Origin of the sequence: Streptomyces sp. CA-142005 (assembly GCF_050942335.1) — a bacterium.
Lineage (GTDB): Bacteria > Actinomycetota > Actinomycetes > Streptomycetales > Streptomycetaceae > Streptomyces.
On record NZ_CP192078.1, the window covers coordinates 7126627 to 7184297 of the forward strand.

At 70.9% G+C, this 57671-nt stretch carries 46 protein-coding genes and 1 pseudogene (2 of these 47 only partly in view); 35 read left to right on the forward strand and 12 right to left on the reverse strand.

Going from position 1 to position 57671, the window contains the following annotated elements; all coding sequences use genetic code 11:
- Window positions 1-49: the 3' portion of a class III extradiol dioxygenase subunit B-like domain-containing protein gene (locus ACQPXS_RS33250; RefSeq protein ID WP_433453045.1), read on the forward strand. 665 nt of this gene lie to the left of the window's left edge; only the last 49 of its 714 coding nucleotides appear in the window; its start codon lies off the left edge, out of view; its stop codon occupies window positions 47-49.
- 112 nt (window positions 50-161) lie between these two features.
- Here the strand turns inward: ACQPXS_RS33250 and ACQPXS_RS33255 are convergent, their stop codons facing one another.
- A complete protein-coding gene (locus tag ACQPXS_RS33255) occupies window positions 162-455 on the reverse strand; it encodes an antitoxin (protein ID WP_433453046.1) in 294 nt (97 codons plus the stop codon).
- Between the two features lie 24 nt (window positions 456-479).
- Complete coding sequence (locus tag ACQPXS_RS33260; protein WP_433453047.1) at window positions 480-770, reverse strand: hypothetical protein; 291 nt, start codon at window positions 768-770, stop codon at window positions 480-482.
- A 182-nt stretch (window positions 771-952) separates the two neighbouring features.
- Here ACQPXS_RS33260 and miaA point away from each other — a divergent pair, with 182 nt between their 5' ends.
- From miaA to hflX, 6 genes are all read left to right on the forward strand, one after another.
- Window positions 953-1891, forward strand: a complete 939-nt coding sequence (gene miaA / locus ACQPXS_RS33265; RefSeq protein WP_433453049.1) for a tRNA (adenosine(37)-N6)-dimethylallyltransferase MiaA — start codon at window positions 953-955, stop codon at window positions 1889-1891.
- 317 nt (window positions 1892-2208) lie between these two features.
- On the forward strand, window positions 2209-2700 hold the full coding sequence (locus ACQPXS_RS33270; protein WP_433456052.1) for a hypothetical protein: 492 nt from the start codon (window positions 2209-2211) through the stop codon (window positions 2698-2700).
- 73 nt (window positions 2701-2773) lie between these two features.
- A complete protein-coding gene (gene dapF, locus ACQPXS_RS33275; protein WP_356304970.1) occupies window positions 2774-3649 on the forward strand; it encodes a diaminopimelate epimerase in 876 nt (291 codons plus the stop codon).
- Window positions 3650-3931: 282 nt separating this feature from the next.
- Window positions 3932-6208: a RelA/SpoT family protein gene (locus ACQPXS_RS33280; RefSeq protein ID WP_433453050.1), complete on the forward strand. Its 2277-nt coding sequence runs from the start codon at window positions 3932-3934 to the stop codon at window positions 6206-6208.
- A 167-nt stretch (window positions 6209-6375) separates the two neighbouring features.
- Entirely contained in the window at window positions 6376-7935 is a 1560-nt protein-coding gene (locus tag ACQPXS_RS33285; protein WP_433453052.1) for a M1 family metallopeptidase, read from the forward strand.
- Window positions 7936-8093: 158 nt separating this feature from the next.
- Entirely contained in the window at window positions 8094-9584 is a 1491-nt protein-coding gene (gene hflX / locus ACQPXS_RS33290; RefSeq protein WP_351805869.1) for a GTPase HflX, read from the forward strand.
- A 175-nt stretch (window positions 9585-9759) separates the two neighbouring features.
- Here the strand turns inward: hflX and ACQPXS_RS33295 are convergent, their stop codons facing one another.
- Complete coding sequence (locus tag ACQPXS_RS33295; protein WP_433453053.1) at window positions 9760-10980, reverse strand: trypsin-like serine peptidase; 1221 nt, start codon at window positions 10978-10980, stop codon at window positions 9760-9762.
- A 506-nt stretch (window positions 10981-11486) separates the two neighbouring features.
- Between ACQPXS_RS33295 and ACQPXS_RS33300 the strand changes: the two genes are divergently transcribed.
- From ACQPXS_RS33300 to ACQPXS_RS33315, 4 genes are all read left to right on the forward strand, one after another.
- A complete protein-coding gene (locus ACQPXS_RS33300; RefSeq protein WP_433456054.1) occupies window positions 11487-12923 on the forward strand; it encodes a diaminobutyrate--2-oxoglutarate transaminase family protein in 1437 nt (478 codons plus the stop codon).
- Window positions 12924-13205: 282 nt separating this feature from the next.
- A complete protein-coding gene (locus ACQPXS_RS33305) occupies window positions 13206-15161 on the forward strand; it encodes an IucA/IucC family protein (protein WP_433453054.1) in 1956 nt (651 codons plus the stop codon).
- 68 nt (window positions 15162-15229) lie between these two features.
- The gene (locus ACQPXS_RS33310; protein ID WP_433453056.1) at window positions 15230-16030 is read left to right on the forward strand and encodes a GNAT family N-acetyltransferase; all 801 of its coding nucleotides are present in this window, start codon (window positions 15230-15232) and stop codon (window positions 16028-16030) included.
- Window positions 16031-16261: 231 nt separating this feature from the next.
- Window positions 16262-18253 (forward strand): ATP-dependent DNA helicase, encoded by a 1992-nt coding sequence (locus tag ACQPXS_RS33315; RefSeq protein ID WP_433453058.1) that lies wholly within the window; start codon window positions 16262-16264, stop codon window positions 18251-18253.
- 114 nt (window positions 18254-18367) lie between these two features.
- On the opposite strand, the gene lexA is transcribed toward ACQPXS_RS33315, so the two are convergent.
- Window positions 18368-19147: a transcriptional repressor LexA gene (gene lexA, locus ACQPXS_RS33320; RefSeq protein ID WP_055710152.1), complete on the reverse strand. Its 780-nt coding sequence runs from the start codon at window positions 19145-19147 to the stop codon at window positions 18368-18370.
- 565 nt (window positions 19148-19712) lie between these two features.
- Here lexA and nrdR point away from each other — a divergent pair.
- Both nrdR and ACQPXS_RS33330 read left to right on the forward strand, forming a co-directional pair.
- Entirely contained in the window at window positions 19713-20264 is a 552-nt protein-coding gene (gene nrdR / locus ACQPXS_RS33325; RefSeq protein ID WP_356304986.1) for a transcriptional regulator NrdR, read from the forward strand.
- A 164-nt stretch (window positions 20265-20428) separates the two neighbouring features.
- A complete protein-coding gene (locus ACQPXS_RS33330; protein WP_356304988.1) occupies window positions 20429-23317 on the forward strand; it encodes a vitamin B12-dependent ribonucleotide reductase in 2889 nt (962 codons plus the stop codon).
- Between the two features lie 79 nt (window positions 23318-23396).
- On the opposite strand, the gene ACQPXS_RS33335 is transcribed toward ACQPXS_RS33330, so the two are convergent.
- Window positions 23397-23927, reverse strand: a complete 531-nt coding sequence (locus tag ACQPXS_RS33335) for a TerD family protein (protein ID WP_433453060.1) — start codon at window positions 23925-23927, stop codon at window positions 23397-23399.
- 152 nt (window positions 23928-24079) lie between these two features.
- Here ACQPXS_RS33335 and ACQPXS_RS33340 point away from each other — a divergent pair, with 152 nt between their 5' ends.
- The 3 genes from ACQPXS_RS33340 (at window position 24080) to ACQPXS_RS33350 (ending at window position 26415) form a co-directional block, all read left to right on the forward strand.
- Window positions 24080-24685, forward strand: a complete 606-nt coding sequence (locus ACQPXS_RS33340) for a YdbC family protein (protein WP_356304992.1) — start codon at window positions 24080-24082, stop codon at window positions 24683-24685.
- Window positions 24686-24837: 152 nt separating this feature from the next.
- On the forward strand, window positions 24838-25497 hold the full coding sequence (locus ACQPXS_RS33345; RefSeq protein WP_351805884.1) for a histidine phosphatase family protein: 660 nt from the start codon (window positions 24838-24840) through the stop codon (window positions 25495-25497).
- Window positions 25498-25509: 12 nt separating this feature from the next.
- Complete coding sequence (locus ACQPXS_RS33350; RefSeq protein ID WP_433453062.1) at window positions 25510-26415, forward strand: ADP-ribosylglycohydrolase family protein; 906 nt, start codon at window positions 25510-25512, stop codon at window positions 26413-26415.
- 341 nt (window positions 26416-26756) lie between these two features.
- Here ACQPXS_RS33350 and ACQPXS_RS33355 read toward each other — a convergent pair whose 3' ends face one another.
- Entirely contained in the window at window positions 26757-28304 is a 1548-nt protein-coding gene (locus ACQPXS_RS33355) for an MFS transporter (RefSeq protein ID WP_433453063.1), read from the reverse strand.
- A 181-nt stretch (window positions 28305-28485) separates the two neighbouring features.
- Between ACQPXS_RS33355 and ACQPXS_RS33360 the strand changes: the two genes are divergently transcribed.
- The 3 genes from ACQPXS_RS33360 to ACQPXS_RS33370 all read left to right on the forward strand — a co-directional run bounded on the left by ACQPXS_RS33360 (window position 28486) and on the right by ACQPXS_RS33370 (window position 30593).
- On the forward strand, window positions 28486-29109 hold the full coding sequence (locus tag ACQPXS_RS33360) for a TetR/AcrR family transcriptional regulator (protein WP_433453065.1): 624 nt from the start codon (window positions 28486-28488) through the stop codon (window positions 29107-29109).
- An 81-nt stretch (window positions 29110-29190) separates the two neighbouring features.
- Entirely contained in the window at window positions 29191-29892 is a 702-nt protein-coding gene (locus ACQPXS_RS33365) for a ribonuclease HII (RefSeq protein WP_433453066.1), read from the forward strand.
- A gap of 68 nt (window positions 29893-29960) precedes the next feature.
- Window positions 29961-30593, forward strand: coding sequence for a hypothetical protein (locus ACQPXS_RS33370; RefSeq protein WP_433453067.1), 633 nt, complete (start codon window positions 29961-29963; stop codon window positions 30591-30593).
- Between the two features lie 466 nt (window positions 30594-31059).
- Here ACQPXS_RS33370 and ACQPXS_RS33375 read toward each other — a convergent pair whose 3' ends face one another.
- A complete protein-coding gene (locus ACQPXS_RS33375) occupies window positions 31060-31671 on the reverse strand; it encodes a hypothetical protein (protein WP_433453069.1) in 612 nt (203 codons plus the stop codon).
- Between the two features lie 265 nt (window positions 31672-31936).
- Window positions 31937-34102 carry a RecQ family ATP-dependent DNA helicase gene (locus ACQPXS_RS33380; protein WP_433453070.1) on the reverse strand — a complete coding sequence of 722 codons (2166 nt, stop codon included), beginning with the start codon at window positions 34100-34102 and terminating at the stop codon, window positions 31937-31939.
- 142 nt (window positions 34103-34244) lie between these two features.
- Between ACQPXS_RS33380 and ACQPXS_RS33385 the strand changes: the two genes are divergently transcribed.
- From ACQPXS_RS33385 to ACQPXS_RS33415, 7 genes and pseudogenes are all read left to right on the forward strand, one after another.
- Window positions 34245-35807: a DUF4192 domain-containing protein gene (locus ACQPXS_RS33385; protein WP_433453072.1), complete on the forward strand. Its 1563-nt coding sequence runs from the start codon at window positions 34245-34247 to the stop codon at window positions 35805-35807.
- A gap of 125 nt (window positions 35808-35932) precedes the next feature.
- Window positions 35933-36600: pseudogene (locus tag ACQPXS_RS33390) on the forward strand (glycogen debranching N-terminal domain-containing protein); the annotation flags it as partial.
- A gap of 130 nt (window positions 36601-36730) precedes the next feature.
- On the forward strand, window positions 36731-37489 hold the full coding sequence (locus ACQPXS_RS33395; protein ID WP_351208985.1) for an NUDIX hydrolase: 759 nt from the start codon (window positions 36731-36733) through the stop codon (window positions 37487-37489).
- Window positions 37490-37653: 164 nt separating this feature from the next.
- Window positions 37654-40221 (forward strand): ATP-binding cassette domain-containing protein, encoded by a 2568-nt coding sequence (locus ACQPXS_RS33400; protein WP_433453073.1) that lies wholly within the window; start codon window positions 37654-37656, stop codon window positions 40219-40221.
- Between the two features lie 162 nt (window positions 40222-40383).
- On the forward strand, window positions 40384-41271 hold the full coding sequence (locus ACQPXS_RS33405) for a FadR/GntR family transcriptional regulator (protein WP_433453075.1): 888 nt from the start codon (window positions 40384-40386) through the stop codon (window positions 41269-41271).
- Between the two features lie 446 nt (window positions 41272-41717).
- A complete protein-coding gene (locus tag ACQPXS_RS33410) occupies window positions 41718-43268 on the forward strand; it encodes an RNA polymerase sigma factor (RefSeq protein ID WP_433453076.1) in 1551 nt (516 codons plus the stop codon).
- Between the two features lie 122 nt (window positions 43269-43390).
- A complete protein-coding gene (locus tag ACQPXS_RS33415; protein WP_433453078.1) occupies window positions 43391-44257 on the forward strand; it encodes a serine protease in 867 nt (288 codons plus the stop codon).
- A gap of 101 nt (window positions 44258-44358) precedes the next feature.
- Here the strand turns inward: ACQPXS_RS33415 and ACQPXS_RS33420 are convergent, their stop codons facing one another.
- Window positions 44359-44589: a DUF7455 domain-containing protein gene (locus ACQPXS_RS33420; RefSeq protein WP_361124201.1), complete on the reverse strand. Its 231-nt coding sequence runs from the start codon at window positions 44587-44589 to the stop codon at window positions 44359-44361.
- Between the two features lie 440 nt (window positions 44590-45029).
- On the opposite strand from ACQPXS_RS33420, the gene ACQPXS_RS33425 reads away from it, so the two are divergent.
- The 6 genes from ACQPXS_RS33425 to ACQPXS_RS33450 all read left to right on the forward strand — a co-directional run bounded on the left by ACQPXS_RS33425 (window position 45030) and on the right by ACQPXS_RS33450 (window position 52661).
- Window positions 45030-47153: a DNA gyrase/topoisomerase IV subunit B gene (locus ACQPXS_RS33425; protein ID WP_351805913.1), complete on the forward strand. Its 2124-nt coding sequence runs from the start codon at window positions 45030-45032 to the stop codon at window positions 47151-47153.
- A gap of 945 nt (window positions 47154-48098) precedes the next feature.
- Window positions 48099-48620, forward strand: coding sequence for a DUF1453 domain-containing protein (locus tag ACQPXS_RS33430; protein ID WP_433453080.1), 522 nt, complete (start codon window positions 48099-48101; stop codon window positions 48618-48620).
- A complete protein-coding gene (locus ACQPXS_RS33435; protein WP_356305021.1) occupies window positions 48617-49768 on the forward strand; it encodes a sensor histidine kinase in 1152 nt (383 codons plus the stop codon). The genes ACQPXS_RS33430 and ACQPXS_RS33435 overlap by 4 nt, the downstream gene beginning before the upstream one ends.
- The gene (locus tag ACQPXS_RS33440; RefSeq protein ID WP_390680852.1) at window positions 49765-50454 is read left to right on the forward strand and encodes a response regulator transcription factor; all 690 of its coding nucleotides are present in this window, start codon (window positions 49765-49767) and stop codon (window positions 50452-50454) included. Before ACQPXS_RS33435 ends, ACQPXS_RS33440 begins: the two co-directional genes overlap by 4 nt.
- 69 nt (window positions 50455-50523) lie before the next feature.
- On the forward strand, window positions 50524-51072 hold the full coding sequence (locus ACQPXS_RS33445) for a DUF485 domain-containing protein (protein ID WP_433453081.1): 549 nt from the start codon (window positions 50524-50526) through the stop codon (window positions 51070-51072).
- Window positions 51069-52661, forward strand: coding sequence for a solute symporter family protein (locus ACQPXS_RS33450; RefSeq protein WP_433453082.1), 1593 nt, complete (start codon window positions 51069-51071; stop codon window positions 52659-52661). Before ACQPXS_RS33445 ends, ACQPXS_RS33450 begins: the two co-directional genes overlap by 4 nt.
- A gap of 27 nt (window positions 52662-52688) precedes the next feature.
- Here ACQPXS_RS33450 and ACQPXS_RS33455 read toward each other — a convergent pair whose 3' ends face one another.
- A complete protein-coding gene (locus ACQPXS_RS33455; RefSeq protein WP_433453084.1) occupies window positions 52689-53381 on the reverse strand; it encodes a response regulator in 693 nt (230 codons plus the stop codon).
- A gap of 158 nt (window positions 53382-53539) precedes the next feature.
- Between ACQPXS_RS33455 and ACQPXS_RS33460 the strand changes: the two genes are divergently transcribed.
- The 3 genes from ACQPXS_RS33460 (at window position 53540) to ACQPXS_RS33470 (ending at window position 56371) form a co-directional block, all read left to right on the forward strand.
- Window positions 53540-54355 carry an ABC transporter ATP-binding protein gene (locus ACQPXS_RS33460; RefSeq protein ID WP_351805927.1) on the forward strand — a complete coding sequence of 272 codons (816 nt, stop codon included), beginning with the start codon at window positions 53540-53542 and terminating at the stop codon, window positions 54353-54355.
- Window positions 54345-55223: an ABC transporter permease gene (locus ACQPXS_RS33465; RefSeq protein ID WP_433453086.1), complete on the forward strand. Its 879-nt coding sequence runs from the start codon at window positions 54345-54347 to the stop codon at window positions 55221-55223. The genes ACQPXS_RS33460 and ACQPXS_RS33465 overlap by 11 nt, the downstream gene beginning before the upstream one ends.
- 86 nt (window positions 55224-55309) lie before the next feature.
- Window positions 55310-56371 (forward strand): ABC transporter substrate-binding protein, encoded by a 1062-nt coding sequence (locus ACQPXS_RS33470; protein WP_433453088.1) that lies wholly within the window; start codon window positions 55310-55312, stop codon window positions 56369-56371.
- Window positions 56372-56392: 21 nt separating this feature from the next.
- On the opposite strand, the gene ACQPXS_RS33475 is transcribed toward ACQPXS_RS33470, so the two are convergent.
- Together ACQPXS_RS33475 and ACQPXS_RS33480 are read right to left on the reverse strand one after the other, a co-directional pair.
- Window positions 56393-57073, reverse strand: coding sequence for a response regulator (locus ACQPXS_RS33475; RefSeq protein ID WP_433453090.1), 681 nt, complete (start codon window positions 57071-57073; stop codon window positions 56393-56395).
- Window positions 57070-57671, reverse strand: partial view of an ATP-binding protein gene (locus ACQPXS_RS33480; protein ID WP_433453091.1) — the 3' end only. The gene runs 1078 nt beyond the window's last position; the window shows 602 of its 1680 coding nt (coding positions 1079-1680); the start codon falls outside the window, past its right edge; the stop codon is at window positions 57070-57072. Before ACQPXS_RS33480 ends, ACQPXS_RS33475 begins: the two co-directional genes overlap by 4 nt.

Below are 57671 nucleotides of genomic sequence, written 5' to 3' on the forward strand. Positions count from 1 at the left end.
CGAGGACGCGCCGTACGGCGTGGGGTATCTGGTGGCCACCTGGTCCTAGCGGGGTGCCGGCCCCCGGGGCCTGGCGGGCTGAGGACCGGCGCGCGCGGAAACGGCGGACGGCCGGGAGCTGCCCCGCCGTCCGCCGTCCATCCCCACGCCGTCCAGGAGACTCAGGAAGCCGGTGGCGGGCCCTCCGGCGGGGTGGGCCGGGTGGGGGTCGTCGGATGGCCCCCGGCCTTCTCCGGGCCGTGACCTTCCTTGTGCGCGAGTCGGTCGACCGCGTGCTTGGCCTTGCCGGTGCCCGCCTGGATCTTGTCGCTGTACTTGTGCTTGGTCCGCTCGTCCACGGCCTTCGCGGCCTTGTCGATCCCGTGCTGGACCTTGCCCCCGTGCTGTCGCGCGAGATCCGACACCTTGTCCCTGGCCGGGCCGAGCTTGGCCTTCATGTTGTCCATCAGACCCATGGTCCACCTTCCCTCGCGGGGCAGTTACCTGCGGGCGCCCTCGCTGTCGGCGGCCTCCTCGGCGGACTGCTGCTTGGGGATGCCGGAGCCGTCGGACGCGTCGTCCGCGGTGTCCGCGGTGTCCTCCGGCCGCGCCGCCGCGTCCTCGTGCCCGTCCCCGGCCGGCCCCGTCGCCTCCGCCGACCCGGCCGCCTTCGCCTCCGCCGACCCGGTCTCCTCCGCGTCGGCCTCCGGCTCCGCGCCGGCCTGCGCCTCGGCGGCCGACGCCTCCGGAGTCGGCTTCGACCTGCCGAGGAGTCGTGCAAAAACGCCCATATCCACTCCATACGGTACTCGTGCGGGCGAATTCCCGCGTTACCCGGTGCGTACGGTTGCGCCGCCCGGGTCACCGCCTCCGGCGGACCGGAGGCGGCATCTCGCCACGGGCAACGACCCGGGACCCCACCCGTCACGTAACTCGTTCGAGGCGCCGCCAGGAGGTTTGCGAGACTGGTGCGGTGAGCAGTGCACCCTTCTCCCCTCGCGTCATCGCCGTCGTCGGACCCACCGCGGCCGGAAAGTCCGATCTCGGCGTCTTCCTGGCCCAGCAGCTCGGCGGGGAGGTCGTCAACGCGGACTCCATGCAGCTGTACCGGGGGATGGACATCGGCACCGCCAAACTGACGCCCGAGGAACGCGGCGGCATCCCGCACCACCTGCTGGACATCTGGGACGTGACGGTCACCGCCTCCGTCGCCGAGTACCAGAAGCTGGCCCGCGCCCGGATCGACGCACTGCTCGCCGAGGGCCGCTGGCCGATCCTGGTCGGCGGTTCCGGCCTGTACGTCCGCGGTGCCGTCGACAACCTGGAGTTCCCCGGCACCGACCCCGAGGTCCGCGCCCGCCTGGAGGAGGAGCTGGCGCTGCGCGGCTCGGGCGCGCTGCACGCCCGGCTGGCCGCCGCCGACCCGGAGGCCGCCCGCGCGATCCTGCCGAGCAACGGCCGCCGTATCGTCCGGGCGCTGGAAGTGATCGAGATCACCGGCCGGCCCTTCACCGCCAACCTGCCGGGCCACGACTCCGTGTACGACACCGTCCAGATCGGAGTCGACGTGGCTCGTCCGGAGCTGGACGAGCGCATCGCGCGCCGGGTCGACCGGATGTGGGAGGCGGGCCTCGTGGACGAGGTGCGCGCACTGGAGGCGGAGGGTTTGCGCGGGGGGCGCACGGCGTCGCGTGCGCTGGGTTACCAGCAGGTGCTCGCGGCCCTCGCCGGGGAGTGCACGGAAGCGGAAGCGCGGGCCGAGACCGTACGCGCGACCAAGCGCTTCGCGCGCCGTCAGGATTCGTGGTTCAGGCGCGATCCCCGGGTGCACTGGTTGAGTGGGGCCGTGGCCGACCGCGGGGAACTTCCGCACCAGGCCCTGGCGTTGGTGGAACGACCGGTTACAGCCTGATCACGTCATGGCATCGGGATGCGCCGCCGGTCATCTCGGCCTTCGGTGCCGTGCCATCATCGAGCTTCGATCGACCAAGTGGAGCCTAGTTGGGAGGGCGCGTGGCGATGGAGGCCGGCCCTCGCGACACCGCACAAAGTGCCGAGCACGTCACCACAGCGGGTGACGAACCGGAGCCGGGCGGCGGGCGTCTGACCGACGACTGCCTGGACGAGGACCGTCTGACCGAAGAGCGTCCGGACGGAGACCGCCTGGCCGGCCACCGGCCGCCCGAAGGCCGTCACATCGAGGACCGGCTCGCGGAGGCCGACGGTCGGCTGCCGGGGGACCGCTTCACCGACGACCGGCTCGACGACCGGCTTGCCGAAGATCGGCTCACTGCGGACCCGCTCACCGACGACGGCCTCGACGAGACGCCGGACGGTGTGACCGACGACGGGCCGGAGCCCGAGGAGATGTATCCGGGCGGTCCGGAGGTCGAGGTCGAACTGCGCCCGCAGCGCCGGCTCCGCCTCTGGCAGCTGGCTCCCATCGTGGGACTGTCCGCCGTCGGCTCCCTGATGTTCGCCTTCCCGCTCGCCTTCGACTTCGGCGACAGCGGCGCCGTCATCGCCATGCTCGGGCTGCTGATCTGCTCCTGCGCCGCCGGCTGGGGCATGATGGCCGCCCGCCGCGTGGGCTACACCTGGCCCGGCCTGCCGGCAAGGGGCTCCGGCCGCCGCCCGGACTGGCGGGTCGTACTCGGATACGTACTCCTGGTGGCCGTGGTCGTGATCCTCGCCGTCTGGCGGGTGGCAAGGCTCCGCTGAAGCGCCCCCCGGCACCACCCCACCTCCCCTCGGCCGAACCCGGCGGAGCGCTGCCGTCCCTTACGATCGAGGGATGAGCACGCGCACGCGGATCCCCTTCCTCAAGGGTCACGGCACCGAGAACGACTTCGTGATCGTCCCGGACCCGGAGAACGCCCTCGACCTGAGCCCGGCCGCCGTCGCCGCCCTGTGCGACCGCCGGGCCGGCATCGGCGGTGACGGGGTGCTGCACGTGGTGCGCTCGGCCGCGCACCCGGAGGCCGGGGCGATGGCGGCCGAGGCCGAGTGGTTCATGGACTACCGCAACGGCGACGGCTCGGTCGCCGAAATGTGCGGCAACGGAGTCCGGGTGTTCGCGCGCTACCTCCAGCACGCCGGACATGTGGGCGAAGGCGACCTCGCGATCGCCACGCGCGCGGGAGTGAAGACCGTCCACATCGCCAAGGACGGTGACATCACCGTCGGCATGGGCCGCGCCCGCCTGCCGGAGGGCGAGGTCACGGTGAGCGTCGGCGAGCACAGCTGGCCCGCGCGCAACGTGAACATGGGGAACCCGCACGCGGTCGCCTTCGTCGACGACCTCGCGCAGGCGGGCCACCTGTACGACCCGCCGCCGTTCAGCCCGGCCGCCGCCTACCCCGACGGGGTCAACGTCGAGTTCGTCGTCGACCGGGGCCCCCGCCATGTCGCCATGCGCGTGCACGAGCGCGGCTCCGGCGAGACCCGCTCGTGCGGCACGGGCGCGTGCGCCGTCGCCGTGGCCGCCGCCCGGCGCGACGGCGCGGACCCGGGCGTCACCGGAACCCCGGCCACATACACCGTCGACCTGCCCGGCGGCCGTCTGGTCATCACCGAGCGGCCGGACGGCGAGATCGAGATGACCGGACCCGCCGTGATCGTCGCCGAGGGCGAGATCGACGGCGAATGGCTGGAAAACGCCGTCCGCTGAGCCCGCGTCACCAGGACGAGGACGCCCCGCGGCTCCCGGATCAGCGGTTTCCGGTGCCCGGGGCGTTCGAGGTCCGAGAAGATCCCGTGGCAGTTGGCGCAAACCCCAAACCTCCTTTTCATCGCTCGAATGGGTGATCCGTTTCACGCTCGGCGAGAGGCGGTCGGTCGCACGTGGTGGGCTCGATAGCATCAAGCACCGGCACGGACGGGGGAACGTCGCCATCCCCGAGCCGCGTACGCCCTGGGGCCCCGTCCGCCGGTCCACGAGCCGGAGGTGCCCATGAGTGCGGAGGCCACGAACCCTGCGACCCCTGGCCCGGTAGCGCCCAAGGCGTCCGCGGCGGCCACCGCCCCCGCGGTGCCCAGGGCGGACCGCAGGAAGTCACGGCCCCGGATCGACCTGCGCAGGCTCGGCCGGGCCGCGCTGCTCGGCCCCGCCGTCCGCGGCAAACTCCCCGACGCCATCGGCCATGTCGTGGAGGCGCACCGCGCCCATCACCCCGACGCGGACCTCGACCCGCTGCGCCGCGCCTACGTCCTCGCGGAGTCCTCGCATCGCGGCCAGATGCGCAAGAGCGGTGAACCGTACATCACCCACCCGCTCGCCGTGACCCTGATCCTCGCCGAACTCGGCGCGGAGACCACGACCTTGACCGCCTCCCTGCTCCACGACACGGTCGAGGACACCGATGTGACGCTCGACCAGGTACGGGAACAGTTCGGCGAGGAGGTTCGTTATCTCGTCGATGGCGTCACGAAACTGGAGAAGGTCGACTACGGAGCCGCCGCCGAGCCGGAGACCTTCCGCAAGATGCTCGTCGCCACCGGCAGTGACGTGCGCGTGATGTCGATCAAACTCGCCGACCGCCTGCACAACATGCGCACCCTCGGCGTGATGCGTCCGGAGAAACAGGCGCGGATCGCCAAGGTCACCCGCGACGTCCTCATCCCGCTCGCCGAACGCCTCGGCGTGCAGGCACTGAAGACCGAGATGGAGGACCTGGTCTTCGCCATCCTGCACCCCGAGGAGTACGAGCACACACGCCGACTCATCGCCGAGAACGCCGCCCGCCCCGACGACCCGCTCGCCGAGGTCGCCGACGAGATGCGCGGGGTGCTGCGCGAGGCCGGGATCCAGGCCGAAGTCCTCATCCGCCCGCGGCACTTCGTCTCCGTCCACCGCGTGGCCCGCAAACGCGGACAGCTGCGCGGCACCGACTTCGGCCGCCTGCTCGTGCTGGTGAACGAGGACGCCGACTGTTACGCCGTCCTCGGCGAACTGCACACCTGTATGACGCCGGTCGTCTCGGAGTTCAAGGACTTCATCGCCGTACCGAAGTTCAACCTGTACCAGTCGCTGCACACCGCCGTCGCGCTCCCCCAGGCTCGAACCGACTCGCCCGGGGGGACCCCGATCGCCGCCCAGGTCGTCGAAGTCCTCATCCGCACCCACCAGATGCACAAGGTCGCCGAGGCCGGCGTCGTCGCCCTCGGCAACCCGTACGCCCCCGCTTCCGACGCCCCCGCTTCCGACGTCCCCGCCGACGGTGAGCGCGCCGACCCCACCCGCCCCGGCTGGCTCTCCCGGCTCCTCGACTGGCAGCAGGCCGCCCCCGACCCCGACACCTTCTGGTCCACGCTGCGCGAGGACCTGGCCCAGGACCGCGAGATCACCGTCTTCCGCCCCGACGGCGGCACGCTCGGCCTGCCCGAGGGCGCCACCTGTGTGGACGCCGCGTACGCCCAGTACGGCGAGGACGCGCACGCCTGCATCGGTGCCCGCGTCAACGGCCGCCTGGCCACCCTCAGCACCGTCCTGAAGGACGGCGACACCGTCCAGCTCCTGATGGGCCAGGACCCGGCCTCCGAGCCCTCCCGCGAATGGCTGGAGCACGCCCACACCCCGGCCGCCCGCATCGCCATCCAGCGCTGGCTGGCGACGCACCCCGGCGGCGGCACCGGTGCGCAGGACATGACCGGCACCCGCGCCGAGACCGCCGAGGACACCGCACCCGCGCGGCGCGCCGACGCCGCCCAGGGCACCGCCGCGTCCCGCCCGGCGGACGCGGCCGCCGCCGAGGGCACCCCCACGGCCCGGTCGCGCGGCGCCGACGTCCTCGTGGACCGGCCGGGGGCCTCCGTACGGCTCGCCCGGTGCTGTACGCCCGTACCGCCCGACGAGATCACCGGCTTCGCGGTACGCGGGGGAGTGGTGACCGTGCACCGCGTGGAGTGCGCCGCGGTGGCGCACATGAAGGGCAAGGGGCGCGCGGAGCTCGGCGTGCGCTGGGGGGACACCACCGAGTGCCGGGTCACCCTGGTCGCCGAATCGTTCGGTCGCCCCCATCTGCTCGCCGACCTCACCGAGGCGATCTCCTCGACGGGCGTCGACATCGTCTCGGCGACCGTGGAGCCGCCCAGCCAGCAGCGGGTACGGCACACGTACACCCTCCTGCTCCCCGACGCGGCCCGCCTCCCGGCCCTGATGCGCGCCATGCGGGACGTCCCCGGCGTGTACGACGTGGCCCGCGCCCAGCACCAGGCTCCGGGCTCCTGAGAGCGCCCCACACGAGCGAGGGGCGCGGCATACGCCAAGGACCGGCGCCGGAGCCGGACCGAAGGGCCGCCGCGTGTGGATCAGAAGGCCCCCGGAACCGAACCCGATCGGGTGGGCCGGGTGCGAGCCGCCGTCACAGCGCGGGAACGCACTGGTAGCGGTGGTGCATGCTGCTCAACCCCCGTGTCGGCCTCCGCGCCTGCTCCGCGTCCCGGACCCAGCCAAGGAACCCGTCCCGGACCCAGCCCAGGGTCTCCCGGCACCGGAAGGCGGCCCTGCTCGCCTCCGCCGTCTCCGTCTGCCTCCTCGCCGCCGCGGCCCCGGCCGAGCCCCTCGGCATCGGCGACCGGCTCTACCCCGACCTCGGCAACCCGGGCTACGACGTGGCCTCGTACGACCTGTCCTTCACCTATCCCGGCACCAACGACAAGCCGCTCCAGGCCGTCACCACCATCGACGCCTGGACCACCGCCGACCTGGGCCGGATCAACCTCGACTTCACCCGCGGCACCGTGCGGTCCGTCGAGGTCGACGGGCGTCCCGCGACCTTCACCAGCACCGGCGAGGACCTGGTCGTCACCCCGGCTCACGGCATCGCCCGGGGCAACTGGACCCGCATCACCGTGCGGCACACCAGCGATCCCGTCTCCGCCAAGGACCAGGAGGGCGGATGGGTGCGCACCTCCGACGGTCTCGTCATGGCCAACCAGGCCGACGCCGCCCACCAGGTCTTCCCGTGCAACGACCACCCGTCGGACAAGGCGATGTTCAGCTTCCACATCACCGCCCCGAACGGCTACACGGCCGTGGCCAACGGCCTGCCCGCCGGAGCGGACCGGGTCGGCCCCACCACCACCTGGACCTACCGCACCCAGCACCCCATGGCCACCGAACTCGCCCAGGTGTCCATCGGCCGTTCCGCCGTACTGCACCGCGAGGGACCGCACGGGCTGCCCATGCGCGACGTCGTGCCCGGCACCGACGCCAAGGCCCTCGAACCCTGGCTCGCCAAGACGCCCGGCCAGATCGCCTGGATGGAGAGCAAGGTCGGGAAGTACCCCTTCGAGACGTACGGCGTGCTCATGGCACAGGCCTCCACCGGGTTCGAGCTGGAGACACAGACCCTCTCCCTCTTCGAGAAGGACCTGTTCACCGAGCCCGCCTATCCCAAGTGGTACGTCGAGTCGGTCATGGTGCACGAGCTGTCCCACCAGTGGTTCGGCGACAGCGTCAGCCCCCGCACCTGGTCCGACGTCTGGCTGAACGAGGGCCACGCCACCTGGTACGAGGAGCTGTACGCCGAGGAGACCGCGCACCGGCCCATGGAGGACCGGATGCAGGCCGCCTACAGCGCCTCCGACCGCTGGCGCGAGGCCGGCGGCCCGCCCGCCCGGCCCAGGCCGCCCGCCCGCGGCCAGAAGATCGGCATCTTCCGGCCCAACGTGTACGACGGCGCCGCCCTGGTCCTCTACGCCCTGCGCCAGGAGATCGGCCGGCCGGCCTTCGAGCGGCTGGAACGGATCTGGGTCCGCGAACACCAGGACTCCACCGCCACCACCGCCGACTTCGTCCAGCTGGCCTCGGCCGTCTCCGGCCGCGACCTGAGCGGCTTCTTCAAGGCCTGGCTGTACGGCGAGAAGACGCCCCCGATGCCCGGCCACCCGGACTGGAAGCAGCAGGCACCGGCCATGACCGCCGGGCGCACGGCGCCGCGGAGCGCGCGATAACACGGTGACGAGACGGGCCGCCTCGTGCGACCATCTTCGGGTCGGCGCGAGACGGACCGGGAATCTCCCGGGGTACTCATACGTTGACTACACATGCGCGGTCCAGAAGGACCGCCCCACCCGACGCCGTAACGGCATCCCATCGACGTAAGGATCCAATGACCTCCTCTTCTTCCCCTTCCCAGGACGCCAAGCGCCTCGCGCACGCCTATCCCGAGGGTCTTCGGGCCGATGCCCTGATGGAAGAGGACGACGCCTGGAGCTACGAGATCGACGGCGAGCGGGACGGCGACCAGTTCGACCGCTCCGAGCGCGCGGCCCTGCGTCGTGTGGCGGGCCTGTCCACCGAGCTGGAGGACGTCACCGAGGTCGAGTACCGGCAGCTCCGCCTGGAGCGCGTCGTGCTCGTCGGGGTGTGGACCACCGGCACCGCGCAGGACGCCGAGAACTCCCTCGCGGAGCTCGCCGCCCTCGCGGAGACGGCGGGCGCGCTCGTGCTCGACGGCGTGATCCAGCGCCGCGACAAGCCCGACGCGGCCACCTACATCGGCTCCGGCAAGGCCCAGGAGCTGCGCGACATCGTCCTCGACAGCGGCGCCGACACGGTCATCTGTGACGGTGAGCTGAGCCCCGGCCAGCTGATCCAGCTGGAGGACGTCGTCAAGGTCAAGGTCATCGACCGTACGGCCCTGATCCTGGACATCTTCGCCCAGCACGCCAAGTCCCGGGAGGGCAAGGCGCAGGTCGCGCTCGCCCAGATGCAGTACATGCTGCCCAGGCTGCGCGGCTGGGGTCAGTCGCTGTCCCGGCAGATGGGTGGCGGCAGCGGCGGCCTCGCGACGCGCGGCCCCGGTGAGACCAAGATCGAGACGGACCGGCGGCGGATCCGCGAGAAGATGGCGAAGATGCGCCGGGAGATCGCGGACATGAAGACCGGCCGCGAGATCAAGCGCCAGGAGCGCCGGCGCAACAAGGTGCCGTCCGTCGCCATCGCGGGCTACACCAACGCCGGCAAGTCCTCCCTGCTCAACCGCCTCACGGGCGCCGGCGTCCTGGTCGAGAACGCCCTGTTCGCGACCCTGGACCCGACCGTCCGCCGGGCGGAGACCCCGAGCGGCCGGCTCTACACGCTGGCGGACACCGTCGGCTTCGTACGCCACCTGCCGCACCACCTGGTCGAGGCGTTCCGCTCCACCATGGAGGAGGTCGGCGACGCCGACCTGATCCTGCACGTGGTGGACGGCTCGCACCCGAACCCGGAGGAGCAGCTCGCCGCCGTGCGCGAGGTGATCCGGGACGTCGGCGCCACCGACGTGCCCGAGATCGTCGTGATCAACAAGGCGGACGCGGCCGACCCGCTGGTCCTCCAGCGGCTGCTCAGGGTCGAGAAGCGCTCCATCGCCGTCTCGGCCCGCACCGGCCGGGGCATCCAGCAACTGCTCGCCCTGATCGACAACGACCTGCCGCGCCCGTCGGTCGAGATCGAGGTGCTCGTGCCGTACACGCACGGCAAGCTCGTCGCCCGCGCCCACACCGAGGGCGAGGTGATCTCCGAGGAGCACACCGCGGAGGGCACCCTGCTCAAGGTCCGGGTGCACGAGGAACTGGCGGCGGACCTGGCGCCCTACGCGCCGGTCTCCGCGGCCTGATCCAAGGCCGCACCGCACGAAAGGCCCGCTCCCTCTCTTCCGAGGGGCGGGCCTTTCAGCGCCTTGTGAAGGGCGGGGGCTGCATTGGCATGGCTCCGCCGCGTGGGCGCGGGCAACCGCCGACCACGGTCAGTCGCCGACGCGCCCCCTACGGCGAAAGTGCGACGCTCGCGCCTTACTGCCCTGCGAACTTCCTGCTCACCGACTCATACACACCCTTGGCCACGGACCCCAGCCGCGGACCGGCCAGCCAGCCCGAGGTCACCGGGCCGATCGACGTGTTGGACACGAGCGCCGGCTTACCGTCGGAACCCGTCTCCACCCAGCCGCCGCCGGAGGAACCCGCGGTCATCGTGCAACCGATCCGGTACATCGTCGGAGCCGACTGCTCGATGGACAGCCGTCCCGGCTTGTCCTTGCACTGGTAGAGCAGCTGACCGTCGAACGGAGCCGCCTCCGGGTAGCCGGACGCCGTGATGCCGTCGACCTTCGGCACCGCCGGAGCGTCGAAGTTCACGGGCAGCGCCCCGCCGACCGTCTCCTCCAGCGACCTGCCGCCGTTGCCCTGCTCCGGCGTCACATGGATCACCGCGAAGTCGTAAGGGGCGCCGTTGCCGCCGGTCTCACCGCCCTGGTCGATCCACTGCTGCGAGGTCCGCGCCGCATCGGCCCACCAGACACCGTACGGGGCGATCTCGGACCGGCTGGCGTTCTGCAGCTGAGCGACCGACTTGCCGGAGTTGTTGTACGACGGCACGAAGGCCATGTTGCGGTACCAGCCGCCCTTCTTGCCGGCGTGCACACAGTGACCCGCCGTCCAGACGAGGTTGGACTTGCCCGGGTGCGCCGGGTCCTCCACGACCGTGCCCGAGCACACCATGTGACCCTCGGGGGAGTCGAAGAACACCTTGCCCGAGGTGGCCGCGTTGGTGTGGTACGGCGGCGTGACCGCCTGGGCCTTCACCGGCTGCGGGGTCGGGTCCGTCACGCCCTGGTCACCGGAGATGTCGTTGTCGACACCCTTGTTCGGGTCGTTGGCGTGACGCATCCGGTCGGGGTCCCACAGGCCCTTGATGATCGGGTTGATGAAGTCGTTGGCCTCGCGCAGCCAGTCGTCCCTGTTCCAGTTCTTCCAGGCGCCGTTCTTCCACTTGTCGATGTCGATCCCGTGCTCCTTGAGCCTCTGCTTGAGGTCGTCCGGGATCCTGATCTTTCCGTCGCCGGCGCCGACCGCGGTCGCCGAGGCGGCCGGCTTGCCGTCGGCCTTGTCGTCGCCGTTGCAGGCGGTGGCGGTCAGTGCCAGCGCCGAGGCGAGGGCGACCGCCGCCAGCGCGGGGGAGGTGCGGCGGGAGCCCCTCCCTCGCCGAACAGTGAACGACGGCCGTATGGATCGCATGCTGTGATTCCCCCTGCTGTGAAGGTACTCGGCGCTTCGGCCGGGCCACCGGCCGGGAACTCGTGGGGAGTTCACGCCGGTCTCCCGACCGCCTAGGAACGGCATCACACACTATGCGCTCGCTGTGGGGGACTTCCGACGGAACGGCAACGGTTCGGCCACAAGCCGTCTGACCAGGCCAACCATCCGTGGACTGCCCGAATTGACGGCCGCTCACCGATACGGTCCACCGGGCTGCCGTCATCGCCCGACGGCCCGCTCCCGCACGTCCGACCGCCCGGACCGCGCCGCACGGAGCCGTGCAGTGCGCCGGCGGACCGCCCTCCCGCGACACCGCGTCGGGCCGCCGCCATCCCGTCCCGGGAATGATCTTGCAGAAAACCGTAACTCGCCGAACGGTCCGCGGTTGTAGCGGTGGGGGGCCGGCTGTCTGTATGCGGGCCCCCGGGGATCAACTTGCCTCTGGACAACGGGGAGGACAGCGAGCCGTGGCCGTTACGGAGTCGATGCCTGGGGGCGTGCACGGGGAAGCGCCTGCCGTGCACGAGGGGATCCTCAGACGTCAGTCGGCGCGTGAATCCTCCGCCCGCACCTATGCCCGGGCCCTGCCCATCGTCCCGGTCCGGGCACGGGGGCTCACCATCGAGGGCGCCGACGGCCGCCGCTATCTGGACTGTCTCTCCGGCGCCGGAACGCTCGCCCTCGGTCACAACCATCCGGTCGTGCTGGAAGCCATCCGCAGGGTCCTCGACTCCGGCGCTCCCCTCTCCGTCCTCGATCTGGCGACCCCCGTCAAGGACGCCTTCATCACCGAGCTGTTCCGCACCCTCCCGCCCGGCCTCGCCGACCGCGCCCGTGTCCAGTTCTGCGGCCCGGCCGGTACCGACGCCGTCGAGGCCGCCCTCAAACTGGTCCGGGCCGCGACCGGCCGCACCGGCATCCTCGCCTTCACCGGCGCCTACCACGGCATGACCGCAGGCGCCCTGGCCGCCTCCGGTGGAGCCCATGACGTCCAAGTGGCCCGTCTGCCCTATCCGCAGGAGTACCGCTGCCCCTTCGGCATCGGCGGACCGCGCGGCGCCGAACTCGCCGCCCGCTGGGCCGAGTCCCTCCTCGACGATCCCAAGTCGGGCGTGCCCCTGCCCGCCGGGATGATCCTCGAACCCGTCCAGGGCGAGGGCGGAGTGATTCCCGGCCCGGACGACTGGCTGCGCCGTATGCGCCGGCTCACGGCGGACCGGTCCATCCCACTGATCGCCGACGAGATCCAGACCGGGGTGGGCAGGACGGGCGCCTTCTGGGCCGTCGACCACAGCGGCATCACCCCCGACGTCATGGTCCTGTCCAAGGCCATCGGCGGCAGCCTCCCGCTGGCCGTGATCGTCTACCGCGACGATCTCGACGTCTGGCAGCCCGGCGCCCACGCGGGAACCTTCCGGGGCAACCAGCTCGCCATGGCCGCGGGCACCGCCACCCTCACCTACGTCCGGGAAAACGGGCTCGCCGAACGAGCGGCCGACCTCGGCTCCCGCATGCTCAGCCGACTCGGGGAACTGGCCGACACGTTCGCGTGCGTAGGCGAGGTGCGGGGGCGGGGACTGATGATCGGGGTCGAGCTGGTGGACCCGGCACGCGCCGGATCCGAGCCCGCCGGCCACCACCCCCCGCCCCCGGGGCTGGAACCGACCCACACCCCGTGTCCGGCCGCGCCCGAGCTCGCCGTGGCAGTACAGCGGGAGTGCCTCCAGCGCGGCTTGATCGTCGAACTCGGCGGCCGCCACTCGGCCGTGGTCCGGCTGCTTCCCCCGCTCACGATCAGCGAGGAGCAGGCGACCGCCGTCCTGGACCGCCTGTCGGAGGCGGTGGCCGCGGTCGCCCGAAGTCACGAACGGCACGGCCCACACCGCGGCGGACACCACGGCCCTGGCCAACGCGCGGGCTGAGACCCGCACCCACACCACCCGACCCTGGACGCCGGTACCGGCCTTCCGAACCCCGACCCCTCTCATCCAACCGCACCTCCTTCCCAGGACCTTCAGGCCGAAGCGGCCTCCCATGACACACCCGCAGCCCTCGTGCCCGCCCTCGCCCCTCCCGCCGACCCGGCCCTCCGGCACGGCCAAGCCGGCCGTCGACGCCGCCGAGGCAACCGTCGGCCACGCGGGAGCGGCGCCCGAGCGACGGCACGAACCCAGCACCACCCCAGCCAGCCACGAGGAGCCGTCATGAACGCCACTCCCCCTCCCGACGGCAGCTCCGGCACTCCCGACGAACAGGGAGACTCCGGTACGCCGGCCTCGCCCGTGCCGCTCGCCGAGTCGGTTCCCCAGCAGAAGAGGCGCACCGCGGATCTCACCCGAGTGACCGAGCCCGGCGCCGACCTGCTGGAACATCCCGACCCGCACATCGCGGCCCAAGCCGCGGCCGTGGAGAACCTGCTGCGCTGCTGGGTACGCGAGACCGACCTCGCCGCCCCCACCGATGGCACCCTCCGCCTTCCGCTCCCGGCCAGCGGCATCTCCCTGCTCGTACCGGTCCGCTACTGGTCGCCGACCGGCACGCACCGCTTCGGCCCACCACGCCTGACCGGCACCCGCGATGCCGCCCCGGCCGTAGACGCCGTCACCTTGGCGGCGCTGCTCGCCCGGGAGACATCCGGTGACACGGCCGGCACCTCTCGGGCCCAGGACTCCAGTGCGGCCGGCCCCCACGACGACGGCGATCTCGTTGCCCGGGTGGCCGACTCGCTCCGCCGCACCGTGACCTTCATCCGCGACCGGCGCGAGCACCCCGCCGACGGCCCCGATCTCTTCCTCTCCGCCGAGCAGGCCCTCCTCCTCGGACACCCTTTGCACCCGACCCCCAAGAGCCGGGAAGGCCTGACCGAGGCGGAAGCCCGCCGCTACTCACCAGAACTGCGCGGCTCCTTTCCCCTGCACTGGATGGCCGTCGCCCCCTCTCTCCTCGCAACCGACTCGGCCTGGACCGAGCGCGGTCGTCCCGTCCCCGCCGACCACCTCACCCGGTGCCTCGCCGAAACCGCCCTTCCCCTGCCCGACGGCCATGCCGCCCTGCCCCTGCACCCGTGGCAGGCCCGCGACCTGCACCATCGCGAACCCGTCGCCGCCCTGCTCGACGCCGGTCTCCTCCGTGACCTCGGTCCCCTCGGCCCCGGCTGGCAGCCCACCTCCTCCGTGCGCACGGTCCACCGGTCCGGTGCTCCCGCGATGCTCAAGCTGTCGCTGGGTCTGCGCATCACCAACTCCCGCCGGGAGAACCTCCGCAAGGAACTCCATCGGGGAGTCGAGGTGCACCGGCTGCTGCGCACCGGCCTGTGCAAGCAGTGGCAGGCCGTACACCCCGGCTTCGACATCGTCCGCGACCCGGCCTGGCTCGCCGTCGACGACCAGGACGGCCGGCCCGTGCCCGGACTCGACGTGGTGATCAGGCACAACCCGTTCCGCCCGGCCGACAACGTCGGTTGTGTCGCCGGACTCGTCTCGCCCCGTGTCCTTCCCGACCCGGAGAGCAACCCCTCGATCCAGCAGCCGACGTGGCCCATGCGCTCCCGGCTGGCCCAGCTCGTCGCCGGCCTTGCCGCACGCACCGGGCGGCCCGTGGGAGCCGTTGCCGCGGAGTGGTTCCTCCGCTACCTCGAGCAGGTCGTCCGTCCCGTCCTCTGGCTGGACAGCGAGGCCGGCATCGCCCTCGAAGCCCACCAGCAGAACACCCTGCTGCTGCTCGACGGCCACGGCTGGCCCGTCGGCGGCTACTACCGCGACAACCAGGGCTACTACTTCCGCGAGTCCCGGCGCGGCGAACTGGATGCCCGGCTGCCCGGCATCGGTGAGCGCACCGACACCTTCGTCTCCGACGAGGTCACCGACGAACGCTTCGCCTACTACCTCGCGATCAACAACGTGCTGGGCCTGATCGGCGCGTTCGGCTCCCAACGCCTGGCCGACGAGCGAGTCCTCCTCGCGGCCTTCCGCCGCTTTCTCACCGACGTCGCCACAGGGCCCAACGCACTGCGCACCTCCCTGCCCCGCCACCTGCTCGACTCACCCGTGCTGCGCTGCAAGGCCAACCTGCTGACCCGGCTGCACGGCCTCGATGAACTCGTCGGCCCGGTCGACACCCAGTCCGTCTACGTCACCATCGCCAACCCCCTTCACTCCTGAGCGAATCGGACCTTCGCCCCGCACTTCCGAGGACCATGACCCACCTCGACTCCTGAGAGGAGCGCACCGTGCCTCCCACCGACGCGAACGCCGGCCCCAGCTCTGCCCGTCCGGGCGCCCCCGCCCCCACCGGCGCCCCCGCCCACGAGCGCATCGTCGGTCCACGAGCGGACAGCGTGGGTGTCCGGAGTGCCCCGTTCACCGGGTTCGCCATCGATGACGACGACGGCGACTGCGAGGACACGCTGGACCTGCGTCTGCCCGCGGAGTTCCTCGCGCTCTTCGCCGGAGGCACGGCCTACCTCCTGGACCAGCTCCCCGCCTGGGGTCCGGTGGTCACTCGCGTCGGCTCCTTCCACCTGGTTCCTGTCCGCGTCGATGAAGATCTGCCGCTCATCCATCGCTGGATGAACGACCCCGCCGTCGCGGAATTCTGGAAGCTCGCCGGGCCCCGGAACCGGACGGAGGACCACCTGCGCGCTCAACTCGACGGCGACGGACGCAGCATGCCGTGTCTCGGCATGCTGGACGGCACGCCGATGAGCTACTGGGAGATCTACCGGGCGGACCTGGATCCGCTGGCCCGCCACTACCCTGTCCGTCCGCAGGACACCGGGATCCACCTCCTCGTCGGCGACGCGGCGGATCGAGGGCGAGGGCTGGGCTCCAGCCTGCTCCGAGCCGTGGCCGACCTGATCCTCGACCGGCGGCCCGGGTGCGCACGGGTCGTAGCGGAACCGGATCTTGGCAACACCCCGTCCGTCGCAGCGTTCCTGAGCGCCGGCTTCCGGTACGCGGACGAGGTCGACCTGCCCGGCAAGCGGGCTGCCCTCATGATCCGGGACCGCGCCCTGCGCGATGTGCTGTAGCGCCGGGTGACGACGCGTTCACATGTGGTACACCGCTCGGGGCGCACCCCGGACCTGTCCGTCCGTCCCGAACCGTCCCCTTGACCCCCACCTCCGTCCGCGCGCTCAGCCCTCCGCAGCCCTCCCTCGCCCTCCGCCGCCCACCCCACTCAGGAGCCCGGCCGTGATCCCGCCCTCCCACCCCGTCGTGGTCGCCCGTTTGTCAGTGCCGGGTCGTAGGGTGGTCGGGCTATGACGAAGCCCTCACTCCCCGAACTCCTGCATGCCGCTGTCACCGCTGTCGGCGGCACGGAGCGCCCCGGCCAGGTGACCATGGCCGAAGCGGTCGCCGAGGCGATCGACGACGGATCCCACCTGCTGGTCCAGGCCGGCACCGGCACCGGTAAGTCGCTCGGCTATCTCGTGCCCGCGCTCGCGCACGGGGAGAGGGTGGTCGTCGCGACGGCCACACTCGCGCTGCAGCGCCAGCTCGTGGAGCGCGACCTGCCCCGCACGGTCGAGGCCCTGCACCCGCTGCTGCGCCGCCGCCCGGAGTTCGCGATGCTCAAGGGCCGGTCGAACTATCTCTGTCTGCACCGCCTGCACGAGGGCATGCCGCAGGACGAGGAGGACGGCCTCTTCGACCAGTTCGAGGCCGCCGCGCCCACCAGCAAGCTGGGCCAGGACCTCCTGCGGCTGCGGGACTGGTCGGACGAGACGGAGACCGGCGACCGGGACGACCTCACTCCGGGCGTGTCGGACCGCGCCTGGGCGCAGGTGTCGGTGTCGTCGCGAGAGTGTCTGGGCGCGTCGAAGTGCGCCTACGGCGCCGAGTGCTTCGCGGAGATGGCCCGCGAGCGTGCCAAGCTCGCCGAGGTCGTGGTCACGAACCACGCGCTGCTCGCCATCGACGCCATCGAGGGCGCGCCGGTGCTGCCGCAGCACGAGGTGCTGATCGTGGACGAGGCTCATGAACTCGTCTCGCGGGTCACCGGCGTGGCGACCGGCGAGCTCACGCCCGGCCAGGTCAACCGAGCGGTGCGCCGCGCCGCCAAGCTGGTGAACGAGAAGGCCGCCGATCAGCTCCAGACCGCCGCAGAGGGCTTCGAGCGGCTGATGGAGCTGGCCCTGCCCGGTCGTCTGGAGGAGATCCCGGAAGACCTCGGGTACGCCCTGATGGCGCTGCGGGACGCCGCCCGGACGGTCATCTCCGCGATCGGCGCGACGCGCGACAAGTCGGTGCAGGACGAGGACGCGGTCCGCAAGCAGGCGCTGGCCTCGGTGGAGACGGTGCACGACGTGGCGGAGCGGGTCCTGAACGGCTCGGAGTGGGACGTCGTCTGGTACGAGCGCCACGACCGCTTCGGCGCGTCCCTGCGGGTCGCTCCCATGTCGGTCTCGGGCCTGCTCAGGGAGAAGCTCTTCGCCGACCGCGCTGTCGTCCTCACCTCCGCGACCCTCAAGCTGGGCGGCGACTTCAACGGCGTCGGTGCGTCCCTGGGTCTCGGTCCCGAGGGCGTCGAGGGCGAGGACATGCCGAAGTGGACGGGCGTCGATGTCGGCTCGCCCTTCGACTACCGCAGGCAGGGCATTCTCTATGTCGCGAAGCATCTCTCACGGCCCGCGCGGGACGGCGAGCGTTCCGACATGCTCGACGAGCTGACCGAACTCATCCAGGCGGCCGGTGGCCGCACCCTCGGGCTGTTCTCGTCCATGCGGGCCGCGCAGCTCGCGGCGGAGGAGCTGCGTTCCCGGATTCCCGAGTTCCCGATCCTGCTCCAGGGCGAGGAGACCCTCGGCGAACTGATCAAGAACTTCGCGGCCGACCCGAAGACCTGCCTGTTCGGCACCCTGTCCCTGTGGCAGGGCGTCGATGTGCCCGGCCCGAGCTGCCAGCTGGTCGTCATGGACAAGATCCCGTTCCCTCGTCCCGACGATCCGCTGATGAGTGCGCGGCAGAAGGCGGTGGAGGACGCGGGCGGCAACGGCTTCATGGCGGTGGCCGCCACCCATGCCGCGCTGCTCATGGCCCAGGGCGCCGGCCGGCTCGTCCGCGCGTCGGGGGACCGTGGCGTGGTCGCCGTGCTGGACCAGCGGCTCGCTACGGCACGGTACGGCGGCTATCTCAAGGCGTCACTGCCGGATTTCTGGTACACCACGGACCGTAACCAGGTGCGCAAGTCGCTCGCGGCGATCGACGCGGCGGCGAGGGCGGCGGAGGCGCAGCAGGCAGAGGCGAAGTGATCGTGGGCTGACACGGGTGAATGGCCTGGACACAGCAGGGCCCCGGAACCGGCGCAGGGGTTCCGGGGCCCGGTCAGGGAGCGAGCCGGCCGTAGGGGCCGCCCGCCGCAGGCGTCACACGCGCCGCAGCACCGCGACGACCTTGCCCAGGATGGTCGCGTCGTCGCCGGGGATCGGTTCGTAGGCCGCGTTGTGCGGGAGGAGCCAGACATGGCCGTCCTCGCGCTTGAAGCGCTTGACGGTGGCCTCGCCGTCGAGCATCGCCGCCACGATGTCGCCGTTCTCGGCGACCGGCTGGCGGCGGACGGTGACCCAGTCGCCGTCACAGATCGCGGCCTCGATCATGGAGTCGCCGACGACCTTGAGGACGAACAGTTCACCGTCGCCGACGAGCTGGCGGGGGAGAGGGAAGACGTCCTCGACGGACTCCTCCGCGAGGATGGGGCCACCGGCGGCGATGCGGCCGACCAGCGGGACGTACGACGCGGCGGGCTTGCCGGCGGTGTCAGTGGGCTGCACGGTCACGGCCTGGTCCGAGCCGCGGACCTCGTACGCGCGCGGGCGGTGCGGGTCGCGGCGCAGGAAGCCCTTGCGCTCCAGCGCCATCAGCTGGTGCGCGACCGAGGAGGTGCTCGAGAGGCCGACGGCCTGGCCGATCTCCCGCATCGACGGCGGGTAACCGCGCCGCTGCACGGAGTCCCGGATGACTTCGATCACCCGGCGCTGCCGGTCGGTGAGTCCGGAACTGTCCGCCCGGATACCTGGAGGTCGGCCCGGCAGGGAGCGCTTGTGCCCCTCTGGGTTCGTGGCTTCGTTCATCACGTGTACCGGCTCGACTCGTCCCTGGGAGCGGTCCTGGGCGGTGATGGTGGCACTGTCTGCGGTGGTGGTCACGTCGGCCCCTCTCGATGGTCTCCCTGCTGGACAACGGTAGTTGCTTTCGAAAGGTTGCGCCAAACACACGTTCGAGTGAAAAAGTGCGATTCACCTGACGCGATCATGTGCCTGGGTGTATTGCTGACGCGCCACCTGGCGGGCAAAAGCGCCCATTGTTGTACTCTTCACCGCTGGGTTGCCGACCTTGTGGGCCGCCGCCCCAGTCTGCCATCCGGAACCTGCTCGTCCGGGCCCCGGGTCCCTTCTGTGCCGGAGTCCCACGCGTCCTCCGTGCGGCGCCCACGGTATCTCCGTATGCCTCACATCGATACGGCTCTGCGCCCGCGTGTCTTGGCGAGCGCCCTGCAGATCCCTGTGTCCGCTGCCGTTCCTCGCGACACGCGAGTTGGCCTCGATGTATGAGCCAATCCCCACATCTAGTGGTTGGATGGCTACGCCAGCCCAGAAGTTGTGGTCCCCCGGGTCTGAGACGGCTCCGCGATCGCCTATGCTTAGGGCTGCTTCGCGGGGCTCCTGTGCCCTGGTGAGGTTTTTGAGTCTGCTGTGAGGAGGGTTGGAGATCATGCACTGCCCCTTCTGCAGGCACCCCGACAGCCGCGTGGTCGACAGTCGTACGACCGACGACGGCACGTCGATCCGCAGGCGCCGCCAGTGCCCTGACTGCTCCCGTCGTTTCACGACCGTGGAGACGTGCTCGCTCATGGTGATCAAGCGGTCCGGGGTCACCGAGCCTTTCAGTCGTACCAAGGTCATCAACGGCGTGCGCAAGGCATGCCAGGGACGGCCTGTCACCGAGGACGCGCTCGCGCAGCTCGGCCAGCGGGTCGAGGAGGCGCTGCGAGCCACCGGAAGCGCCGAGCTGACCACCCATGACGTGGGGCTGGCCATACTCGGCCCGTTGCAGGAGCTGGACCTCGTCGCTTATCTGCGATTCGCCTCCGTCTACCGGGCGTTCGACTCGCTCGAGGACTTCGAGGCCGCCATCGCGGAGCTGAGGGAGGCGACGCGGGGCCCCGCCGCGGACGAGGAAGACGCGGGAGCGGGGAGCCAGGAAGACGACCGCGGGCGCGGCGGGACCACTCAGGTCCGCGTGCCCGCCCACGCCGCCGACTGACCGGCGGGCCGGAATCCGGAGGAGAGCCGGTTTCCGGCCGGGAGGCGGCGACCGAAGACCTGTTGCGGGCGGCAGCTGAGGGTGCCCGCAACACAAGACAGAACACCGTGCCACGGGAACAAACGTGGCACTTCAGGGCGTTTTTGCCCGTACAGGGAGGCGGCATGACAGAGACGGCGAGCGGTCCGGCACGAGGTTCCCGAGCCAAGGGCGCCAAGGCCACCAAGGGGCTGCGTGTCGAGCGCATCCACACCACCCCCGGCGTACACCCGTACGACGAGGTGTCGTGGGAGCGCCGTGACGTCGTCATGACCAACTGGCGCGACGGCTCGGTCAACTTCGAGCAGCGTGGCGTCGAGTTCCCCGACTTCTGGTCGGTGAACGCGGTCAACATCGTCACCAGCAAGTACTTCCGCGGTGCCGTCGGCACCCCGCAGCGCGAGACCAGCCTCAGGCAGCTGATCGACCGCATCGTGAAGACGTACCGGAAGGCCGGCGAGGACTACAAGTACTTCGCCTCGCCCGCCGACGCCGAGATCTTCGAGCACGAGCTGGCCTACGCCCTCCTGCACCAGATCTTCAGCTTCAACAGCCCCGTCTGGTTCAACGTGGGCACCCCGCAGCCCCAGCAGGTCTCCGCCTGCTTCATCCTGTCCGTCGACGACTCCATGGAGTCGATCCTCGACTGGTACAAGGAAGAGGGCATGATCTTCAAGGGCGGCTCCGGCGCCGGCCTGAACCTCTCCCGTATCCGCTCCTCCAAGGAGCTGCTGTCCTCCGGCGGCAACGCCTCCGGTCCGGTCTCCTTCATGCGCGGCGCCGACGCCTCCGCCGGCACCATCAAGTCCGGTGGTGCCACCCGGCGCGCCGCCAAGATGGTCGTGCTCGACGTCGACCACCCCGACATCGAGGACTTCATCGAGACCAAGGTCAAGGAAGAGGAGAAGATCCGCGTCCTGCGCGACGCGGGCTTCGACATGGACCTGGGCGGCGACGACATCACGTCCGTCCAGTACCAGAACGCCAACAACTCGGTCCGCGTGAACGACGAGTTCATGAAGGCGGTCGAGGAGGGCGGCAAGTTCGGCCTGCGCGCCCGGATGACCGGTGAGGTCATCGAGGAGGTCGAGGCCAAGGCGCTGTTCCGCAAGATCGCCGAGGCCGCCTGGGCCTGCGCCGACCCGGGCATCCAGTACGACGACACGATCAACAACTGGCACACCTGCCCCGAGTCCGGCCGGATCACCGCGTCGAACCCGTGCAGCGAGTACATGCACCTGGACAACACGTCCTGCAACCTGGCCTCGCTGAACCTGATGAAGTTCCTGAAGGACGACGGCAAGGGCCACCAGTCCTTCGAGACCGAGCGCTTCCAGAAGGTCGTCGAGCTGGTCATCACCGCGATGGACATCTCGATCTGCTTCGCGGACTTCCCGACCCAGAAGATCGGCGAGAACACGCGCGCGTTCCGCCAGCTCGGCATCGGCTACGCCAACCTCGGCGCCCTGCTGATGGCCACCGGCCACGCCTACGACTCCGACGGCGGCCGCGCCCTCGCCGGCGCCATCACCTCCCTGATGACGGGTACGGCCTACCGACGCTCCGCCGAGCTGGCCGCGGTCGTCGGCACCTACGACGGCTACGCCCGCAACGCCGACGCCCACAAGCGCGTCATGGCGCAGCACGCCGACGCCAACGGCAAGGCCGTCCGCATGGACGACCTGGACACCCCGGTCTGGGCCGCCGCCACGGAGGCCTGGCAGGACGTCGTCCGTCTCGGTGAGAAGAACGGTTTCCGTAACTCCCAGGCGTCCGTCCTCGCCCCGACCGGCACCATCGGTCTCGCGATGTCCTGCGACACCACCGGTGTCGAGCCCGACCTGGCGCTCGTGAAGTTCAAGAAGCTGGTCGGCGGCGGCTCGATGCAGATCGTCAACGGCACCGTCCCGCAGGCCCTGCGCCGCCTGGGCTACCAGGAGGAGCAGATCGAGGCGATCGTCGCCCACATCGCCGAGCACGGCAACGTGATCGACGCCCCCGGTCTGAAGCACGAGCACTACGAGGTGTTCGACTGCGCCATGGGCGAGCGCGCCATCTCCCCGATGGGCCACGTCCGCATGATGGCCGCCATCCAGCCGTGGATCTCCGGCGCCATCTCCAAGACGGTCAACATGCCGGAGACGGCCACCGTCGAGGAGGTCGAGGAGATCTACTTCGAGGCCTGGAAGCTGGGCGTCAAGGCGCTCGCGATCTACCGCGACAACTGCAAGGTCGGCCAGCCGCTGTCGGCCAAGAAGAAGGAGACCGAGGAGAAGAAGGCCGAGGAGCCCGCGGCCGTCGAGACCAAGGTCGAGAAGGTCGTCGAGTACCGCCCGGTCCGCAAGCGCCTCCCCAAGGGCCGCCCGGGGATCACCACGTCCTTCACGGTCGGCGGCGCCGAGGGCTACATGACCGCCAACTCCTACCCGGACGACGGTCTCGGCGAGGTCTTCCTGAAGATGTCCAAGCAGGGCTCCACCCTGGCGGGCATGATGGACGCCTTCTCCATCGCGGTCTCCGTCGGCCTCCAGTACGGCGTGCCGCTGGAGACGTACGTCTCGAAGTTCACCAACATGCGCTTCGAGCCGGCCGGCATGACGGACGACCCGGACGTGCGGATGGCGCAGTCGATCGTCGACTACATCTTCCGCCGCCTGGCGCTGGACTTCCTGCCCTTCGAGACCCGCTCCGCGCTCGGCATCCACTCCGCCGAGGAGCGTCAGCGGCACCTGGAGACCGGTTCCTACGAGCCGGCCGATGACGAGGTCGACGTCGAGGGCCTGGCCCAGTCGGCGCCGCGCGCCCAGGAGTTGAAGGCGGTCGCCACGCCGAAGGCCGAGGTCGAGGCGGCCAAGCCCGCCCCGAAGCAGGCCCACACCAGCGCCGAACTGGTCGAGATGCAGCTGGGCATCCAGGCCGACGCCCCGCTGTGCTTCTCCTGCGGCACGAAGATGCAGCGGGCCGGCTCCTGCTACATCTGCGAGGGCTGCGGCTCGACCAGTGGCTGCAGCTGATGACGTGCGGTTCCTGAAGTGAAGTAAGAGGCGTCGGCAAAGGCCGGCGCCTCTTACCGCTACTGGGCCCCGACCATGACTACTGGGCTCGGCCCATGACCTGGGTGAAGGTCGCCGGGTCCTCCTCGAAGCCGTGCACGCCGGGACGGAAGGCCCACTCCCCGGAGTCGTCACGGACGAACTCCGCGATCGTGGCCGCCGTCGCCCCGAGGACCGAGCCGAAGTCGTCCTGGGCGAGCACGGTGTAGCGGTCCACCCGGATGCGCATGGCCGGATTCAGCACGTTGACGAACGTCTTGTGGCCGAACCGCTGTTGGATGACGACACCGACCACCACGCGCGCGTACCGGCCGTCGAGCCGGTCCAGTTCCAGCGTCATGACCTCGTCCCAGCCGAAGCCCCTGCCGTCCGTGCTGTCGCGGTTGAGGAAGATGGTGCCGTCCGGAGAGCGGCTGTCGAAGTGCACCAGATAGGCCGGGGCCCCGTACGGGTCGCCCGACAGGAACGTCGCGGCGACGAGGTCGAGATCGGTGGGCGGCAGGCCCGCGGGACTGGGGTCCCACTTCAGCCCGACCTCGACCTTGCCGATTCCCTTGCTGAAGCCGGTCAACAGGCCTCCCCTTCCCCCGGTGGCTGCCTCACTCCCCAACTCGGGTGTAGTCAGGGCTCTTTGTCCATCGTGCCACGCGCGCGGGGCGCACGCGCGGGCGATCTCCGCCGGAGCGTGACCGACGCCACGCCCGGTGGCCTTACGATGGCGCGGTGCTGGTCAAGTGGATTCGCTGCACCGTGGTGGACCGCCGCGGCTTCGAGCGGGGGCAGCGGAAATGGGCGGGGCTTCCGGGAGAGCCGGGTTTCCGTGGGCAGGGTGGGGGCTGGAGCCGGCAGCGGCCGGGGGTGGCGCACCTCTTCGCCTTCTGGGAGAGCCGTGCCTTCTACGACTCCTTCATGGCCCGCTCGCACGACCGGCTGGCGGCCGCCCAGTCCGGCACGTTCAAGGACGCGCAGGTCAAGCTGTTCGAGTACCGCTTCGATGTGAAGACGGGCTTCGAGCCGCGGTTCACCGACGCCGATCTGATCCGTGTGGCCCTGTGCCAGGTCCACGAGGAGCGTGTCGAGCACTTCACGCTCATGCAGGAGAAGGTCTGGAACCCGGCGATGGCGGGTTCGCCCGGCATGATCCGCGGCATGTTCGCCGAGGCGCCCGGGCAGGAGTTCATGGTCCTGTCGATGTGGCGGTCGGCGGCCGAGCACGGCAAGTACCGCACCGAGCGCGTGGAGCGTCTCGCGCTGCGTGCCCAGACCGAGGCCGACGTCGCGGCGCTCTCCGGTGACATCGTGGAGCTGGAGCCGTCCTGGACGGTCTGAGACCGCCGCCGTACATTTGAATATCAAACTCACCCCCCAAAGTGCGGCTCAGCGCGCCCGGAAGCGGCTTCGGAGGCGGGATTCGTGTGACCTACGCCGTATGGAGCCCGTACGGGTGCTCGACTTCGCCTCGCTCGATCTAGGGTTTTGGCATGGCACGACCACGGCGCATCGTCCTTGTCCGGCACGGCGAGTCAACGGGCAACGTCGACGACTCCGTGTACGAGCGCGAGCCGGACCACGCTCTCGCGCTGACCGAGCGCGGCCGGCGGCAGGCGGAGGAGACCGGCAAGGAGCTCCGGGAGCTCTTCGGCAGGGAACGCGTGAGCGTCTACGTCTCCCCGTACCGCCGGACGCACGAGACACTCCACGCCTTCCACCTCGACCCCGATCTCATACGCGTCCGGGAGGAACCCAGGCTGCGCGAACAGGACTGGGGCAACTGGCAGGACCGCGACGACGTACGCCTGCAGAAGGCCTACCGCGACGCTTACGGCCACTTCTTCTTCCGGTTCCCGCAGGGCGAGTCCGGCGCCGACGTCTACGACCGGGTCGGCGGCTTCCTGGAGAGCCTCTTCCGCAGCTTCGAGGACCCCGACCACCCGCCGAACGTCCTGCTGGTGACCCACGGACTCGCGATGCGACTGTTCTGCATGCGCTGGTTCCACTGGACGGTCGCGGAATTCGAGTCGCTGTCGAACCCCGGGAACGCCGAGGTGCGGATGCTCGTTCTGGGGGACGACGGCAAGTACACGCTCGACCGCCCTTTCGAGCGCTGGCGGGAACCGATCCCGTACTGGGTGAACGGATAGAGTGGCAGAGCGATGACCGCTGACTCCTCTTCCTCCGGGCGCCTGGAGCGCGCCCTGGCGAGCCTGCGCGGACTGGCCGTGGGGGACGCCCTGGGCTCCCAGTTCTTCGTCCCGGCGAACTATCCCCTGCTGAAGCGACGCGAGCTGCCCGCGGGGCCCTGGCAGTGGACGGACGACACCGAGATGGCCTGCTCCGTGGTCGCCGTCCTCGCCGCACACGGGCGCATCGACCAGGACGCACTGGCCCGCTCCTTCGCCGAGCACCACGACTTCGACCGGGGCTACGGCCCCGCGGTCAACCGGCTGCTGAGACTCGTCCGGGAGGGCGAGGACTGGCGTGAGCTGGCCGCCGGGCTGTTCAACGGACGGGGGTCCTGGGGCAACGGAGCGGCCATGCGGATCGCCCCTCTGGGCGCCTGGTACGCGGACGATCCGGAGCAGGCGACCCATCAGGCGGAGATCTCGGCCTACACCACCCACCAGCACCGTGAGGCCGTCGTCGGCGCCATGGCCGTGGCCGCCGCGGCGGCGCTGGCCGGCTCACCGGACGGCCCGCCCAGCCCCGGGGCGCTCCTCGACGGCGTCATCGCCCTGGTGCCGAAGAGCGCCGTCGGCCAGGGACTCCGGCGTGCCCGGGACATGCTCGACTACGGCGACGCGGTCACCGTCGCGGCGGTGCTGGGCTGCGGACGCCGTACGACCGCCCACGACACCGTTCCCTTCGCCCTCTGGTCGGCCGCGCGCAGCCTGGGCGACTTCGAGGCGGCGTTCTGGACGACGGCCGGGGTCGGCGGCGATGTGGACACGACATGCGCGATCGTCGGTGGTGTGCTTGCCTCCGGCAAGGCGGGGACACCGCCCGCCGAGTGGGTGGAACGCTCCGAAGCGCTGCCGGACTGGGTGCCGACTGGGCTCTGAAGGGTCCGCCGATCGATGCCGAGCGGTCACTCGGTCGTGAGCTCGCGGGCCGCGCCGGTGGGTTTTACTCCGGAGCAGGCGAGCTCGGAATCTCTCCGCACCAGCGGGGAACTGTCTGTGACCGTCGGGAACTCTCTGTGACCGTCGCCCGTTCCTCTCATGTCCGCGACGGTCGGAGGGGGTGTGGAGATGACCTGCGTGCTGCCGGTGCTGGCGGTGGTTCCTGTCCTGGTTCTCATGCGGGCGCTGGTGACCAGGGTGCGGCCGGCCGGACCGTCGCATGGGCCGCCGTCCCCGGGCGGCGGTCCGGCCGACTGCGGCTCCGCGTGGACCGGGCCCGGTCAGCCGACGCCCGGGCCCGCCACGCCGGCGAGGGAGTCGAGATCGCTCTTGCGGACCCTGATCACCAGCCAGGAGGTGAGGAACGCGACGCCGGCCATCGCGGCAGCCGGCACGAAGGCGGTGGAGATGCCGTGGGCGAGCACCTCGTGGCCCCAGGGCGCCGGCAGCTGGTGCGTCTTGGCGAAGTCGGCCTGCTGCTCCGGCGAGCCGTTGGCGAGGAACTTCGGCAACTGCTTCTTCGTCTCGTCCTTGGCGGCCGAGCCGAACACGGTCGTCAGGATGGACAGTCCGAGCGAACCGCCCACCTGCTGCATGGCGTTGAGGAGTCCGGACGCAGCACCCGCCTCGTGCTGGGCGACGCCGGACACGGCCGTGACCGTGGCCGTCACGAAGTTCAGGCCCATGCCGAAACCGAACACCAGCATCGGCCCCAGCACGCCACCGAGGTAGGAGCTGTCCGGCCGGATGAAGGTCTGCCAGACCAGTCCGATCACCACGAGCCCCGTGCCGGCCATCATGAACGGCCGCGGGCCGAGGGCCGGCAGGAAGCGCTGGGACAGTCCGGCACCGACCGCGATCGCGACCGTCACGGGGAGGAAGGCCAGACCGGCCCTGATCGCGCTGTAGCCGAGTACGTCCTGCACGAACAGCACGATGTAGAAGAACATGCCGAACATCGCCGCGGCGAGGCTCAGCATGATGACGTATGTGCCCCAACGGTTGCGGTCCCCGAACATCCGGAGCGGGGTGATCGGCTCCTTCGCCCGCACCTCGGTGAGGACGAAGGCGAGCAGCAGCACCAGGGCCGCGCCGAACGAGCCGAGGGTGAGGCCGTCCCGCCAGCCGTTCTCCGAGGCACGGATGAACCCGTAGACGAGCGAGGCCATGCCCGCCGTCGAGGTCAGCGCACCCGTGATGTCGAAGCGCCCGGGATGCCGCTGGGACTCGTTGATGTAGAGCGGCGCGAGCGAGGCGATCAGCACACCGATCGGCACGTTGACGAACAGCACCCAGCGCCAGTCGAGCCAGTCCGTGAGCATGCCGCCCGCCAGCAGGCCGATGGCGCCGCCGCCCGCGGACACGGCGGCGAACACACCGAAGGCCCGGTTGCGTTCCGGGCCTTCGGGGAACGTCGTGGTGATCAGTGCCAGCGACGTGGGCGAGGCGATCGCGCCGCCCACACCCTGCAGGGCTCGTGCGGCCAGCAGCTGCCAGGGCTCCTGGGCGAGACCGCCCAGCAGGGAGGCGAAGGTGAACAGCAGGATGCCGGTCATGAAGACCCGGCGACGGCCGAGGATGTCGCCGGCCCGCGCACCGAGCAGCAGCAGGCCGCCGAAGGTGAGCGTGTAGGCGCTGACCACCCAAGTCAGATCCGTGGTGCTGAACTTGAGCGCATCTTGAATGTGTGGGAGCGCGATGTTCACAATCGTCGCGTCGAGTACCACCATGAGTTGGCATGCCGCGATGACGGTGAGTGCGATGCCGGGATGCCCCTCCCGGCGGGCCACGCCCGGTTTTGGCTCCTGAAGCAGCTGAGAGGTCGTCACTATGGGTCCCCCCTAAGAGTATTAGTGAACGCTCGCGTTCACTGTCGCGCCCACGGTAGTGAGCCCCAACAGTGAACGCAAGCGTTCACTTAATCTTGCGCCCCGCTTCGCGTCCCCCTGTTGCTGCGGCGTGGCGCACCCCGTCCCCGGAATCCCCGCTTCCCTTGTTGGAGAGACACAGATGGTTACCTCGCGCTGGACGGCCGCTCCCGATCGGGCGGCTTCCCCTCGTCGGCGCGGCGTGGTGCTGGAGCGCGCGATCCTCGATGCCGCGCTGGAGCAGCTCGGCGAAGTCGGCTGGAAAGGCCTGACCATGGAGGGAGTCGCCGCCGGCGCGCAGACCGGCAAGGCCGCGGTGTATCGCCGCTGGACCTCCAAGGAGGACCTCGTGGCGGATGCGCTGGTGGCCGGCCTGCCTCGGGTCGAGACGGCCCCGGACCTCGGCGGTGTGCGCGAGGACCTCCTCGCTCTGTGCCGCGAGGTACGGCAGATCATGTTCTCGCCCCCGGGTGTCGCGCTGCGCTCGGTGATTCACGAGTGCGACCAGGCTCAGGCGGAGCGCTTCCAGGAGGTGATCGTCGGAGGGGTGGTGGAACCGACCGTCAAGCTCCTCGGTGAGGTCATCACGCGTGGAATAGAGCGGGGCGAGGTGCGTCCGGATGCGGCCAGCGGCTATGTCTTCGACGCCATTCCGGCCATGATGATGTACCGCTCGAAAATGTGCGCCAGCGAATGGAGCGATCAGGATCTCGAAGAGATGATCGACCAGCTGATGCTCCCGCTGCTGCGGCCCTACGGAAGGTGATCCCGCGCGACGGCGATCCGTGCGGCGGTGGGCCGACCGGGGTGTCGGGTGACGACCCCGGCGGCGTACCCTAAGGGCGCCATGCCGTACGAACCACCCACTCACACCGTCGAGCGCTCCCTGCGCGCCACGACCGGAGCGAAGGTCATCGCCGGTATCGACGAGGTGGGGCGCGGCGCCTGGGCCGGACCCGTCACCGTCTGCGCCGCGATCACCGGACTTCGCCGCCCGCCCGAGGGGCTGACCGATTCCAAGCTGCTGACGATCAAGCGGCGCACGGAACTGGCGGAGATCCTGCGGACGTGGGTGACGGCCTATGCGCTGGGGCATGCTTCCCCCGAGGAGATCGACGACCTGGGGATGACGGCCGCGCTGCGGCTCGCCGCGGTCCGCGCCCTGGGCGCCCTTCCGATCCGCCCCGACGCCGTGATCCTCGACGGGAAGCACGACTACCTCGGCGCCCCCTGGCGGGTGCGCACGGTGATCAAGGGCGATCAGTCGTGTGTGGCCGTCGCGGCGGCGTCGGTGATCGCCAAGGTTCAGCGCGACAAAATGATGGCCGAACTGGGTGTCGACCATGCAGACTTTGGGTTTGCGGACAACGCCGGGTATCCGTCGCCCGTGCACAAGGCCGCACTGGAGGAGTGGGGGCCCACCCCGCTGCACCGCTTGTCGTGGGCGTATCTTGATGCGTTGCCTCAGTGGCGGCACCTCAAGAAGGTCCGCAGCTGGGCGGACGGAAGCGTTCCGGAAATCGAGGGCCAGCTCGGCTTCGATTTCTGACGGTTCCGCTCGCACTCATGTGCCACCCGGTCGCCCACGCCGCACCAACGTTTGATAAATATCAGCTCATGCCTCTCATTCCCGAGGAGCCTCAGATTCACGAGAGTGCCCAGGGTCCCCGCGCGACTCCGGCCAGCGGCCGTACCGCGCCGACCCCCCGCCCCGTACCCGGCCCCCGCCCCGCGGCTCCGTCCCGCCCCGGTCGTCCCGGTCCTCCGCGGCCGGCGCCGCCGGTGCAGCGCACGCCGCGTGACGTGGCTCTGGCCAAGCCGGGCCCGTCCGGCCCGGCCGCTCCCGCCGCCGCGGCGGCCACCCCGCAGATCCAGCTGATCCCGGCTTCGGCCGAGGGCGCGCTCGACGCCGCCGAGGAGGCGGTGGACCTGCTGCTGGACTCGGGCCGTGCCCCCGGGGACGTGCTCGTGATCACCACCGGGTCCCAGCACCCGTGGGCGGAGCACGAGCTGTCCTTCGGTGAAGCTTCCTACTGGGCGCAGCACGACGCCGGTGACGACGTCTTCTATGCGGACGCCGCCGTCGCCTCCCGCGCCGCGTCCCGTCCCGTGGTCGTCGTGGCCGTCAACGGAGGCCCCGCTTCCGCTGCTGCCTCGGCCCTTCCGCTGGCCCACACCCGGGCCGGTGCCCTGCTGATCGTCTGCGGCGACCCGCAGCAGATCAACTCGGTGCTGGGCGCAGGCGTCTGAGCCTCCTCAGGCACCCCGGGGCACCGGGGTGACAAGGGAACCGCTCCGGTGGAATGCGCATGGCGTGGCCTTTGGCATGCCCGCATATCGGTCGGCCGTTCCGCGCGCTGAGGGCTTTCCGGCATACACCAAGACGCCGGGCGCGGAGCAGCGGTTGCAGGGTGGGGGCCGGATCCCGGCCCATGCTGCTGGGCCTACCGAGGGCCGGCCCTCCCCGAGGAACGCAAAAGCCGAGCGTGCCAGAGGGACGCACGGGGGCGCGGCGCGTGGCCAGAGCGACGTGAAGGCCGTACCGCACCAGGCGGAAGCGGCCTGTGCCGTGCTGTGCAGGCCGGCGCCCACCCGGCGCGGCTCGTGCGGCGCGGAGTCCTGGCCTGCCGAGCGGTCGGCGGTCTGCTCGCCGTCCGTGCGGGCGGGGCGGTGGCCGAAAGGGGTCGGGCACTGGCCTGACCTCCTGCCGTGCCCTTCAGCGAGCCGCCGCGCGGCGCAGGACCTCGGAGACCGGGCCGCCGGTGCGCGGCGCGAGCGGCGGGGTCTCGGACGTGGCGAAGGGTTCGGGCGCGGAGTCGGCGTTGGGACGGCGGCCGCTGCGTCCTTCGCCGAGCACATGCCAGCCGTCGTGGGTCAGCGTGACGTACGCCCCGCACCGCAGCCCGTGCAGCGTGCAGGCGTCACGCAGGCCCCACATCCAGGCGCCGTCCTCCTCCGTCCAACCCGCGTCGCCCTCACGGCAGTAGACGAGGATGGCCGTGCGCACCGGGGTCCGGCGTCTCAGGTCGTGCGGAATCACCCTGCGCAGCTGCGCGAGCAGCGCGTTGCGGAACATCCAGCCGTCGGGCGGGGCCGGACGACGCGTGAACGACGCGCTGGCACACAGCCGCTCGTCCGGATCCAGCACTGCCACGATCGCCGTGGAGGGCCTCGGCAGATGGCGGGCGTGCAGCCCGCTGACGACCTCACGGGGGTTGCGCAGCAGAGGGATTCCGGCGGCGGCCCATTCGGCCGGCTCGAGCAGGCGACTGGCGGAAACGGCGGTCGACAACGAGGCCGCCGAGGACGAGGCGAATCCGAAGGTCACGTTCCTCCCTTCGGCTACGCGCCCACACTGCGGGCGAGGTCGGATTCGAGGGACCGCGCACCGCAGCAGAGCCCGACCGATCACGGGCGAGCCGCGCGGGGAGCGGACCTCAATTCTTCCTGCCGAACTTGGATGCGGCAACGAGCAATTGGGGCCACCGACTGTTATCTGGTGGTGCGTGGCTTATATCCCTACCCAAAGGTAAGCCCGATGACGCCTGAGGTGTCAGGCCGTGCCCGTACGGTTGCCGAGGCGGGGTGCCGGGTCAGCCCTGCACGGCCAGGACCAGCGGCAACACCGCCCGTGCGCCGGATTTTCTGAGCAGACGTGCCGCGACCGCGAGGGTCCAGCCCGTCTCCGTGAAGTCGTCGACCAGCAGCACCGGGCCGTCGGCCGCAGCGAGCGCCGAAGCGAGGGCGGGCGGTACCGTCAGCGCGCCGTCGAGGGCTTTCAGCCGCTGCGCGCTGTTGCTGCGCGACACCCGCGGCACGTCCTCGGCGTACTCCACGGAGCCGAGCAGCGGCAGCCGGCCGACTTCGGCGATCCGGGCGCCCAGCGAGTGGATCAGCGAGGGCCGGGTTCGCGAGGCGACGGTGACGACACCCACCGGCCGGTCCTGGGCGCCGGCCACACTGGAAGCCCAGCCGCCGGGGCCCTTCGCCCAGTCGGCCAGGACACCGACCACCGCCCCCGCCACGTCGTCCGGCACCGCGGTGTCCGGAGCCTGGGGCGCGAGCAGCGGACGCAGCCGGTTGCCCCAGCCGATGTCCGAGAGCCGACCCAGAGCCCGCCCCGACGCGGCCTGTTCACCGGCTGGAATGCGTCCCTTGAGATCGATGCCGATGGCCGGCAGCCCCGTCGGCCACATGCGGCGGGGCTCCACCTCGACGCCGGCCCGGCCCAGGTCGCTGCGCGCGGCGTCCACCGCCGCCGTGGATGTGTCGGCGGTGAAGCGTGGTCCGGCGCAGTTGTCGCAGCGGCCGCAGGGCTTGGCACCCTCGTCGTCCAGCTGGCGCTGCAGGAACTCCATCCGGCACTCGGTGGTGGACGCGTAGGCGCGCATCGCCTCCTGCTCGGCCGCCCGCTGCCGGGCCACCCAGTCGTAGCGCTCGGTGTCGTACGACCAGGGCCGCCCGGTGGCGACCCAGCCGCCCTTGACGCGGTGGACCGCTCCGTCCACGTCCAGGACCTTCAGCATGGTCTCCAGCCGGGAGCGGCGCAGCTCGACCAGGGGCTCCAGCGCGGGCAGCGACAGGGGGCCGTCCGCCCGGGCGAGGACGTCCAGGGTGCGCCGGACCAGCTCCTCGGAGGGGAAGGCGAGCGATGCGAAGTACTGCCAGATCGCTTCGTCCTCCTTGCCCGGCAGCAGCAGTACCTCGGCGTGTTCGACACCGCGGCCCGCCCGGCCGACCTGCTGGTAGTAGGCGATGGGGGAGGAGGGGGAGCCGAGGTGGACGACGAAACCGAGATCCGGCTTGTCGAAGCCCATGCCGAGCGCGGAGGTGGCGACCAGCGCCTTGACCCGGTTGGCCAGCAGATCGTCCTCGGCCTGCTGACGCTCGGCGTTCTCCGTCTTGCCCGTGTACGAGGCGACCGCGTGCCCCCGCTGCCGCAGGAACGCGGTGACCTCCTCGGCGGCGGCGACCGTGAGCGTGTAGATGATGCCGGAGCCCGGCAGATCGTCGAGGTGGTCGGCGAGCCAGGCCATCCGGTGCGCGGCGTCCGGCAGCCGCAGCACGCCGAGGCTGAGGCTCTCCCGGTCCAGCGGCCCGCGCAGCACCAGGGCGTCCGAGGTGCCGCCGGTGCCCAGCTGCTCGGCGACATCCGCGGTCACCCGGGCGTTGGCCGTGGCGGTGGTCGCCAGCACGGGGACACCGGGCGGGAGGTCGCCGAGCATGGTGCGCAGCCGCCGGTAGTCGGGACGGAAGTCGTGACCCCAGTCGGAGATGCAGTGGGCCTCGTCCACGACCAGCAGGCCGGTCGCGGCGGACAGCTTGGGCAGTACCTGGTCGCGGAAGTCCGGGTTGTTGAGCCGCTCCGGGCTGACGAGCAGGACATCGACCTCGCCGGCCGCGATCTCGGCCTGGACGGCGTCCCACTCCTCGGTGTTGGAGGAGTTGATGGTGCGGGCGTGGATGCCGGCCCGGGCCGCGGCCTCCACCTGGTTGCGCATGAGCGCGAGCAGGGGCGAGACGATCACCGTGGGTCCGCTGCCTCTGGCCCGCAGCAGCGAGGTCGCCACGAAATACACCGCGGACTTGCCCCACCCCGTGCGCTGCACGACCAAGGCGCGGCGCCGCTCGGCGACCAGCGCCTCGATCGCCCGCCACTGGTCCTCGCGCAGCCGGGCCGCGCCCGTGGCATCCCCGACGAGCCGGGCGAGGACGGCGTCCGCCTGTGCCCGGAGATCCGCGTTGCTCGTGTGCTCCATGCGTCCCATACAACAGGACGGGACCGACAAGCGGGCGGACCACTGCCCCGGGCTGTGGACAACGGGACGGTTTTGTCGTGTCCCTGATTCGACTTGTCCACAGGCTCAACCGGAATCTCAAGATCCGCGAGATCGTCGGCGCATGACGAATCACAGCGAAACCACCGGACCGTTCGAAAACAGCGACATCTCGGGACAGGAGCCGCTCACCGGCCCGTCCGCACACGACACGCAGGTCACGCTGCGCACCCCCGCCGAGCTGGCCGACGCCCTGCCGTACCTCCTCGGCTACCGGCCGGAGGACAGCATGGTGCTGGTGGCTCTGCACGACAAGGAAGGCCGGGGCAGGTTCGGCGGCCGGGCCCGGCTAGGCATCCCGGCGAACGAGGAGGACTGGGAGGCGGCCGCACGCCAGCTGGCCCACGGTCTGATCACCGGCAGTGCACGGCGCGGCGCCCGGCCCGAACAGATGGTGGCCTACGTCTGCCAGGAACCGGCCCCGGGAGAGTCCGGCCGCGACGTCAAACGACGGCTCGAGCGGCTCGCCCACCTGCTGCGCACCCAGTGCGGCGAGCTCGACGTGCCGGTCATCGAGGCACTGTGCATCTCCGACGGCCGTTTCTGGTCGTACTGCTGCCCGATCGAGAGCTGCTGCCCCGAGGACGGCTCGCCGATGGGCCTGCCCGGCACCTCCGTCCTGGCCGCCGCGGCCACCTACGCCGGCATCCAGGTGCGCGGCACCCTCAGGGAGTTGCGTGCCAGGCTGCAGCCCTGGGAGACGACCGCGGCCCTGGAGCAGGAGCTCGCCCTGGACGCGGCCGGTATGAGCCTGGTGCCCCGCATTCTCGACGAGGCGTCCCGCGCCCGAGTGGCTGAGGAGACCCTGGACCTCGCCGAGCGGATCATCCACCGCTTCGCCGTCGCAGCACCGGTGTCCGGCACGCATCCGGCGGACCTGCGCGACGACCGCCTGCTCGCACACGACGAGGCGGCGACTTTGATCCTCGGGCTCCAGGACCGTACGACCCGCGACCGCGCGGCCGCGTGGATGGAGGGCGACGAGGCGGGACCGGCCCTCCGGCTCTGGCGGGCGCTGGCCCGCCGCTGCGTCGGACCCTACGGCGAGCACGCCGCGGCTCCGCTGACGCTGGCCGGCTGGGTCGCCTGGTCGACAGGTGACGAGTTGGAGGCCCGTGAGGCGCTGGCCATGGCACTGGGCGCGGATCCCGACTATCTGTTCGCCCGGCTGTTGCACCAGGCCTGCAACGAAGGCCTCGACCCGGAAGCGATCCGCCGCTGCCTGCGTGCGAACCGTGCGGATCGTGCGAGCTGCACGCCGGCGGAGACCGGCTCACGGTCGCACGCGGAGGAGAGGACGGCGCGGGCCGAACTCCCGGCAGGCGAAGAGGCGACAGCGGCCGCCCGAGCGGACGACCGGCTCGGAGCCGAAGCGGGCCGAGGGACGGGCACGCGTCGACGGCGTCGTGTGCGGCCTGCCGACGGCGGCGATGCCCCTCGCCCGGCCCGGACGGGCGGACGGCGGAGGCCGCCCGGTTCGCACCCCGGCCCGTCGGCGGCCGAATCCTCGAGCCCGGGCAGCCGTGGCCTGGGCAGCGCGCGCACGCGTGCGGCGGAACCGGGCGGCACCACGACCGGCGCAGCCCTGTCGAAGAACGACCGGCGCGAGCCCGAAGGGGAGGGGTGATCGCCGTGCGGGGGAGCGCGGGCGGCGGGTCCCTGGCCGAGCAGGTCCGCCCGAGGAAGGCGCCTGGCGTTTCGACGGAATCTGCGGGCAGCAGCGGCACCCACCCCCGGAGGCTGTTCCGGAACCGGCCTCGCGCGAGTCGAGGCGACCGTCCTGGCGGTGACGCACTTCCGGGCCGCTTGGCCGGCCGGGTCCATCGGCCGCCCCCGACCGCTCGGGGCGCCCGCGAGGGCCCATCTCGCCTCCTCGACTCCGTACAGACCGACCACCTCGCCCGGCTGTTCGGCGCCCCGGCCATGGATGCGGGCTGGGGACTGCGGGGCATCAGCGTCAAGGAGGTGGGACACAACCCGTTCGGTCACCGGACCGGAGCCGTCCGGGTCCACGACACCGCACTCGCCGTCACCGGACTGGCCGCGGCCGGCTACGAGAAGAAAGCCGGCGGCCTGCTGAGAGGACTCCTCGAAGCGGCGGAACACTTCGGCCACCGGCTGCCGGAGATGTTTGCCGGCACGCAGCGCTCCAACGGGAGCGCCCCCCTCCCGCACCCGGCTGCCTGCCGGCCGGCGGCCACCGCGGCGGCGTCCGCGATCATGATGCTCACCTCGCTCGCGGGCATCCGCCCCGACACCCCGCCCGAACGGTCACCCTGAGACCCGTGCGCAGCGCGCCGCTCGGTGAACTCGGCCTGACCGGGCTGCGCGTCGCCGGCGCCCCGTTCGCCGTGCGCATCAGCCGGCTGGGGCTGGCCATGGTCGAGGAGGCGGCGGACGGCCTGCTACTGGGAGTGTGACCTCGTACGACACCACAGAAGCGAAGAACAGGAGCCGGTCCTGCGCGCCGTACCGGAACGAAGCGGCACCACCGTCGATGCGCCCGGGGAAGGGAGTGTTTATCGTCAGGAAGACGACTATGATCGCGGCATGCCCTACGACCCGTCAGCCTTTCCGCCCTTTGCCGTCACCGTGGACCTGGTCGTGCTGACCGTGCGCCGCCATGCCCTGTGCGCGCTGGCGGTCCGCAGGGGCGAGCCTCCGTTCCAAGGGCGCTGGGCGCTGCCCGGAGGTTTCGTACGGGCCGACGAGGACCTCTCCCAGGCGGCGGCGCGCGAGCTCGCCGAGGAGACCGGGCTGTGTGCACACGACCCCTCCGCACCCGCCCAGGACAACGGGGCGCATCTCGAGCAGCTCGCCACCTACGGGGACCCCAAGCGGGACCCGCGCATGCGTGTGGTGAGCGTCGCGCACCTCGCGCTCGCGCCCGACCTGCCCGCCCCGCGTGCGGGAGGCGACGCCAGCAACGCGCGCTGGGCACCGGTGGAGGAACTGCTCCAGCAGGGCGGTTACGGCCGTGACGGCGAGCCCGTGGCGCCGCTCGCCTTCGATCACGCCCAGATCCTCGCCGACGGGGTCGAGCGGGCCCGGTCCAAGATCGAGTACTCGTCGCTGGCCACCGCGTTCTGCCCGAGCGAGTTCACCGTCGGCGAGTTGCGCCGGGTGTACGAGGCGGTGTGGGGGGTGGCCCTGGACCCGCGCAACTTCCACCGCAAGGTCACCGGAACCCCCGGATTCCTCGTCCCCACCGGAGGAACGACCACGCGCCAGGGGGGTCGGCCGGCGCAGCTCTTCCGGGCGGGCGGTGCCACCCTGCTCAACCCGCCGATGCTGCGCCCCGAGGTCTGAGGGGCGCAGGCGGCCGGCCGCCCGGTCGATCAGGTGGGCCGATCGTGCGGGCGCGGCGCCGCTTCCCCCGAATGGCGGACGTTGACCGGGTTGATCGGCACCACGTGTGGTACTGAACCGGTTGATACCCGAAAAAGAGGACATCACGCGCTATCTTGCTGCAGGTGATCCAGGCCTTCGGACTGACCAGCAATCCCCGCAAGGCGCACCCACCCGCCCTCGACGACGTCTCCTTCGAAGCGCGCCCGGGGCATGTCACCGTGCTCCTGGGAGCCGCCGGCGCGGGCAAGACGACGGCGCTCAGGCTGATGCTCGAGCTTCAACCGGGGCGTGGCATCACCTACTTCAGAGGTCGGCCGCTGCATCGGATCGCCCACCCCGCGCGGGAGGTCGGCGTGCTCCTCGGCGACGTGCCGGGGCATCCGGCCCGCTCGGTGCGCGGACATCTGCGCATGTTGTGCGCGGCGTCGGGACTTCCGGCGCGACGGGCCGACGAGGTCCTCGAAGTGCTCGGCCTCGTCAGCCTTCGTGAGGAACGCCTCGGCACGCTCTCGTGCGGGGTGGACCGCAGACTCGGCCTGGCCTGCGCCCTGCTGCCCGATCCGCACACGCTCGTCCTGGACGAGCCCGCCGCCGGTCTCTCCGCCCGTGAGGCGCAATGGCTGCACGGCACGCTGCGAGCCCACGCCGGCCAGGGTGGCACGGTGCTCTTCACCACGGCCGATCCCAAGGAGGCCGCGCGCACGGCCGACCGGGTCGTGACCCTCGACGGCGGCAGACTCGTCGCCGACCAGGCGGCCAGCGAATTCGCCCGCACCCGGCTGCGTCCGCGGGTGGCCGTCCGCAGTCCGCACGCAGCACGCCTCGCGGCCCTGCTCGCCAAGGAGGCCCGTACCGCGCGCCGGTCCGTCGAGGTCGTACGGGAGGGTGGCAATCGCCTTTCGGTGTACGGATCGACGACCGCCGATGTCGGCGAGACTGCCTTCCGCCACGGCATCCCCGTGCACCAACTCGCCGACGAGATCGGCGACATGGGGCCGGGATCCGGTGCCGGGATCGGAGTCTCGTCCGGGGAGGCGAGCGCCGAGGCGGCGAACGGGCCGCACGTGGACCTGGAACACGCCTGCACCGGTTCCTCGCCCGCGGAGGCCGAGCCGACGGTGCGCGGCTGGCCGACGGTGGAGCCGGGTGCCCCGGAGGTCGTCCTGGCGGCGTCCGTGTCCGGCATCCCGGCGCCCGGTTCGTCGTCGGCCGAACTCGCCGCCTCTGCGTCGGACGCATCCATGTCGGGGCAGTCCGCTGTGGCGCCTGGCCTCTCGTCGGGCGAGCCGGGCGCCACGGCGTCGGGTTCCGCGAGGAGGGATCGCGTCACCCTGCCCTTCGGGTTCTCGGTGGGGGAGCGGGCGAACGCCCCGGCGGACACGCCGGCGCCGTGGCGGGCCGTGCCCGGCGTCGTCTCGGGCGAGGAACCGTCGGCGGGCGAGCGGACCCAGGCCCCCAGCGGTGAACAGCCGTCGCTCGGCGAGGCGTCCAGGGCCAGGGCGGGAACGGAGCACACGCAGTCCACCCGGCGCGTACCGGCCGAGGCTGCGTCGCCGGACGACGCGGCCCCGGGAACCGGCGGGACGGCACACGGCGAGGTCGGCCCCGTCGGGGAGGACGCGCTCGACGGAGGTGCCGGAGGGGCGCCCGCCGAGGCGCTCGCGGGAGTCGACGGTGGCCGCACCGCCGACACGATGCCCACCCCGTCCGCCGGGCACGATGCGACCTCGGCGGCCCAGGAATCGCAGACCGGCGGCGTGAGCGCTGTGGCAGCGGGCATCTCCGCCCTGCGCACCCGCCTCCCCGGCGCCAGGAACCCCGGCGCCGGTCAGCCGCAGGCCACCCGCGCCGCCCGCCCCGACGGTGTACGTTCTCCCGATCCCCTGTCCCCCCTCCCGCCCCCCATCTGCGTCCGCCCCGCCCCCAGCCCGCTGCGCCCCCTTCGCTACGAGATCCGGCGCGCCACCGGCATCGGCGTCGGCTTCGTCACCTGCGGTTCCGTACTGGCGGCGTCCGCGCTCATCACCGTAGTGCTGGCCAGGATCGGGCACACGCCACAGGCGCGGCTGTTCGCCGCGTGGCCGCGGGAGCTGCCACTACCGCCCGCGGCGCTCGCGGCGGGGCTACTGGGTGCGCTGGCCTTCGGAGACGAGTTCCGCCACCCCGCCCTCGCCGCGGACCGCGGCACCGTGCCCCGCCGACTGGGACTGCTCACCGCGAAACTGCTCGTCTCCGGAGCCACCGCGGCCATGCTGGCCTTCCTCACCGTGGGCTGCGACGCCGAAGCGCTCTACATCGTCTACGGTCGGGAGCTCACGCAAGTTCCCCCGGACTGGCTCTCATTGGGCGCGAGTTGGTTCTGTCTGGTCGTCGGTTGCGCATGGGCGGGTGTGCTGGCGGCCGGTGTGTTCCGGTCCACCACGGGCGGCCTCGCCGCCGTACTCGCCGTACCCGTTGTCATCGACCCCCTCGTGCACAAGGTGATGCAGGGGCCCGCCCTGCGCCTGGCAGCCGGATTCCCGGTGCGGATGCGAGAGATCTTCCTGCCGCAGTGGCCCTTCGGCGGCGAGCGCTACCTGCTCGGGCTGGCGCGGGTGCTCGCCCAACCCGTGGGCAGCGCACTTGGGTTGTCGCTGTCGGCGCTGCTGTGCGCCTATCTCTACACGGCACTGCGCACCCGGCTCCGGTGACGAGCGTGCGTCCACTTCCGATCCCGCCGTGTGCACAACTCCCCGTGGAAAGGCCATTTCTTTCCGATAAGGCGTCAATTGCGACGGCGTGAGCGATCACCCTTTCGTGTGCTTTTCACCAAAGACCTTAAGGGAGTTGGAAGCGACGCCGACAAAGGATCCGTGAGTACCCTTGCGCACACCATGATGACCGCCGCCCGCTCCACCGACTCCGGTCTGGCCGGCCCGGGCGAACTCGACCGCTATCCCTACGCAGAGCCCCAGGTGGCCGAACGCGTCGGAGCGCCCTCCTGGGAGGGCGCGGATCCCGAGCTGGGCCGCGTCGGCCGGCGTGCCGCCGGCAGCCGCGGACGCGGCCTGCACGGCCAACTCGTTCAACAGCTGGGACAGATGATCGTCTCCGGCGACCTGGGTGCCGACCGCCCGCTGGTGCCCGAGGAGATCGGCCAGCGCTTCGAGGTCTCCCGCACCGTCGTCCGCGAGTCCCTCCGTGTCCTCGAGGCAAAGGGCCTGGTCAGTGCCCGCCCGAACGTCGGCACCCGCGTGCGTCCCGTCAGTGACTGGAACCTGCTCGATCCTGACATCATCGAGTGGCGGGCCTTCGGGCCCCAGCGCGACGATCAGCGCCGCGAGCTGAGCGAGCTGCGCTGGACGATCGAGCCGCTCGCCGCCCGCCTCGCCGCCGGCCACGGACGGGAGGACGTGCAGCAGCGCCTCTCTGACATGGTCGAGATCATGAGCCATGCCATGGCGCAGGGCGACGCGCTGACGTACTCGCGCGCCGACAACGAGTTCCACTCGCTGCTCATCCAGATCGCCGGCAACCGCATGCTGGAGCACCTCTCCGGGATCGTCTCGGCGGCCCTCCAGGTCTCCGGCGGTCCGGTCACGGGTTGTGACCGCCCGAACGAGGCGTCGCTCGCGCAGCACGCGCGGATTGTCGACGCGCTGGGCACCGGCGACGGCGCGGCCGCCGAGACGGCCATGCGTCAACTGCTCACGGTCCACCCCGAGGTCGAGCGCGTGGTGCCCGCCCCGCGCGAGCACTGACCCTCGCGGTCAGGGCGGTGCGGTCGCCGGTGTGCGGGGTCAGCCCGGTTCTCGTGGCACTCGTGTCGGCGCCGGGCTCGATGCCGGCCGCCGCTGGACCCCGCCGGACCCTGTGCGGTCCGGCGGGGTCCAGCGGCGCGAGGGGCCGCCGGGGTCATGCGCGCGATCGGGAGGGATGGCAATGGTGATCTCATTTGCCAGAATCTGACCGCTTTTGTCCGCTTACGGGGTGTGACTCGGGCCACGCAGATTGGGCGTAACGCTCGGGGAAACAGCGCGATGACCTAAGAGGTGACAGCCGCGGAGGGAATACGGACGCCATCACAGGCGCTGTGCATCTTCCCGGCCCCCGCCCGCGCCGTCGGCCCATCCCCAGGCCGGTGGTCGGCTCCTGTCCGCAGTGGACGGTGCCGGAAGCCGTTTTCCAACGTTCCGAGAGGTTGTTCGTGTCGGCCAGCACATCCCGTACGCTCCCGCCGGAGATCGCCGAGTCCGTCTCTGTCATGGCGCTCATTGAGCGGGGAAAGGCTGAGGGGCAGATCGCCGGCGACGATGTGCGTCGGGCCTTCGAAGCTGACCAGATTCCGGCCACTCAGTGGAAGAACGTACTGCGCAGCCTCAACCAGATTCTTGAGGAAGAGGGTGTGACGCTGATGGTCAGTGCCGCAGAGCCCAAGCGCACCCGCAAGAGCGTCGCAGCGAAGAGCCCGGCGAAGCGCACCGCCACCAAGACGGTCGCGGCGAAGACGGTGACGACGACGAGGAAGGCGACCGCCACCACGGACGCCCCCGCGGCGCCCGTCGCTCCGGCCGCAGCCGATTCCGCCGAGGAAGCCGCACCGGCCAAGAAGGCCGCGGCCAAGAAGACGACCGCCAAGAAGGCGGCCGCCAAGAAGACCGTCGCCAAGAAGACGGCGGCGGCGGCCAAGAAGACCACGGCCAAGAAGGACGACGCCGAGCTTCTCGAGGACGAGGTTCTCGAGGACACCAAGGTCGCCGACGAGCCCGAGGGTGCCGAGAACGCCGGCTTCGTCCTGTCCGACGAGGACGAGGACGACGCGCCCGCGCAGCAGGTCGCCGCGGCCGGCGCCACCGCCGACCCGGTCAAGGACTACCTGAAGCAGATCGGCAAGGTCCCCCTGCTCAACGCCGAGCAGGAGGTCGAGCTCGCCAAGCGCATCGAGGCGGGTCTGTTCGCCGAGGACAAGCTGGCCAACGCCGACAAGCTGGCGCCGAAGCTCAAGCGCGAGCTGGAGATCATCGCCGAGGACGGCCGCCGCGCCAAGAACCACCTCCTGGAGGCCAACCTCCGTCTGGTGGTTTCCCTGGCCAAGCGCTACACCGGCCGCGGCATGCTCTTCCTGGACCTCATCCAGGAGGGCAACCTCGGTCTGATCCGCGCGGTCGAGAAGTTCGACTACACCAAGGGCTACAAATTCTCCACGTACGCCACCTGGTGGATCCGTCAGGCCATCACCCGCGCCATGGCCGACCAGGCCCGCACCATCCGTATCCCGGTGCACATGGTCGAGGTCATCAACAAGCTCGCGCGCGTGCAGCGCCAGATGCTCCAGGACCTGGGCCGCGAGCCCACCCCGGAGGAGCTGGCCAAGGAGCTCGACATGACCCCGGAGAAGGTCATCGAGGTCCAGAAGTACGGCCGCGAGCCCATCTCGCTGCACACCCCGCTGGGTGAGGACGGCGACAGCGAGTTCGGTGACCTCATCGAGGACTCCGAGGCCGTCGTCCCTGCCGACGCCGTCAGCTTCACGCTCCTGCAGGAGCAGCTGCACTCGGTTCTGGACACCCTGTCCGAGCGCGAGGCCGGCGTCGTCTCCATGCGGTTCGGTCTCACCGACGGTCAGCCGAAGACCCTCGACGAGATCGGCAAGGTGTACGGCGTGACGCGTGAGCGCATCCGCCAGATCGAGTCCAAGACCATGTCGAAGCTGCGCCACCCGTCGCGTTCCCAGGTGCTGCGCGACTACCTCGACTAGGTCACGGTCGTACGAGCACGAAGGCCCGGCTCCCCTCGCGGGAGCCGGGCCTTCGTGCTGCGCGCGAGCCCGAAGTGGATCACTCTGGGTGTTCCGGCATCACCCGAGAGTGAGGAGCCTGCATGCACCGTACCGTTGCCCAGGCACTGATCCGGCCACTGGCCCTGGCGGCCGCCGTGGCCGCCATACCCCTGGTGAGCGCGGCTCCCGTGGCCGCCGACAGCGTCGTGGTCGGCGGCTTTCCGATAGACGTCTCGCAGGCCCCGTGGACGGTCGCACTGTCCAGCCGTGACCGGTTCGGAGGTACCCGGGCGGGCCAGTTCTGCGGCGGCGTGGCGGTAGCGCGTACGGCGGTGCTCACCGCGGCCCACTGTCTGGCCGAGGACGTCCTCGGGGCGCCCCCGAACCGGGTGCGCGACTTCCGGGTCATCGCGGGCCGCACCGATCTGCTGTCGGGTGAGGGGCAGGAGGTCTCCGTGCGCGACGCATGGGTCAATCCGGGGTACGACACCGGGACCAACGCCGGCGACTTCGCCGTACTCACCCTTGCCAAGCCGCTGCCGCAGAGCGCGGTCATCGGCATGGCCGGCGCAGGCGATCCGGCCTACACGCCGGGCACGCAGGCCACGGTCTCCGGATGGGGCGACACGACGGGCGGGGGCGGCTATGCGCGCCGGCTCCATGCCGCACGCATGCGCGTGCTGCCCGACGACCTCTGCGCCCGCGCCTATCCGGGCGGTCCCGACGGCACCTACCGGCCCGACAGCATGCTCTGCGCCGGGGAGGCCGGCGGGGGCCCGGACGCCTGCCAGGGGGACAGCGGCGGGCCGCTGGTGGCGCAAGGCCGGCTGATCGGTCTCGTGTCATGGGGGAGCGGCTGTGGCAGGCCGGGCAGTCCTGGCGTGTACACGCGCGTCTCCAGCGTCTCCAGCGTCGTGAGAGCGCTGGAGGCGGCCTCACAGAGCCGCGAGCCCCAAGGACGCTCCTGACGCGTCGGCACCGGGATATGAGCACGGGCGGCCGCTCCTGGACAGGAGCGGCCGCCCGTTCACCGGCCTGTACCGGGGCTGGCTCGTCGTGTGTGCGAGATTCAGCGCTCTTCTTCGGAAGCGGTGCCCGGAGCGGACGTCAGCCGCTCCGTCTCGTCCTGTATCTCAGCGGCGATCTTCTTGAGTTCCGGCTCGAACTTGCGACCGTGGTGGGCGCAGAAGAGCAGTTCTCCGCCGCTGAGCAGGACGACGCGCAGGTATGCCTGGGCGCCGCAGCGGTCGCAGCGATCGGCGGCCGTCAACGGGCTCGCGGGGGTCAGAACAGTAGTCACGTCGCCTCTTCTCTAGCTCGACGAGCTGTCGTACCAGGGTCAACATCCAACCAGCCCGAAAACGTTCCCGCTCGTGGCTTTTCCTCGAAAAAATCTTCCGGGGCGGCTGTCTGCTGCCGGTTGGCGGCGAATGTGCCGTAGTGCGTCTCTTGGGGTGCTTACGGTTTCGCGCAGTGTTGTGTTTCGGTCCTCCAGGCCGGGTTGCCTGTTGTTCAGGAGGACGTGCCCGGAGCCTAAATGGTTCATGCCTCCAAGGGAACGTGATATGTACTTCACTCCATCGAGGGATCGAACATGCATGCGAGCCTGGACTAGTCTGAGTTCTCGACGAGGGTGGCGTTACACCGGCCCTACCAGGCCTCGGTACCCTCTGAGCGGCGACCGAAGCCGTCCCCTTACCCAGTAGGGGGCCAACTGAAATTCAGCGAGGAGCGAACCGCGTGACCGCCGACACGTCCGTGCCGTCCACAGCGCTGCTGGCAGGAGCAGACCGGGACGGTTCCAACTACACCGCGCGGCACCTGCTCGTCCTCGAGGGCCTCGAGGCCGTGCGCAAGCGCCCGGGCATGTACATCGGATCGACCGACAGCCGCGGTCTGATGCACTGCCTGTGGGAGATCATCGACAACTCCGTGGACGAGGCCCTCGCGGGCGTCTGCGACCGCATCGAGGTGATCCTCCACGACGACGGTTCCGTGGAGGTGCGCGACAACGGCCGCGGCATCCCTGTGGACGTCGAGCCCAGGACCGGCCTGTCCGGCGTCGAGGTCGTCATGACCAAGCTGCACGCCGGCGGCAAATTCGGCGGCGGTTCGTACGCCGCCTCCGGCGGTCTGCACGGCGTCGGCGCCTCCGTGGTCAACGCCCTCTCCGCCCGCCTCGACGTCGAGGTGGACCGCGGCGGCCACACGCACTCCGTCAGCTTCCGCCGTGGCGTGCCCGGGGCCTTCGCGGCCGACGGCGCCGACGCGAAGTTCGAGGCCAAGAGCGGCCTGCGCAAGACCAAGAAGATCCCCAAGACCCGTACCGGCACGCGCGTGCGGTACTGGGCCGACCGGCAGATCTTCCTCAAGGACGCCAAGCTCTCCCTGGAGAACCTGCACCAGCGCGCCCGGCAGACCGCCTTCCTGGTACCGGGTCTGACGATCATCGTGCGCGACGAGTTCGGCCTGGGCGAGGGTGGCAGCAAGGGCGAGGAGTCGTTCCGCTTCGACGGCGGCATCAGCGAGTTCTGCGAGTACCTGGCGGGTGACAAGCCCGTCTGCGACATCCTCCGCTTCTCGGGCAAGGGCACTTTCAAGGAGACCGTCCCCGTCCTCGACGAGCACGGCCAGATGACCCCCACCGAGGTCACCCGTGAACTGGGCGTCGACATCGCGCTGCGCTGGGGCACCGGCTACGACACCACCATCCGGTCCTTCGTCAACATCATCGCCACCCCCAAGGGCGGCACCCACGTCTCCGGCTTCGAACAGTCCGTGACGGGTGTGTTCAACGACGTGCTGCGCGCCAAGAAGCTGCTGCGGGTGGCCGAGGACAACATCGTCAAGGACGACGCCCTCGAGGGCCTCACCGCCGTCGTGACCGTGCGCCTGGCCGAGCCGCAGTTCGAGGGCCAGACCAAGGAGGTCCTGGGCACCTCGGCGGCCCGCCGCATCGTGAACAACGTGGTCACCAAGGAGCTCAAGGCTTTCCTGACCAGCACGAAGCGGGACGCCGCCGCGCAGGCCCGGGTCGTCATGGAGAAGGTCGTGGCCGCCGCCCGCACGCGCGTCGCGGCCCGCCAGCACAAGGACGCCCAGCGCCGGAAGACCGCCCTGGAGTCCTCGTCCCTGCCGGCGAAGCTCGCCGACTGCCGCAGCGACGACGTCGACCGCAGCGAGCTGTTCATCGTCGAGGGCGACTCCGCGCTCGGTACGGCCAAGCTGGCCCGGAACTCCGAGTTCCAGGCGCTGCTGCCGATCCGCGGCAAGATCCTCAACGTGCAGCGGTCGTCGGTGACGGACATGCTCAAGAACGCCGAGTGCGGCGCGATCATCCAGGTCATAGGAGCGGGCTCGGGCCGCACCTTCGACATCGATCAGGCCCGCTACGGCAAGATCATCATGATGACCGACGCCGATGTGGACGGCTCCCACATCCGCTGCCTGCTGCTCACGCTGTTCCAGCGCTACATGCGGCCGATGGTCGAGGCCGGCCGGGTCTTCGCCGCGGTGCCGCCGCTGCACCGCATCGAGATCGTCCAGCCGAAGAAGGGCCAGGACAAGTACGTCTACACGTACTCCGACCGCGAGCTGCGGGACAAGCTGATGGAGTTCCAGAGCAAGGGCATCCGGTACAAGGACTCCATCCAGCGGTACAAGGGTCTGGGCGAGATGGACGCCGATCAGCTGGCCGAGACCACGATGGACCCGCGTCACCGCACGCTGCGCAGGATCAACCTGTCCGACCTGGAGGCCGCCGAGCAGGTCTTCGACCTGCTGATGGGCAACGACGTGGCGCCGCGCAAGGAGTTCATCTCCAGCTCGGCTGCGACGCTGGACCGGTCGCGCATCGACGCGTAGCCGCTGCGCTGTGCCTCGGCCGATTCGGTTGGCCTCGGACGGGCTGAACCGGGCAGCCGGGGCGGGTGACGGGGGTAGGTGACCGGCGGAGGGGGACGGTGGTCTGCCTCCGCGGGTCCTGTGCTCCTGGGGCCCCGTGGTCCTGGTCGGTCGGCCGGCCTTTTCTGCGGTCGCCCGGGGCCTTCTGCGGTGGCCTGTGGGCTCCGGGGTTGGTCAGGTGGGCTTTCGCCGCTTGACGGATGGCCTTCTTCGCGGCCGCTTGCGGCGGGCCACGGTCGGGACGCGGCAGCCCGCGCCTTCGACCGCGACGGCCGGTCGCCGACGCCACATCCTGCCGCCCACTGACGCCACATCCTGCCGCCCACTGGCGACGTCGGCTTCACTGTCGGCGTGCGTGGGCTGGTCGTGCTGGGCCTGGCGGGGCGAGATACTGGCGGGCCGTACAGGCCCTGCTCCCGCGGGACCGGACCCGGCCTGATCCCGTCGGGCCGGACAAGGCTCGGTCCGGCGGGCCGGGTGTGGGACGGGGTCACGGGGGCTCGCGGACGCTTGCGTCAGCCCCCTCCATCCCAGGTATTCCAGGCCTATCCCAAGCCGAGTCATCGCGAGAGTTGCGTGGGCCGACGCTTCTGACGGGTGCCCGCCAAACGTGGTGCCGGGCTCCGCGGCCACCCCGCCACCGGCACTGTCGGCCAGGAGCCCGCGCCTCTCCCCGTCAGTGGGCGAAACCCCGGCCCTGACCGACCTCCGCCTCCGCCTCCGCCCGGCGCGGTATCCACCCGCGATCCACCCGCGGGATCTACACCCGTGGGTGGAGAAGACCCGCTCCGGGATTCCACCCGTGATCCACCCCGGCTCCGATCCTCCGACCTGCGCTTTTCCGTAGCTTCGTAGGTGTCGGCAGCACCCGCTCCCGACGGCACCTTCTCGCTCACGGAGGCTTTGATGTCCGGGCTCGTCAACGCGCTGGTGATCGTGGCCGTCGCCGCCATGGTGATCGTGCGGCAGTTCCGCGCCCGCGCGATCAACACCGACCGGCGCTGGTGGCTGATCCCCGTGGTCCTCGCCGTCGTGGCGTTGCGCGAGCCCGGCATCCTCGACGTCCACCACCGTGCGGAATCCGCCGTGCTGCTCGCGGTGGAGCTGTTCATCGGTGTGGCCACGGGCGCCGGCTGGGCATGGACGACCCGCATCTGGACGGAACCGGACGGCGCCGTGTGGACCAAGAGCACCAAGGCGAGCGTTGCGGTATGGATCGTGGGCATAGCGCTGCGCATCGGTGTCTACGCCGTCGGCGCCGTGCTCGGCCTGCGCCAGGACAGCTCCGCCCTGATGTGCGCTCTCGCAGCCACTCTGCTGGTCCGCGGCGGAATTCTGGTCTGGCGGGCGCAGTCCCTCGGCACCGCGAACGACCCCGCCCCGGCGTACGGTGACGGCATGCGGTCGGTCAGGAGGGAGCGCGCGTGAAGGAGAACGCCTGGACGCGCTGGCCGTCACGGGAGGCGCTCGGCCGCCAGGGAATCTCCCGGCCCCGGCGTTTGATCGCCTGGTCCATCAGGTGCCTGGTGATCGGCATGCTCCTGTGGGGCGCGTACAACCAGAGACACGTCGGCCTCTGGGGCGGACTCGCTGCGATGGCCGGGGTCCTCGTCGCTGCTCTCCTTGCCTGGGCCTTCTTCAGGACCACCTACCAGCACCGGCTGGTGCCCTCCCTGACGCTGATGGGCGCACTCGTGGGCGTGGCGGTCGCCGCCGAGACCACGGGGTTCAGAGGACCGGCCCTCGTGATCTGGTGCGGCTGCGGGATCGCCGCCCTGGAACGGCTGCCTCTCGCGGCCGCGGCTCCGGTGACCACGGTGGGCCTGGCCGCGTACGCCGCATTCAACAACGACGTCTGGCTGACCACGGCCGCCTCGGTCGCGGGCATGGCCCTCGCCGGCTACGTCCTGCGGCTGGACGCCGAGGCGCGCGGCCACGCGCAGCAACTGCTCGCCCAGGAGCGCGCCGCCCGGGCCGCCGAGGCCGAGTCCGCGGCGCTGGCCGAGCGTGCCCGCATCGCACGGGAGATCCACGACGTGCTGGCCCACAGCCTCTCGGCGCAGCTGGTGCACCTGGAGGCGGCTCGGCTGCTGATCGAGAAAGGCGCGGACCGTGACCGCATCCTGGAGCGGGTGGTGGCCGCCCGGGGCATGGCCCGCGACGGACTCGCCGAGACCCGGCAGGCCCTGTCCGCGCTGCGGGGCGAGCTGACTCCGCTGGAGGACTTCCTGAGCGAACTCGTCAGCGGGGCCGACGGCGCCGAGGTCACCGTGACGGGTGAGCGCAGACCCCTGCCGGCCGAGGCCTCCCAGGCCGTGCGCAGGGTCGCCCAGGAGGCGCTGACGAACGTGCGCAAGCACGCTCACGGCGCCAAGGTGCACCTGCGGCTCGACTACAGCGAGCACGAAGTGACGCTGGACGTTCGGGACACGGGCGGGCGGCCGGGCGAACTCACGGGATCCGGAGCCGGGTACGGTCTGCTGGGTATGCGCGAGCGGGCCGAACTGCTGGGCGGCTCACTGGACGCGCGGCCCGAGGAGGAGGGGTTCGTGGTGACGCTGAAGGTACCCGTATGACGGAGACGGAGGGGGAGAAGAAGCCCGCACGTGTGGTGGTCGCCGACGACCAGACCGTCGTCCGGGAGGGCATCGTGATGCTGCTCGGGCTGCTGCCCGGGGTGGAGGTCGTGGGTGCCGCGGGAGACGGTGAGGAGGCGGTGCGGCTGGTCGGGGAACTGGCCCCGGACGTGGTCCTGATGGATCTCAGGATGCCCCGCTGTGACGGTGTGGAGGCCACCCGGCGGATCCGCGCCCAGTACCCCGGGACCCAGGTCGTGGTGCTCACCACGTACGCGGACGACGAGTCGCTGTTCCCCGCGCTGCGCGCCGGCGCCCGGGGGTATCTGACCAAGGACGCGGGCGGTGACGAGATCGTGCGTGCCGTGGAGAGCGTGCTGTCGGGGGAAGCAGGTCTGGCGCCCAGTGTCCAGCGCCGGTTGCTGGAGCGGCTGTCACAGCCCGAGCCCGGCCCGCCGGCGACCGTCGAGGCGCCGCCCGACGGACTGACCGCGCGGGAGACCGAGGTGCTGCTGCTGATCGCCGAAGGGCTCAGCAATCAGGAGATCGCCCGCAAGCTGCACGTGTCGACCGCGACCGTGAAGACACACATCAACAACCTCTTCTCCAAAACGGGCCTCAAGGACCGGGCGCAGGCGGTGCGTTACGCCTACAGCAAGGGGCTGGTACGGCCGCCCACGCAGTGACTCACCTGATGGGGTGAAGAGCCGGAGGAAGAAGAGTCAGGGATCTTCCCGATCTGTCCATCCTTGGGCATGCAGTCAAGCAATGGCCGTGCCCGAGGCATGGGGGACGGTCCCGAGAGTTCGTCCGAGAACCGGCAAGACCACGGCGCCCCCGCCCGCGACGTGACGTACGAAGACCCTTGGTACGACGCACTGGCCTCCGGCTGGGGCGAGCTGGAAGGCACCGGCGTTTCGGCGCCGGCGGTGCCACCCGCTCCCCGGGAGCGGAGCGGAGCGGCGGTCCGGGCACGCGATGTGTACGTCGAGGTGCAGCGCAGCGCGGCCTTTCAGGAGGTGCGCACCAGGTACCGGCGGTTCGTCGTGCCGGGAGTCGCCGCCTTCCTCGCCTGGTACGTGGGCTATGTGGTCACCGCCACGACCGCACCGGGGCTCATGGCCCGGCCCGTGGCGGGAGCGGTGAACGTGGCCATGCTGGCCGGGCTCGGACAGTTCCTCACCACGTTCCTGCTGACCTGGGCCTACGCCCGGCACGCGCGGCTGCGCCGGGACCGGGCGGCGCTGGAACTGCGCTGGGACACCCAGGAACTGACCCGCGAAGCGCGGGGAGGTGCCTCATGACCGGTGATCATCAGACGCTGGCGCTGCTGTTGTTCAGTGGTTTCGTGGCCGTCACCCTCGGGATCACGACGTGGGTGAGCCGTCGCCGGCGTGGTTCGGTGGAGGAGTTCTACGCCGGAGGGCGGCTGTTCTCTCCCATGGAAAATGGTTTTGCCATCGCGGGTGACTACATGTCGGCCGCCTCCTTCCTCGGCGTCACCGGGCTCATCGCGCTGTATGGGTACGACGGGATGCTGTACGTCGTGGGATTCCTGGTGGCCTGGCTGGTCGTGCTGTTCCTGGTGGCCGAACTGGTGCGCAACTGCGGGCGGTTCACCCTGGCCGACGTGGTGGCCGCGCGGATGAGCGAACGGCCGGTGCGGATCGCCGCGGGAACGTCCTCGGTCACGGTGTCCGTTCTGTATCTGGTGGCGCAAATGGTCGGCGCGGGCAGTCTGGTGGCGCTGCTGCTGGGGCGGACGAGCGGGGCCGCCCAGGACTGGGCGGTCATCGGGGTCGGCGCGCTCATGGTGATCTATGTGTCGTTGGGAGGGATGCGGGCCACCACCTGGATCCAGATCGTGAAGGCGGTCCTGCTGCTGAGCGGCACGATCGCGCTGACCGTCCTCGTCCTGCTCCGCTTCCACGGCGACGTCGACCGCCTGCTGCTCACGGCCGCGGACCGCAGCGGTCACGGAAGGGCGTTCCTGGCGCCGGGCCTGAAGTACGGCGGGACCTGGACCGCCCGCCTCGACTTCATCAGCCTGGGACTCGCCCTCGTACTGGGCACCGGGGGACTGCCGCACATCCTGTCCCGCTTCTACACCGTGCCCACCGCGCGGGCCGCCCGCCGTTCCGCCGTGTGGTCCATCGGGCTGATCGGCGGCTTCTACCTGATGACGATCGTCCTCGGCTTCGGGGCGGCCGCGGTGGTGGGCACGGACGCGGTGCGCGGTTCGAACGCGGCCGGGAACACGGCGGTACCGCTGCTCGCTCTCGATCTGGGCGGTGGCGCGGGCTCCACCGGGGGCACGGTGCTGTTCGCGGTCGTCGCGGCCGTCGCCTTCGCCACGATCCTCGCCGTGGTCGCCGGTATCACCCTCGCCTCCTCGGCGTCGGTGGCGCACGACCTGTACGCGTCGCTGCGGCGCTCGCGCGGCAAGGCGCGCAGCGAGGTGGCGGTGGCGCGCTGGGCGGCGGTCGGCATCGGTGTCGTGGCGATCGCGCTCGGGCTGCTGGCCCGTGACCTCAATGTCGCCTTCCTCGTCGGCCTCGCCTTCGCCGTCGCCGCCTCGGCGAACCTCCCGGTGCTGCTGTACTCGCTGTTCTGGCGCGGCTTCACCACCCGGGGCGCGATGTGGGCCGTATACGGCGGGCTGGTCCCGGCGCTCGGACTGGTGCTGCTCTCCCCGGTGGTGTCCGGCAGCCCCACCTCGCTGTTCCCGGACGTCGACTTCCAGTACTTCCCGCTGCAGAACCCGGGCATCGTCTCCATCCCGCTCGGCTTCCTCGCCGGCTGGCTCGGCACCATCACCTCCGAGGAGGTCGCGGACGAGGCCAGGTACGCGGAGACGGAGGTTCGGTCGCTGACCGGCGCCGGTGCCGTGTAGCCGGTCACCAGCGGCTCGTACGGGCCGCTACGGCGCCACCCAGGCGTACCGGTGTTCCGGCCGGCCGGTGTCGCCGTACTTCAGGGAGAGCCGGAGCCGGCCGGCCTGTTCCAGGTGGCGGAGATAGCGCTGGGCCGTGGAACGGCTCAGGCCGGTCCTGGCGGCCACCTCGTGGGCGGACAGCGGCTGGGCGGCGTGGTGCAGGACGCCACAGATCAGATCGGTCGTGGGCTCCGAGTGGCCGCTCGGGAGGCCGGGCGCGGACGGTGCGGGAGACGTCCGCAGCGCACCGAAGATCCGGTCCACCTGCTCCTGCCCCGTCAGGCCGCGGCCGCCGACCCGGTCCACCGTGCGCCGCAGCGCGGCATAGGAGTCCAGGCGGGTGCGCAGGGCGGCGAAGGTGAAGGGTTTGACCAGGTAGTGCAGGGCGCCCAGGCGCATCGCCTGCTGGACGGTCGTCACATCGCTGGCCGCGGTGATCATGATGACGTCGGTGCCGTGGCCCTGCTCCCGCATGCGGTGCACGAGGTCGAGACCCGTCTGGTCCGGCAGATAGTGGTCGAGCAGGACCAGGTCGATGGTGCCTCGTTCGACGGCGGCCAGGGCCTGGGCAGCGCTGTGCGCGCGGGCGCTCACCCGGAAGCCGGGAACCTTCCCCACGTACTTGGCGTTTATCTCGGCGACGCGGAAGTCGTCGTCCACGACCAGGACGTCAATCATCAGGCCTCTCCTTCAAGGCCGCCGGGCGTTAAGCCCGTGTTTCGGCTCCGCAGTTGTAGCGCGAGCAAAAAGAGCACAACAGGCTCTTGCGAGCAAAAGAACGGCTTGCGCTCACAAGACTCCTGCTGTGGCCGGGGCCACACCTACCGTCCCGGGCCATGAGCGCACACACCAGCCCCGCCATCGAGCTGCGGGGCGCTAGCAAGATCTTCAGAACCCCGTCAGGGGGACTGCACACAGCCGTGCGCGGTCTGGACCTCACCGTCGAGCGCGGTGAGTTCGTGGCCGTGGTCGGCCCGACCGGCTGCGGCAAGTCCACCACGCTGACGCTGGTCAGCGGTCTGGAGGAGCCCACCGAGGGCGAGGTGCTGGTGGCCGGCGAGCCGGTCGAGGGCGTCGGCGACAAGGTCGGCTTCGTCTTCCAGCAGGACGCCACCTTCCCCTGGCGCACGGTCCTGTCGAACGTCATGGCCGGCCCCCGCTTCCGGGGCGTGCCGAAGGCCGAGGCCAAGGAGAAGGCCCGGGAGTGGCTGGCCCGTGTCGGCCTCGCCGCCTTCGAGGACCGTTACCCGCACCAGCTCTCCGGCGGTCAGCGCAAGCGCGTGGCGCTTGCCGCCACGTTCGTCAACGACCCCGAGATCCTGCTGATGGACGAACCGTTCTCGGCGCTGGACGTGCAGACCCGGGCACTGATGTCGGACGAACTGCTGGAACTGTGGGAGGGCACGGGCGCCTCCGTCGTCTTCGTCACCCACGACCTGGAGGAGTCCATCGCGCTCGCGGACAAGGTCGTCGTGATGACCGCCGGACCCGCGACCGTGAAGCAGGTCTTCGAGATCGACCTGCCCCGGCCGCGCAAGGTGGAGTCGGTGCGACTGGAGCCGCGGTTCATCGAGATCTACCGCGAGATCTGGGAGTCCCTCGGCGAAGAGGTCCGCATCACCCGCGAGAGGGGTGCCGCCCATGTCGCCTGACGTCATGCCCGAGGCCCGGGTTGCGCGGACCATGACCAAGCCCGGCAACAAGACGGAACGCACGCAGTCACGCGCGCGTGCTGCCCGCAGACGCAAGGTCGTCGTCCTGGGCGCCCGCGTGCTGCTCCTGGTCGCCGTCCTCGGCCTGTGGGAGATGCTCTCCCGGGACAAGATCATCGATCAGTTCAACTTCTCGATGCCCTCGAAGATCTGGGAGCAGATCTCGACCTGGGTGATGCACGGGACCGCCCAGGGCTCCCTCGGCGAGCAGATCTGGGCCACGGTTCAGGAGGCGCTGCTCGGCTGGGTGCTCGGTGTGGTCGCAGGTGTCGTGTTCGGCATCGCCCTCGGGCGGATCACCTTCCTCGCCGATGTCCTTGGTCCATACATCAAGGTGCTCAACTCGATACCCAGGATCGTCCTTGCCCCGATCTTCGTGATCTGGTTCGGACTCGGTCCCGCCTCCAAGGTCGCGTCGGCCGTCGTGCTGGTGTTCTTCCCGGTGTTCTTCAACGCCTTCCAGGGCGCCCGTGAAGTCGACCGCAACCTGGTCTCCAACGCCCGGATCCTCGGCGCGAGCGACCGCAGGGTGACGCTCCAGGTCGTCATCCCGTCGGCCACCTCGTGGATCTTCACCAGCCTCCACGTCAGCTTCGGCTTCGCCCTCATCGGCGCCATCGTCGGCGAGTACATCGGCGCGACGAAGGGCATCGGCCTGCTCGTCGCGCAGTCGCAGGGCACCTTCAACGCGGCCGGCGTCTACGCCGCGATGGTCATCCTCGCCGCCGTCGCCCTCGTCGCCGAGGGGCTGCTCACCTTCGCCGAGCGCCGCATCTTCCGGTGGAAGCCGGCGGGCTCCGACAGCTGAACACTCCCGAGCCACCCCGCTATCGAACGCCTTTCCGAGCCACCCCCCTTTCCCCGCACCGCCCTCTCACAAGGACGTGAACCGCCATGCGCAAGTCCGCCAGATACACCACCCTGGCCGCCGCCGGTCTGCTCGCCCTCTCCTCCCTCACCGCCTGTGCCAATGACGCGGCGAGCACCGCCTCGGCAGGTTCCGGCAGCAAGGGTGACGGCAAGGGCACGAAGGTCAAGATCATGGTCGGTGGCCTGGACAAGGTCATCTACCTGCCCGCGATGCTCACCCAGCGGCTCGGCTACTTCGATGCCGAGGGCCTCGACGTGGAGCTGCTGAGCGAGCCCGCCGGCGTCCAGGCCGAGACCGCGCTCGTCTCCGGCCAGGTGCAGGGGGCGGTCGGCTTCTACGACCACACCCTCGACCTGCAGACGAAGGGCAAGGCCGTCGAGTCCGTCGTGCAGTTCTCTCAGGCGCCCGGCGAGGTGGAGATCGTCTCCAACAAGGCGGCCGGCAACATCACTTCGCCCAAGGACTTCAAGGGGAAGAAGCTCGGCATCACCAGCCTCGGTTCCTCGACCGACTTCCTCACCAAGTACCTCGCGGTCAAGAACGGTGTGAAGATCAATGAGTTCAGCCCGGTCGCCGTCGGCGCTGGACCGACCTTCATCGCCGCTCTCCAGCAGGGCTCCATCGACGCCGGCATGACGACGGACCCGACCGTCGCCAACGTCCTCGACAAGAAGCTCGGCAAAATCCTCCTCGACATGCGGACGCCGGAGGGTTCCCAGGAGGCGTTCGGCGGCCCGTACCCGTCGTCGAGCCTGTACATGCAGACGGACTGGGTCAACAGCCACAAGGACACCGTCCAGAAGTTGGCCAATGCATTCGTCAAGACGCTCACGTGGATGTCCACCCACAGCGCGGACGAGATCGCGGCCAAGATGCCCGCCGACTACTCCCAGGGCGACAAGGCGCTCTACGCCGAGGCGATCAAGAGCTCGCTGCCGATGTTCACCAAGGACGGCGTGATGCCCGCCGACGGCCCGGGGACCGTCGAGAAGGTCCTCAAAGCGTTCAACCCCAGCATCAAGAACACCAAGGTGGACCTGAGCAAGACGTTCACGACCGAATTCGTCGAGAAGGCCGCCAAGTGACGTCCGCTCGCTGAAGCCCGCTCAGACGCGGGTCGCCCACACGTAACGGTGTTCGGGGCGGCCCGCGTCGCCGTACTTGAGGGTCAGCCGCGCCCGCCCGGTGCGCTCCAGGAGCTTCAGATACCGCTGGGCCGTCTGCCGGCTCACCCCCGTCCGCTCGGCGATCTCCTGCGCGGACACCGGACCCTCGGCGTTCATCAGCGACTGGCGCACCAGCTCGGCGGTCGTCGGGGAGTGCCCCTTGGGCAGCCCCGGCTCCGAGGGCGCGGACAGGGCGCCGAAGATGCGGTCCACCTGCGCCTGTTCGGCCTCGCCGCCGCCGTCCAGCGTGCGCCGCAGCTGTGCGTACGCCTCCAGCTTGGCGCGCAGACCGGCGAAGGCGAACGGTTTCACCAGGTACTGCAGCGCACCCTGGCGCATCGCGGCCTGCACGGTCGACACGTCCCGCGCCGCCGTCACCATGATCACGTCGGCCTGGTGGCCGCGCCGGCGCATCTCCCGGACGACCGCGAGACCGGTGTCGTCGGGCAGGTAGTGGTCCATGAGGACCAGGTCCAGCCGGGGCAGTGTCTCCACCTGCCGCAGCGCCTCGGCGGCGCTGTGCGCCTCGCCGGCCACACGGAACCCCGGCACCTTCGCCACGTACGCGGCGTTGACCCGGGCGACGCGCGAGTCGTCGTCCACGACCAGGACCTCGATCATCGGGTCTCCTCCTCGGTGACGGCAGCGGGCGCGAGGGACTTCTCCGGCACCGCGGGGCGAAGCTCCGGCTCGGTCAGCGCCTCCGGCAGAACCACGGTGAACTCCGCGCCGCCGCCCGCCGCCTCGTCCACCGTCGCGCTTCCGCCCTGCCGTTGGGCGAGCCGGCTCACCAGCGAGAGCCCGAGGCCCCGTTTGCCGTGCGCGGGCGGCTTCTTGGTGGACCACCCCTCCGTGAAGATCAGCTCCCGCTGGTCCGCCGGGATCCCGGGGCCCGTGTCCCGCACCCTGAGGACGACCGTACGGCCCTCGGTGCGCAACTCGACCTCCACGCGCGCGTGGAGCGTGCCGGCGACCGCGTCGAGGGCGTTGTCCACCAGGTTGCCCACGACCGTGACCAGACCCCGCGGATCGATGAGCCGGTCGGGCAGCCTGGTGTGCTCGGACACCCACAGCGCGACTCCGCGCTCGGCGGCGACGGTCGCCTTGCCGACCAGCAGCGCGGCGAGCAGGGGATCCTGGATCTTCTCGGTGACCTGCTCGGCGGTGGCCCGGTGGTCGCCGACCACCTCGCCGACGAACTCCACGGCGTCGTCGTACA

What these genes read in the sequence shown, in the direction of transcription:
- ACQPXS_RS33285 (WP_433453052.1), top strand. Translation starts at nt 6,376, where the DNA reads ATGCTGCTCAACCCCCGTGTCGGCCTCCGCGCCTGCTCCGCGTCCCGG.
- dapF (WP_356304970.1), top strand. Translation starts at nt 2,774, where the DNA reads ATGAGCACGCGCACGCGGATCCCCTTCCTCAAGGGTCACGGCACCGAG.
- ACQPXS_RS33315 (WP_433453058.1), top strand. Translation starts at nt 16,262, where the DNA reads ATGACGAAGCCCTCACTCCCCGAACTCCTGCATGCCGCTGTCACCGCT.
- ACQPXS_RS33345 (WP_351805884.1), top strand. Translation starts at nt 24,838, where the DNA reads ATGGCACGACCACGGCGCATCGTCCTTGTCCGGCACGGCGAGTCAACG.
- ACQPXS_RS33465 (WP_433453086.1), top strand. Translation starts at nt 54,345, where the DNA reads ATGTCGCCTGACGTCATGCCCGAGGCCCGGGTTGCGCGGACCATGACC.
- ACQPXS_RS33370 (WP_433453067.1), top strand. Translation starts at nt 29,961, where the DNA reads ATGCCTCTCATTCCCGAGGAGCCTCAGATTCACGAGAGTGCCCAGGGT.
- ACQPXS_RS33255 (WP_433453046.1), bottom strand. Translation starts at nt 455, where the DNA reads ATGGGTCTGATGGACAACATGAAGGCCAAGCTCGGCCCGGCCAGGGAC.
- ACQPXS_RS33395 (WP_351208985.1), top strand. Translation starts at nt 36,731, where the DNA reads ATGCCCTACGACCCGTCAGCCTTTCCGCCCTTTGCCGTCACCGTGGAC.
- ACQPXS_RS33440 (WP_390680852.1), top strand. Translation starts at nt 49,765, where the DNA reads ATGACGGAGACGGAGGGGGAGAAGAAGCCCGCACGTGTGGTGGTCGCC.
- ACQPXS_RS33460 (WP_351805927.1), top strand. Translation starts at nt 53,540, where the DNA reads ATGAGCGCACACACCAGCCCCGCCATCGAGCTGCGGGGCGCTAGCAAG.
- ACQPXS_RS33300 (WP_433456054.1), top strand. Translation starts at nt 11,487, where the DNA reads ATGCCTGGGGGCGTGCACGGGGAAGCGCCTGCCGTGCACGAGGGGATC.
- ACQPXS_RS33350 (WP_433453062.1), top strand. Translation starts at nt 25,510, where the DNA reads ATGACCGCTGACTCCTCTTCCTCCGGGCGCCTGGAGCGCGCCCTGGCG.
- ACQPXS_RS33305 (WP_433453054.1), top strand. Translation starts at nt 13,206, where the DNA reads ATGAACGCCACTCCCCCTCCCGACGGCAGCTCCGGCACTCCCGACGAA.
- ACQPXS_RS33430 (WP_433453080.1), top strand. Translation starts at nt 48,099, where the DNA reads ATGTCCGGGCTCGTCAACGCGCTGGTGATCGTGGCCGTCGCCGCCATG.
- ACQPXS_RS33330 (WP_356304988.1), top strand. Translation starts at nt 20,429, where the DNA reads ATGACAGAGACGGCGAGCGGTCCGGCACGAGGTTCCCGAGCCAAGGGC.
- ACQPXS_RS33455 (WP_433453084.1), bottom strand. Translation starts at nt 53,381, where the DNA reads ATGATTGACGTCCTGGTCGTGGACGACGACTTCCGCGTCGCCGAGATA.
- ACQPXS_RS33365 (WP_433453066.1), top strand. Translation starts at nt 29,191, where the DNA reads ATGCCGTACGAACCACCCACTCACACCGTCGAGCGCTCCCTGCGCGCC.
- ACQPXS_RS33475 (WP_433453090.1), bottom strand. Translation starts at nt 57,073, where the DNA reads ATGATCGAGGTCCTGGTCGTGGACGACGACTCGCGCGTCGCCCGGGTC.
- hflX (WP_351805869.1), top strand. Translation starts at nt 8,094, where the DNA reads ATGACCTCCTCTTCTTCCCCTTCCCAGGACGCCAAGCGCCTCGCGCAC.
- ACQPXS_RS33470 (WP_433453088.1), top strand. Translation starts at nt 55,310, where the DNA reads ATGCGCAAGTCCGCCAGATACACCACCCTGGCCGCCGCCGGTCTGCTC.
- ACQPXS_RS33445 (WP_433453081.1), top strand. Translation starts at nt 50,524, where the DNA reads ATGCAGTCAAGCAATGGCCGTGCCCGAGGCATGGGGGACGGTCCCGAG.
- ACQPXS_RS33360 (WP_433453065.1), top strand. Translation starts at nt 28,486, where the DNA reads ATGGTTACCTCGCGCTGGACGGCCGCTCCCGATCGGGCGGCTTCCCCT.
- ACQPXS_RS33385 (WP_433453072.1), top strand. Translation starts at nt 34,245, where the DNA reads ATGACGAATCACAGCGAAACCACCGGACCGTTCGAAAACAGCGACATC.
- ACQPXS_RS33380 (WP_433453070.1), bottom strand. Translation starts at nt 34,102, where the DNA reads ATGGAGCACACGAGCAACGCGGATCTCCGGGCACAGGCGGACGCCGTC.
- ACQPXS_RS33415 (WP_433453078.1), top strand. Translation starts at nt 43,391, where the DNA reads ATGCACCGTACCGTTGCCCAGGCACTGATCCGGCCACTGGCCCTGGCG.
- ACQPXS_RS33295 (WP_433453053.1), bottom strand. Translation starts at nt 10,980, where the DNA reads ATGCGATCCATACGGCCGTCGTTCACTGTTCGGCGAGGGAGGGGCTCC.
- ACQPXS_RS33280 (WP_433453050.1), top strand. Translation starts at nt 3,932, where the DNA reads ATGAGTGCGGAGGCCACGAACCCTGCGACCCCTGGCCCGGTAGCGCCC.
- ACQPXS_RS33260 (WP_433453047.1), bottom strand. Translation starts at nt 770, where the DNA reads ATGGGCGTTTTTGCACGACTCCTCGGCAGGTCGAAGCCGACTCCGGAG.
- nrdR (WP_356304986.1), top strand. Translation starts at nt 19,713, where the DNA reads ATGCACTGCCCCTTCTGCAGGCACCCCGACAGCCGCGTGGTCGACAGT.
- ACQPXS_RS33450 (WP_433453082.1), top strand. Translation starts at nt 51,069, where the DNA reads ATGACCGGTGATCATCAGACGCTGGCGCTGCTGTTGTTCAGTGGTTTC.